Origin of the sequence: uncultured Merdimmobilis sp. (assembly GCF_902471145.1) — a bacterium.
Classification (GTDB): Bacteria; Bacillota; Clostridia; order Oscillospirales; family Ruminococcaceae; genus Merdimmobilis; species Merdimmobilis hominis.
This window is the reverse complement of record NZ_CABRJC010000012.1, coordinates 1-56,172: the sequence shown is the minus strand read 5'-3', so window position 1 is coordinate 56,172 and position 56,172 is coordinate 1. Positions and strand designations below refer to the sequence as shown.

Annotated in this window: 58 protein-coding genes (1 of these 58 only partly in view); 26 read left to right on the top strand and 32 right to left on the bottom strand. The window is 58.5% G+C overall.

Annotated elements, in window-relative coordinates:
• Positions 1-1,150 carry the 3' portion of a magnesium transporter gene (gene mgtE / locus RDQ42_RS07125; RefSeq protein WP_231358772.1) on the top strand. It extends 203 nt beyond the left edge of the window, so 1,150 of the gene's 1,353 nt are visible here — the last part of the coding sequence; the start codon falls outside the window, past its left edge; it ends in the stop codon at positions 1,148-1,150.
• Positions 1,151-1,410: 260 nt separating this feature from the next.
• On the top strand, positions 1,411-1,686 hold the full coding sequence (locus tag RDQ42_RS07120; protein WP_054332228.1) for a zinc ribbon domain-containing protein: 276 nt from the start codon (positions 1,411-1,413) through the stop codon (positions 1,684-1,686).
• Positions 1,687-1,757: 71 nt separating this feature from the next.
• Here RDQ42_RS07120 and RDQ42_RS07115 read toward each other — a convergent pair whose 3' ends face one another.
• The 4 genes from RDQ42_RS07115 to RDQ42_RS07100 all read right to left on the bottom strand — a co-directional run bounded on the left by RDQ42_RS07115 (position 1,758) and on the right by RDQ42_RS07100 (position 5,593).
• Positions 1,758-2,858: a glycosyltransferase gene (locus tag RDQ42_RS07115; RefSeq protein ID WP_308588483.1), complete on the bottom strand. Its 1,101-nt coding sequence runs from the start codon at positions 2,856-2,858 to the stop codon at positions 1,758-1,760.
• Between the two features lie 210 nt (positions 2,859-3,068).
• Positions 3,069-3,989, bottom strand: a complete 921-nt coding sequence (locus RDQ42_RS07110) for a YafY family protein (protein ID WP_054332230.1) — start codon at positions 3,987-3,989, stop codon at positions 3,069-3,071.
• 60 nt (positions 3,990-4,049) lie between these two features.
• Positions 4,050-4,877, bottom strand: a complete 828-nt coding sequence (locus tag RDQ42_RS07105; RefSeq protein ID WP_231358781.1) for a TraX family protein — start codon at positions 4,875-4,877, stop codon at positions 4,050-4,052.
• 122 nt (positions 4,878-4,999) lie between these two features.
• A complete protein-coding gene (locus RDQ42_RS07100; RefSeq protein WP_054332232.1) occupies positions 5,000-5,593 on the bottom strand; it encodes a flavodoxin family protein in 594 nt (197 codons plus the stop codon).
• A gap of 117 nt (positions 5,594-5,710) precedes the next feature.
• Between RDQ42_RS07100 and RDQ42_RS07095 the strand changes: the two genes are divergently transcribed.
• The 6 genes from RDQ42_RS07095 to RDQ42_RS07070 all read left to right on the top strand — a co-directional run bounded on the left by RDQ42_RS07095 (position 5,711) and on the right by RDQ42_RS07070 (position 10,952).
• Positions 5,711-6,058 (top strand): helix-turn-helix domain-containing protein, encoded by a 348-nt coding sequence (locus RDQ42_RS07095; RefSeq protein ID WP_054332233.1) that lies wholly within the window; start codon positions 5,711-5,713, stop codon positions 6,056-6,058.
• Between the two features lie 256 nt (positions 6,059-6,314).
• Positions 6,315-7,127 carry a glycosyltransferase family 8 protein gene (locus RDQ42_RS07090; protein ID WP_054332234.1) on the top strand — a complete coding sequence of 271 codons (813 nt, stop codon included), beginning with the start codon at positions 6,315-6,317 and terminating at the stop codon, positions 7,125-7,127.
• A 168-nt stretch (positions 7,128-7,295) separates the two neighbouring features.
• Positions 7,296-7,766: a MarR family winged helix-turn-helix transcriptional regulator gene (locus tag RDQ42_RS07085; protein ID WP_054332235.1), complete on the top strand. Its 471-nt coding sequence runs from the start codon at positions 7,296-7,298 to the stop codon at positions 7,764-7,766.
• A 4-nt stretch (positions 7,767-7,770) separates the two neighbouring features.
• Entirely contained in the window at positions 7,771-9,585 is a 1,815-nt protein-coding gene (gene ftsH / locus RDQ42_RS07080; protein WP_071427471.1) for an ATP-dependent zinc metalloprotease FtsH, read from the top strand.
• Between the two features lie 22 nt (positions 9,586-9,607).
• Positions 9,608-10,012: a hypothetical protein gene (locus RDQ42_RS07075; protein ID WP_231358783.1), complete on the top strand. Its 405-nt coding sequence runs from the start codon at positions 9,608-9,610 to the stop codon at positions 10,010-10,012.
• Positions 10,013-10,169: 157 nt separating this feature from the next.
• Positions 10,170-10,952, top strand: a complete 783-nt coding sequence (locus RDQ42_RS07070; RefSeq protein WP_231358784.1) for a 4Fe-4S dicluster domain-containing protein — start codon at positions 10,170-10,172, stop codon at positions 10,950-10,952.
• Between the two features lie 86 nt (positions 10,953-11,038).
• Here the strand turns inward: RDQ42_RS07070 and RDQ42_RS07065 are convergent, their stop codons facing one another.
• The 3 genes from RDQ42_RS07065 to RDQ42_RS07055 all read right to left on the bottom strand — a co-directional run bounded on the left by RDQ42_RS07065 (position 11,039) and on the right by RDQ42_RS07055 (position 13,211).
• Positions 11,039-11,695 carry a TrkA family potassium uptake protein gene (locus RDQ42_RS07065; protein ID WP_054332238.1) on the bottom strand — a complete coding sequence of 219 codons (657 nt, stop codon included), beginning with the start codon at positions 11,693-11,695 and terminating at the stop codon, positions 11,039-11,041.
• Between the two features lie 17 nt (positions 11,696-11,712).
• A complete protein-coding gene (locus RDQ42_RS07060; protein ID WP_071427472.1) occupies positions 11,713-12,330 on the bottom strand; it encodes a TrkA family potassium uptake protein in 618 nt (205 codons plus the stop codon).
• Between the two features lie 326 nt (positions 12,331-12,656).
• Positions 12,657-13,211, bottom strand: a complete 555-nt coding sequence (locus tag RDQ42_RS07055) for a pyruvate kinase alpha/beta domain-containing protein (protein ID WP_054332240.1) — start codon at positions 13,209-13,211, stop codon at positions 12,657-12,659.
• Between the two features lie 746 nt (positions 13,212-13,957).
• On the opposite strand from RDQ42_RS07055, the gene RDQ42_RS07050 reads away from it, so the two are divergent.
• Positions 13,958-14,440 carry a GNAT family N-acetyltransferase gene (locus RDQ42_RS07050; RefSeq protein ID WP_054332282.1) on the top strand — a complete coding sequence of 161 codons (483 nt, stop codon included), beginning with the start codon at positions 13,958-13,960 and terminating at the stop codon, positions 14,438-14,440.
• 63 nt (positions 14,441-14,503) lie between these two features.
• Here the strand turns inward: RDQ42_RS07050 and RDQ42_RS07045 are convergent, their stop codons facing one another.
• The 11 genes from RDQ42_RS07045 to RDQ42_RS06995 form a co-directional block, all read right to left on the bottom strand.
• Positions 14,504-15,034, bottom strand: coding sequence for a hypothetical protein (locus RDQ42_RS07045; RefSeq protein ID WP_143117171.1), 531 nt, complete (start codon positions 15,032-15,034; stop codon positions 14,504-14,506).
• An 18-nt stretch (positions 15,035-15,052) separates the two neighbouring features.
• Positions 15,053-15,490, bottom strand: coding sequence for a GNAT family N-acetyltransferase (locus RDQ42_RS07040; protein WP_054332242.1), 438 nt, complete (start codon positions 15,488-15,490; stop codon positions 15,053-15,055).
• A 77-nt stretch (positions 15,491-15,567) separates the two neighbouring features.
• Complete coding sequence (locus RDQ42_RS07035) at positions 15,568-16,560, bottom strand: inorganic phosphate transporter (RefSeq protein WP_231358785.1); 993 nt, start codon at positions 16,558-16,560, stop codon at positions 15,568-15,570.
• Positions 16,561-16,646: 86 nt separating this feature from the next.
• The gene (gene rsmI / locus RDQ42_RS07030; protein WP_231358786.1) at positions 16,647-17,468 is read right to left on the bottom strand and encodes a 16S rRNA (cytidine(1402)-2'-O)-methyltransferase; all 822 of its coding nucleotides are present in this window, start codon (positions 17,466-17,468) and stop codon (positions 16,647-16,649) included.
• 4 nt (positions 17,469-17,472) lie between these two features.
• On the bottom strand, positions 17,473-18,201 hold the full coding sequence (locus tag RDQ42_RS07025; RefSeq protein ID WP_054332244.1) for a tRNA1(Val) (adenine(37)-N6)-methyltransferase: 729 nt from the start codon (positions 18,199-18,201) through the stop codon (positions 17,473-17,475).
• A gap of 222 nt (positions 18,202-18,423) precedes the next feature.
• Positions 18,424-18,594 (bottom strand): DUF362 domain-containing protein, encoded by a 171-nt coding sequence (locus RDQ42_RS07020; RefSeq protein ID WP_054332245.1) that lies wholly within the window; start codon positions 18,592-18,594, stop codon positions 18,424-18,426.
• Positions 18,595-18,796: 202 nt separating this feature from the next.
• Positions 18,797-19,663: a stage 0 sporulation family protein gene (locus RDQ42_RS07015; protein ID WP_231358788.1), complete on the bottom strand. Its 867-nt coding sequence runs from the start codon at positions 19,661-19,663 to the stop codon at positions 18,797-18,799.
• A 127-nt stretch (positions 19,664-19,790) separates the two neighbouring features.
• Complete coding sequence (locus tag RDQ42_RS07010; RefSeq protein WP_269215324.1) at positions 19,791-20,756, bottom strand: DNA polymerase III subunit; 966 nt, start codon at positions 20,754-20,756, stop codon at positions 19,791-19,793.
• A gap of 24 nt (positions 20,757-20,780) precedes the next feature.
• Positions 20,781-21,104: a cyclic-di-AMP receptor gene (locus tag RDQ42_RS07005; RefSeq protein ID WP_054332247.1), complete on the bottom strand. Its 324-nt coding sequence runs from the start codon at positions 21,102-21,104 to the stop codon at positions 20,781-20,783.
• Between the two features lie 156 nt (positions 21,105-21,260).
• Positions 21,261-22,316, bottom strand: coding sequence for a peptidoglycan bridge formation glycyltransferase FemA/FemB family protein (locus RDQ42_RS07000; protein WP_231358790.1), 1,056 nt, complete (start codon positions 22,314-22,316; stop codon positions 21,261-21,263).
• 92 nt (positions 22,317-22,408) lie between these two features.
• On the bottom strand, positions 22,409-23,230 hold the full coding sequence (locus tag RDQ42_RS06995; RefSeq protein ID WP_054332248.1) for an epoxyqueuosine reductase: 822 nt from the start codon (positions 23,228-23,230) through the stop codon (positions 22,409-22,411).
• A gap of 212 nt (positions 23,231-23,442) precedes the next feature.
• Here RDQ42_RS06995 and RDQ42_RS06990 point away from each other — a divergent pair, with 212 nt between their 5' ends.
• The 6 genes from RDQ42_RS06990 to RDQ42_RS06965 all read left to right on the top strand — a co-directional run bounded on the left by RDQ42_RS06990 (position 23,443) and on the right by RDQ42_RS06965 (position 29,445).
• Complete coding sequence (locus tag RDQ42_RS06990; RefSeq protein ID WP_269215325.1) at positions 23,443-23,565, top strand: hypothetical protein; 123 nt, start codon at positions 23,443-23,445, stop codon at positions 23,563-23,565.
• Positions 23,566-23,735: 170 nt separating this feature from the next.
• Positions 23,736-24,113 (top strand): DUF134 domain-containing protein, encoded by a 378-nt coding sequence (locus tag RDQ42_RS06985; RefSeq protein ID WP_204211284.1) that lies wholly within the window; start codon positions 23,736-23,738, stop codon positions 24,111-24,113.
• Entirely contained in the window at positions 24,106-24,942 is an 837-nt protein-coding gene (locus tag RDQ42_RS06980) for an Mrp/NBP35 family ATP-binding protein (RefSeq protein ID WP_231358792.1), read from the top strand. Before RDQ42_RS06985 ends, RDQ42_RS06980 begins: the two co-directional genes overlap by 8 nt.
• 174 nt (positions 24,943-25,116) lie before the next feature.
• Positions 25,117-26,571 carry a GntR family transcriptional regulator gene (locus tag RDQ42_RS06975; RefSeq protein ID WP_231358795.1) on the top strand — a complete coding sequence of 485 codons (1,455 nt, stop codon included), beginning with the start codon at positions 25,117-25,119 and terminating at the stop codon, positions 26,569-26,571.
• Between the two features lie 434 nt (positions 26,572-27,005).
• Entirely contained in the window at positions 27,006-27,362 is a 357-nt protein-coding gene (locus tag RDQ42_RS06970; protein WP_231358796.1) for an Hpt domain-containing protein, read from the top strand.
• 28 nt (positions 27,363-27,390) lie between these two features.
• On the top strand, positions 27,391-29,445 hold the full coding sequence (locus RDQ42_RS06965) for a diguanylate cyclase (protein ID WP_308588479.1): 2,055 nt from the start codon (positions 27,391-27,393) through the stop codon (positions 29,443-29,445).
• A gap of 58 nt (positions 29,446-29,503) precedes the next feature.
• On the opposite strand, the gene RDQ42_RS06960 is transcribed toward RDQ42_RS06965, so the two are convergent.
• From RDQ42_RS06960 to RDQ42_RS06950, 3 genes are all read right to left on the bottom strand, one after another.
• Positions 29,504-30,154 carry a hemolysin III family protein gene (locus RDQ42_RS06960; protein WP_054332256.1) on the bottom strand — a complete coding sequence of 217 codons (651 nt, stop codon included), beginning with the start codon at positions 30,152-30,154 and terminating at the stop codon, positions 29,504-29,506.
• 523 nt (positions 30,155-30,677) lie between these two features.
• The gene (locus RDQ42_RS06955) at positions 30,678-31,535 is read right to left on the bottom strand and encodes a hypothetical protein (protein ID WP_231358797.1); all 858 of its coding nucleotides are present in this window, start codon (positions 31,533-31,535) and stop codon (positions 30,678-30,680) included.
• A gap of 163 nt (positions 31,536-31,698) precedes the next feature.
• Positions 31,699-31,938: a hypothetical protein gene (locus tag RDQ42_RS06950; RefSeq protein ID WP_054332259.1), complete on the bottom strand. Its 240-nt coding sequence runs from the start codon at positions 31,936-31,938 to the stop codon at positions 31,699-31,701.
• A gap of 292 nt (positions 31,939-32,230) precedes the next feature.
• Here RDQ42_RS06950 and kdpA point away from each other — a divergent pair, with 292 nt between their 5' ends.
• The 5 genes from kdpA to RDQ42_RS06925 all read left to right on the top strand — a co-directional run bounded on the left by kdpA (position 32,231) and on the right by RDQ42_RS06925 (position 37,956).
• Positions 32,231-34,054: a potassium-transporting ATPase subunit KdpA gene (kdpA, locus tag RDQ42_RS06945; RefSeq protein WP_231358798.1), complete on the top strand. Its 1,824-nt coding sequence runs from the start codon at positions 32,231-32,233 to the stop codon at positions 34,052-34,054.
• Positions 34,055-34,072: 18 nt separating this feature from the next.
• A complete protein-coding gene (gene kdpB / locus RDQ42_RS06940; protein ID WP_054332260.1) occupies positions 34,073-36,142 on the top strand; it encodes a potassium-transporting ATPase subunit KdpB in 2,070 nt (689 codons plus the stop codon).
• Between the two features lie 101 nt (positions 36,143-36,243).
• On the top strand, positions 36,244-36,384 hold the full coding sequence (locus RDQ42_RS06935) for a hypothetical protein (protein ID WP_154667584.1): 141 nt from the start codon (positions 36,244-36,246) through the stop codon (positions 36,382-36,384).
• A 91-nt stretch (positions 36,385-36,475) separates the two neighbouring features.
• A complete protein-coding gene (gene kdpC / locus RDQ42_RS06930; RefSeq protein ID WP_054332262.1) occupies positions 36,476-37,078 on the top strand; it encodes a potassium-transporting ATPase subunit KdpC in 603 nt (200 codons plus the stop codon).
• 2 nt (positions 37,079-37,080) lie between these two features.
• Positions 37,081-37,956: a hypothetical protein gene (locus RDQ42_RS06925; RefSeq protein WP_071427478.1), complete on the top strand. Its 876-nt coding sequence runs from the start codon at positions 37,081-37,083 to the stop codon at positions 37,954-37,956.
• Between the two features lie 154 nt (positions 37,957-38,110).
• Here the strand turns inward: RDQ42_RS06925 and RDQ42_RS06920 are convergent, their stop codons facing one another.
• Positions 38,111-38,677 (bottom strand): hypothetical protein, encoded by a 567-nt coding sequence (locus RDQ42_RS06920; protein WP_231358799.1) that lies wholly within the window; start codon positions 38,675-38,677, stop codon positions 38,111-38,113.
• A 198-nt stretch (positions 38,678-38,875) separates the two neighbouring features.
• On the opposite strand from RDQ42_RS06920, the gene RDQ42_RS06915 reads away from it, so the two are divergent.
• Together RDQ42_RS06915 and RDQ42_RS06910 are read left to right on the top strand one after the other, a co-directional pair.
• The gene (locus RDQ42_RS06915) at positions 38,876-40,024 is read left to right on the top strand and encodes an aldo/keto reductase (protein WP_054332266.1); all 1,149 of its coding nucleotides are present in this window, start codon (positions 38,876-38,878) and stop codon (positions 40,022-40,024) included.
• Positions 40,025-40,139: 115 nt separating this feature from the next.
• Entirely contained in the window at positions 40,140-40,526 is a 387-nt protein-coding gene (locus RDQ42_RS06910; RefSeq protein ID WP_054332267.1) for a MerR family transcriptional regulator, read from the top strand.
• 43 nt (positions 40,527-40,569) lie between these two features.
• Here RDQ42_RS06910 and RDQ42_RS06905 read toward each other — a convergent pair whose 3' ends face one another.
• The 9 genes from RDQ42_RS06905 to RDQ42_RS06865 form a co-directional block, all read right to left on the bottom strand.
• Entirely contained in the window at positions 40,570-41,550 is a 981-nt protein-coding gene (locus tag RDQ42_RS06905; RefSeq protein WP_231358801.1) for a DUF3658 domain-containing protein, read from the bottom strand.
• Positions 41,551-41,717: 167 nt separating this feature from the next.
• Positions 41,718-42,998, bottom strand: coding sequence for a nickel pincer cofactor biosynthesis protein LarC (gene larC, locus RDQ42_RS06900; RefSeq protein WP_054332268.1), 1,281 nt, complete (start codon positions 42,996-42,998; stop codon positions 41,718-41,720).
• Positions 42,995-43,753, bottom strand: a complete 759-nt coding sequence (larB, locus tag RDQ42_RS06895) for a nickel pincer cofactor biosynthesis protein LarB (protein ID WP_308588476.1) — start codon at positions 43,751-43,753, stop codon at positions 42,995-42,997. Before larB ends, larC begins: the two co-directional genes overlap by 4 nt.
• A gap of 17 nt (positions 43,754-43,770) precedes the next feature.
• A complete protein-coding gene (gene larE / locus RDQ42_RS06890) occupies positions 43,771-44,514 on the bottom strand; it encodes an ATP-dependent sacrificial sulfur transferase LarE (protein ID WP_231358805.1) in 744 nt (247 codons plus the stop codon).
• A 45-nt stretch (positions 44,515-44,559) separates the two neighbouring features.
• Complete coding sequence (locus tag RDQ42_RS06885) at positions 44,560-45,276, bottom strand: class I SAM-dependent methyltransferase (RefSeq protein WP_231358807.1); 717 nt, start codon at positions 45,274-45,276, stop codon at positions 44,560-44,562.
• 22 nt (positions 45,277-45,298) lie between these two features.
• Positions 45,299-46,057 (bottom strand): ABC transporter ATP-binding protein, encoded by a 759-nt coding sequence (locus RDQ42_RS06880; RefSeq protein WP_231358808.1) that lies wholly within the window; start codon positions 46,055-46,057, stop codon positions 45,299-45,301.
• Between the two features lies 1 nt (position 46,058).
• Complete coding sequence (locus tag RDQ42_RS06875; RefSeq protein WP_231358809.1) at positions 46,059-47,087, bottom strand: iron ABC transporter permease; 1,029 nt, start codon at positions 47,085-47,087, stop codon at positions 46,059-46,061.
• Positions 47,088-47,133: 46 nt separating this feature from the next.
• Positions 47,134-48,342, bottom strand: coding sequence for an ABC transporter substrate-binding protein (locus RDQ42_RS06870; protein ID WP_231358811.1), 1,209 nt, complete (start codon positions 48,340-48,342; stop codon positions 47,134-47,136).
• A 230-nt stretch (positions 48,343-48,572) separates the two neighbouring features.
• Positions 48,573-48,977 (bottom strand): DUF3842 family protein, encoded by a 405-nt coding sequence (locus tag RDQ42_RS06865; RefSeq protein WP_054332276.1) that lies wholly within the window; start codon positions 48,975-48,977, stop codon positions 48,573-48,575.
• A 421-nt stretch (positions 48,978-49,398) separates the two neighbouring features.
• Here RDQ42_RS06865 and RDQ42_RS06860 point away from each other — a divergent pair, with 421 nt between their 5' ends.
• Entirely contained in the window at positions 49,399-52,083 is a 2,685-nt protein-coding gene (locus RDQ42_RS06860; RefSeq protein ID WP_308588473.1) for a sensor histidine kinase KdpD, read from the top strand.
• Positions 52,076-52,789, top strand: a complete 714-nt coding sequence (locus RDQ42_RS06855) for a response regulator (RefSeq protein ID WP_071427482.1) — start codon at positions 52,076-52,078, stop codon at positions 52,787-52,789. The genes RDQ42_RS06860 and RDQ42_RS06855 overlap by 8 nt, the downstream gene beginning before the upstream one ends.
• Positions 52,790-52,889: 100 nt before the next feature.
• Here the strand turns inward: RDQ42_RS06855 and RDQ42_RS06850 are convergent, their stop codons facing one another.
• Positions 52,890-53,834: an AEC family transporter gene (locus RDQ42_RS06850; RefSeq protein ID WP_231358814.1), complete on the bottom strand. Its 945-nt coding sequence runs from the start codon at positions 53,832-53,834 to the stop codon at positions 52,890-52,892.
• A 363-nt stretch (positions 53,835-54,197) separates the two neighbouring features.
• On the opposite strand from RDQ42_RS06850, the gene RDQ42_RS06845 reads away from it, so the two are divergent.
• Positions 54,198-55,607 carry a phenylacetate--CoA ligase family protein gene (locus RDQ42_RS06845; protein ID WP_231358812.1) on the top strand — a complete coding sequence of 470 codons (1,410 nt, stop codon included), beginning with the start codon at positions 54,198-54,200 and terminating at the stop codon, positions 55,605-55,607.
• A complete protein-coding gene (locus RDQ42_RS06840; RefSeq protein WP_071427484.1) occupies positions 55,589-56,140 on the top strand; it encodes a GNAT family N-acetyltransferase in 552 nt (183 codons plus the stop codon). The genes RDQ42_RS06845 and RDQ42_RS06840 overlap by 19 nt, the downstream gene beginning before the upstream one ends.
• Positions 56,141-56,172: the final 32 nt, after the last annotated feature.

The window sequence follows — 56,172 nt, the reverse complement described above, 5'->3', positions numbered from 1 at the left end:
GGAGACCCAGGAGTATATCGTCACCTCCATCACCGATCAGGAGATCGCGGTGATCATCGAGGATCTGTTTGTGGACGATGCGGTGGACTTCCTGGAGGAACTGCCCGCCAACGTAGTCAAACGGGTGCTGAAAAATGCCGGGGCGGACACCCGGGCCCAGATCAACCAGTTTTTGAACTACCCGGAGAACTCTGCCGGCAGCATCATGACCGCCGAGTTCACCGACCTGCGCAAGACCATGACAGTGGCCCAGGCCATCGACCATATCCGCCGCACCGGCGAGGACCGGGAGACCATCTACACCTGCTATGTCATCGACGACCGGCGGGTCCTGGACGGGGTGGTTTCGGTGAAAAGCCTGCTTCTAGCCGACGACGAACAGCTGATCCTAGATGTGATGGACACCGACATCATCTCGGTCAACACCGAGGACGACCGGGAGGATGTGGCACAGCTCTTCTCCAAATACGGGCTTCTCTCCCTGCCGGTGGTGGACAAGGAGAACCGCCTGGTGGGCATCGTCACGGTGGATGACGCAGTGGAGGTCATCGAGCAGGAGGCCACCGAGGACTTTGAAAAGATGGCCGCCATGCTCCCCAGTGAGCGGCCCTACCTAAAGACCAGCGTGTTCGACCTGGCCAAAAACCGGATCATGTGGCTGCTGGTACTGATGATTTCCGCCATGATCACCGGCGGGGTGCTGGAGCGGTATGAAACCGCCTTCGCCGCTATGCCTCTGCTGGTCACCTTTATCCCTATGCTCACCGATACCGGCGGCAATGCCGGATCCCAAAGTTCCACTTTGATCATCCGCGGGATGGCGGTGTCGGAAATCCACCCCAAGGACCTTCCCCAGGTTGTCTGGAAAGAACTGCGGGTCAGCGTCTTGGTGGGCCTAGTCCTCAGTGTGGTCAACTTTATCCAGCTGGCCATCCGCTACCCGGGCAATGAGCTGGTGGCCCTCACCGTGGTGCTCAGCCTTTTTGCCACGGTGGTCATCGCCAAAACTGTGGGCTGTGTGCTGCCCATCCTCGCCAAGATGTGTCACGCCGACCCGGCCATCATGGCCGCGCCGCTGATCACCACCGTCGTAGATGCCTTCGCCCTGATCATCTACTTTTCCCTGGCACAGCGGCTGCTGGGGCTGTAAAAACTTTCTGCTCTTGCAGACAAAGGGCCCCTGTAAAACACCCTGGGAAATTTCCCAGGGTGTTTTTTCACCCTTGTGGCAGCAATAGATCCTTTTCGGTGGCTGCGCCGCTCCCCCAGGCAACCGCCGGTTCGCGGCGGGTCTGGCAGCCGTATTGAAATCAATCCTTCTAAATTTTTTCACCGGGCTTTTTATATGACACACAGCTGTCATATTTCCTGCAATATACTAAAGGCATCAAAAGAAAGGAGCGAAATCATATGGAAAACAAAGAGAACAAGATGATTTTTTGTCAAAGCTGCGGCATGCCCCTGGAAAAAGAAGAGGATTTCGGCACCAATGTTGACGGCAGCCCCAACGGCGACTACTGTGCCTACTGCTACAGGGGCGGGGCATTCCTTGCCGACTGCACCATGGAGGAGATGATTGATTTCTGCCTGGAGGCCACCAAGGACACCGGACTTTACACCGACCGGGAGGAGGCCCGCTGCCAGATGATGGATTGGTTCCCCACCCTCAAGCGCTGGAGCAAATAGCTCTTAACCCAGCAGCAGCCCCGGATTTCCTAGGAAATCCGGGGCTGCTTGTCATTTGCTCACAATCTATTTTAGAGGCTCAGGCTGTTTGTTTCGGGTTCCTCCCCCAAAGAGGCAAAATAAGCGCGGTTATGGGCCACCTCTTTGGAATCTGGGCGATAGGTTGCCGCCAATTCATTGTAAGCGGCGGCTTCCCGCCTGCGGCCAAGCTGGTCCAGGCAGACACACAGCTGGATGGCCGGCAGAAAGCCATAGCAGTCGGGGGAAACGAACCCGCCGGATTGGTCCTCCCGCGGGCGGGAAAGGGCGGTTTGGTACCAGAAAACCGCTTCTTCAAACCGCCCCTGCCCCAGGAACCAGGCCCCCAGGTCACAGCAGAGTTCCGCTCGGGGCGGGGCGAGGGCCAGCCCCCGCAGGAGGGCAAACAAGGCATCCTCCTGCCACCCCAACTGCCGGTAGCAGCCGCTGAGAAGGCGGCAGGCATCCAGTTTGTTTTCCACCCAGGCGGTTGGCTCCAGCAAAAAGAGCTCCAGAACTTGGATGGCTTTGGCATATTCCCGGTGATCCACCAGCTCCCGGCCATAATAGAACTGTTGCCGGGGCCCCAGTTTCTCCCCATCCGCCAGCATTTTTTCATAGATGCGCAGGTTGCGGTCCAGGTCGCCAGATCGGGTCTTCCGGTGGGTTACCCCGATGTCCGAATATACAATGACCCCCCTGGGGGTGATGACTTCATGGACCTTGCCTTCCCACAAGAAACCGGCGTGATTTTTTAACAGGCGTTCCCGGTAATAGGAGAAAGTGGGGTTGCCAGCGGAATCAAAGGCTACATGATACCGCATCATCACCAGGTCCACTTGGGGGGAAAGGGTTTCTTTTAAGGAGAGGAACTTCTCCCGGTCGGGCTGGAGCAGCAAATCATCGGCGTCCAGCCACAAGAGATAGTCCCCTGTCGCCTTGGAAAACGCGTAGTTTCGGGCGGCGGCGAAATCGTCCGTCCACTGGTAGGGGTAGACGGCGTCGGTGTACTGCCGGGCCACCTCCTGAGTGCGGTCGGTGGAACCGGTGTCCACCACAATAATTTCATCGGCGATTCCCTGGACACTGTCCAAACAGCGGCCAAGGGTTTCCTCCTCATTCTTGACAATCATACACAAACTGATGGTGATCATAGTCCTGTCCTCTCCCCGTGGATTTGCGGCAGTGCCGCACTCTATCCTATGCTCAGGGACGAAAAATGTGACAGCGGCCGGTGCTTTTTCCCTGGCGGACTGCCAAGGGCAGAGAGCAAAGTCCCTGGAAGGCTTGCCCCAGCTATAAAACCAGCCTCCCCCGGGGAAGATAAACCTAAGACACAAAAAGACAGCAGCTTGGCTGCTGTCTTAGTTGCCAGGGGTCGGGCCGCCGTAGTTTTCCAGGATTTTTTGCGCCTCCTCCCCCAGTCTGCGGCGGAGTTCCGGCGGGGAAAGCACCGTCATCTCCCGCCCAAAGGAGAGTAGATACCCACAGATGCCCCCGTCGTCCGGGTACTGATCCACCACCAGGAACCCGCCTTCCGGCAGATGGGTCACCTTTTCCGGCGGGAATTCATCATACACCCGGAAGGCTGCCTTCTCGGTGAACCGCAGCCGCACTTCGATTGTTTTTCCCCAGCTGGAGGGCAGTTCTTCCACCTCCGGCGGGAGAGGCCGGGGCAAGAATTTTTCCTCCAAAAGGGCGGGCTCCTCCATCCGGCAGATTTTGAAGGTGCGAAACGCCTGCCGTTCCCGGCAGTATCCCTGCAAATACCAGGAGCCATATTTAAACCGCAGTTTCACTGGCTCCACCCGGCGCTGGGTCCGCTGGCCGCTCATACCGCAATAGGAGAATTGGAGCACCCTCCGGCCGACGATGGCCTGCCGCAGCAGGGCAAACCTCTCCCGCTCCACCGGGCCGCTGCCCCAGGAGGAAAAATCCACGTCAATCCAATTGGCGGCACTGTCCCCAAACAAACTCCCCAGCCGGGAGAGGATCTCTTGGCTGTCCGTACCGCCGGTGGCCTGCAAGCTCTGCAAGGCGAAGAGGATGTCGTTTTGCTCCTCCTTGGTCAGGAGGGACTTGTCCAATACAAAACCGGGCAGCAAACCCAAGCCGCCGCCCCTCCCTTTGGTGGAGTAAATGGGGATCCCCGCTTGGGAGAGGGCCTCCACATCCCGGTAGATGGTCCGGGTGGAGACTTCAAACCGCTCCGCCAGCTGGGAGGCGGTCATCTCCCCCCGCTCCAGCAGGAGATAGATTATTTGAAACAGCCGGTTGCCCTGCACAGGTGATCCCTCCCTTTTGCTGGTAAACTTTCAACAAGTTGTTGACTTGTTGTGGAAAACTCAGCTGGCCATCCAAAATCCCAGCAGTGCTAGCACCAAAAAATGAACGGGATACAAAGCGTACACCCCATACTGGGCCGTTTTTGTGGCATGACCCTTCTCCCCGTTGTAGAACAGGGCGACCGCCACCCCCAGGCAAGGGCCCACTGCATATAAAAAGGTCTCCGCCAACGGGGGACCGGTGATGGGCCCCTGGAACAACCAGATCCAATATCCCAGTTGGGCCACAGGGAAGAAGAGCATCCAAATCACTGCCCGTTTTTGCAGTGGAAGCTCCATGGTCAGATAGAAGGCGGGAACCAGCATGGCATACATCCCTCCGCCCTCGGTGCGGAAGAACTCCGCCGCCGCGATGGGCAGAAAAGCGGCAAGAAGGGCCAGAGAGGGGTTCTGTTCCTTCTCCCGCTCATACAGGGCAATGGAGAGGAGACCCAACCCCAAAGTGAACATGAAATTCAAGGGGATGTACAGCTCTTCCCCCAGCCGTGCTTCCCAGGCTTTCAGATAGAGGAAATAGGGGATTTGCGCCAGCGCCCCAAACAAAAAGATTCGCTGGGCATAACGCTTTATGCTGCGGGTGTGGCGGTACCCGTTGGCGATGCAGAAAAGGAAGATGGGAGCGGCGATCCGCCCTAAATATGGCAGTGCTAAAATGAGGAAACCAGCAAACCAGGAGAGGGCATCCCCCACCGGGCCGGGAAAGCTTTCGGCCGCCCAGCGGCCAAACGCCTCCAGCGGCTGGTCAAACAGTTCCAGGTGGAAGAGGTGGTACACATGGTCGAACAGCATGGATAGGACAGCGACGGTTTTTAAGGCGAAAAAGCTCATAGGGCACCTCCTTGCCGCACTGTTTTCATACTACCTGCTCCCGGCGGGGAAGTCAAGGCGGCGCGCCTAGGGGACGACGGAAAACGGGGCCGTCCTACAAAACGGCCCCCGCGATGGCATCTTTATATTGTTTCGTCCCGGTACAGGGATTTTCCAAAGGCATAGGCTTTCTCTAGATGGCTGGTATGGCCGATCTGTGGCTGCCCATTGGTGCTGCCACACCCTCCGGCTAAAACCATCCCCTTGTCGTGAAACCCGATGTAGTTGACCAGGGCAAAGCGGTAGTAGGACACCGTCTGCTCAAAGGTCCAAAAATAATTGTCCGCTGCAGTCATCAGCAGGGCGCAGTCTTTGGCCGGGTACTTCTCGTAACGGCCGAGGGGTGGGTTGGGATCCTTCTGGGCGATGGCGTAGAACCGCTCAATCAGTGCCTTCAACCGGGAGGATATGGTCCAAAAATACAGCGGCGAGGCAAATGCGATCAGATCGGCGGCCAGGATTTTATCGGCAACCCCCTGGAACCCATCCTTCTGGACGCAGGGCTTTCCATAGCGGCAGGCGTTGCAGCCCAGGCAGCCTTTGACCTCAGTTTGGAGCAGGGAGACCTTCTCCACCTGGTGCCCAGCCTCCTGTGCTCCGCGGATAAACGCGTCCACCAATTGGGCAGTGTTCCCCCGGGGCCGTCCACCGCCCACAATAACCAGTATCTTCTTCATATCCCTCTTCCTTTCTCGTTGTGAATTTCAGTGCTTTCTGTTATTCTATATTTGCAATGGATAAGAAGCAAGTACGCACTTTTTTGACAAATACTATCGAAAAGGAAAGTGTCCTATATGAGTATGGAACCCTATGAAAAACGAATCCAGTCTTTGACCGACACCCCTTTTGGCTATACCCTGTCGATGATCGGTGGGAAATGGCGGCTGGTCATTCTCTACTGGCTGGTGGAATACGAAGCAATCCGTTTCAATGAATTGCAGCGGAAAATTGGCACCATCACCTACAAAACCCTGAGCGCGCAACTCAAAGAGATGGAAGCGGACGGCCTCGTTCTGCGCAAAGAGTACCCCCAAATCCCGCCGAAAGTGGAATACAGCCTTTCAGACAAGGGCCGTTCCCTTCTCCCCATTATGGAGGCCATGTGCCAGTGGGGGCTCGACCACAGCGGAAGATCCTATTAGCACACAAAACCACTGGGGTGCCCGGTTTCTTCTGCGGCCTTATTTTTCCCTGTCGCCCGGTTCCCCTAAGGGAACTGCGAATCCCCGCGAATTTTAAGGTTCCCTTTGAAAAAAGTTACAGTTTATCCATATTCCGGCTGGGGAGTTGGCTATAATAAAAGAAAGGAGAAGGCTTTCGCCCCTTAGGGGTCTTTCCCCGGGACACGCTATTCTCCGATCCGATACCTCGCACACACCCAACAAAGGAGCAAATTGAATGAACATCGTTGTTTCCATCAATGCAAACTACCTCCGGCCTCTGTGTGTCATGCTGCGGTCCCTCCTGGATTCCAACCCAGGGGAGAAGGTCTGCCTGTACATTCTCCACTCCTCCCTCACCGGGGAGAATCTCCAGTACATCCGCACCCTGGTGCCGGATGAACGCTGCCAAGTGACCGGCGTGGCCATCCCGGAGGATTTTTTAGCGGATGCCCCAGTGCTGTTCCATTTCCCTAAGGAGATGTACTACCGCATCTTCTCTGCCCGGCTGTTGCCCCAATCCCTGGACAGGGCCCTCTATCTGGACCCGGATATGATTGTCAACCTCCCTTTGGCGCCCCTGTACAACATGGAGATGGGGGATCACTACTTTGCAGCAGCCAGTTCCATCAACCCGCTGACCCAAGTGGAGTTTAAACACCGGCTGGACATGCCGGATGACAGCGAATACTTCAACTCTGGGGTGCTGTTGATGAACCTCAAAGAGCTGCGGGCTACCCAGGATCTGGAAGCCCCCCTGCGGTACATCGAGGAAAACCGGGAAAAGCTGATCCTGCCCGACCAAGATGTGCTCAACGCCCTGTACCACGACCGCACCATCCTTCTGGACCCCATGGTCTACAATTTTGATGCGCGGTATTATGGTGCCACCCGGGTGGGTTCCCTGGGTAAAATCAACCTGGGTTGGATGCGCAAAAATACCGCTATCATCCACTATTGCGGGGCCAATAAACCCTGGAATCCCTTGTATCTGGGGGAAGTGGGGATTTTTTATAAGGAAGTGGCCCAGAAAATGGGCTTGGAGGAATAGGGCCATCCCACAAAGCCGCCGCGGCCGCCGGCGGCTTTGTCCATTTTTTAAAAATTGGGGGCAAACTGTATCCCAAAGGGGAAGTTTCTGTGAATTTTTACCCCTCCACATTGACATTGAGGCAAAATATTATAGAATATAACTATTCTATTTTATAAGGAGTTTGCCATGGATGTTTTGCAGTTTAAAACAGCAATCTGGAACCTGCAGCGATCCATCGCCGAAAATGCCAACGCGCTGTTTTCCTCGGTGGCGGCGCAGAACGGTCTGACCCCCCAGCAAGCGGCCCTTCTTCTGGAGCTTGCACAAAAAGGCCCCTGCCGCATGGGGGACTTAGCCCGCACCTTGTGCCTGACCAAGACCAACGCCACCCCACTATGTAAGCATTTAGAAGAGGCTGGATACCTCACCCGCCGCCGGGGCGAAACCGACGAGCGGGTGGTCTGGGTCACCTTATCCCCCCAGGGGAAGAAGGCAGCCACCCAGCTGGAAACCGCCTTTGAACAGCAGATTCAGCCACTTTTCCAGCCGGAGGACACCCAGGAACTGGAGTTGGTCGTAGACGGCATGCGGCGGCTGGATAGCCTGCTCAAGCGGATGCGCTCCGTCCTGGAGCACATCACCCAAGAAGGAGAATGATCCGATGAAAGAACAAAAATCCCCCAAGAAACCCCTGTTGTTTTATTACGCCATCGTCATGCTGGCGGTCATCCTGTTCAATTCCATGGTGATGCCCTACTTTGTCCGCCGCCAGGTCACCGATGTGGATTACAGCACCTTCCTCTCCCAGGTGGAGGAGGGCAAGGTGGAGTCGGTGACCATCGAGGACGGGGAAATCCTCTTCAAAGGAAAAGATGAAAACGGCGAAGCCCGCTGGTACATCACCGGCGAGATGAACGACCCCAACCTAGTGGAGCGTTTGAAGGATAAAGTCCCCTCCTTCAACGCACCGGCACCCCAAAAAAGCTCCCCCATCATCACCTTACTTCTCTCCTACCTGCTGCCCATCCTCCTATTTATGGGCTTGGGGCAGCTTTTGATGAAGAGCATGGAAAAGCGGATGGGCGGCAATGCCATGACCTTCGGCAAAAGCAACGCAAAAATCTACGTCTCCGCCCAGACTGGCAAGACCTTTGCCGACGTGGCCGGCCAGGATGAGGCCAAAGAATCCCTACAGGAGATTGTGGACTTCCTCCACGACCCTGCCAAATACACCGCCATCGGCGCCACCATGCCGAAAGGGGCCCTGTTGGTAGGCCCTCCCGGCACCGGCAAGACCCTGTTGGCCCAAGCGGTGGCTGGGGAAGCCCAGGTTCCCTTCTTTTCCATCTCCGGCTCGGAATTTGTGGAGATGTTTGTGGGTATGGGCGCAGCCAAAGTCCGGGACTTGTTTAAACAGGCCCAGGAAAAAGCCCCCTGCATCGTGTTCATCGACGAGATCGACACCATCGGCAAAAAGCGGGACAACGGCGGCATCGGCGGCAACGACGAGCGGGAGCAGACCCTCAACCAGCTGCTGACCGAGATGGACGGCTTCGACGGCAAAAAGGGAGTTGTCATCCTGGCGGCCACCAACCGGCCGGACACCTTGGACAAAGCCCTCCTCCGGCCGGGGCGCTTTGACCGCCGCATCCCGGTGGAGCTGCCTGACCTGGCCGGCCGGGAGGCCATCCTCAAGGTCCACTCCAAAAAAATCCTCACCGAACCGGACATCGACTACCGGGCCATCGCCTTGGCAACCAGCGGCGCATCCGGCGCAGAACTGGCCAATATCATCAACGAAGGCGCCCTCCGGGCGGTGCGCAGCGGCCGGACGTTGGTCAGCCAAAGCGATTTGGAGGAATCGGTGGAGGTGGTCATCGCCGGATACCAGCGCAAAAACGCGGTCATCTCCCCCAAGGAGCGGGAGATTGTCGCTTACCACGAAATCGGCCACGCCCTGGTGGCGGCCAAACAGTCGGATAGCGCCCCTGTCCACAAAATCACCATCATCCCCCGCACCTCCGGCGCGCTGGGCTACACCATGCAGGTGGACGAAGGGGAAAAATTCCTCATGTCCCGGGAGGAAGCCTACTCCAAACTGGCCACCCTCACCGGCGGCCGCGCGGCTGAGGAGTTGATCTTCGGCACCATGACCTCCGGCGCCTCCAACGACATTGAACAGGCCACCCGCCTTGCCCGGTCGATGGTAACCCGCCTGGGTATGACCGACGCCTTTGACATGATGGCCCTAGAGACCTTGAACAACCAGTATCTGGGCGGAGACGCCTCTTTGACCTGCTCCCCCCAGACCGCCGCCAAGATTGACGACCAGGTGCTGGCCCTGATCAAAAACGCCCACGCCCGGGCAGTGGAGATCCTCAAGGAGAACCAGGAGAAACTCCATGAGCTGGCCAGCTACCTGCTGGAGAAGGAGACCATCACCGGCGAGGAATTCATGGAGATCCTAAACCGTTAAACCATTTGGAGGAGACGATTGCATGAACCGATTTTTCCCCGGGGGCTGGAACGGGCGCTACGGGCTGGACCAGTTGTCCATCGCTATGGCGGCCCTCTCCTGTTTTCTCTCCCTGTTCCTCCCCCGGTACCACCGCAATGGATTTTTCACCTTGGTCAGCCTTTTCTGTGCTGCCCTGCTCCTCCTGGCGCTGTGGCGGACCCTCTCCCGGGACACCTCCCGCCGCTGGGCGGAAAATGAGAAGTTCCTGCGCTATTGGAACCCCATTCAACAGAAGATCGCCTGTGGGTGGAACCGCCTGCGGGACCGGGACCACCGGTATTTCCGGTGCCCGGGATGCGGCCAAACCCTGCGGGTTCCCAAAGGCCGGGGCACGGTGCGGATCACCTGTCCCCGCTGCCGCCAAGAGATCATCCGGAAAACCTAATCCGTCCTGGGAGGGGCTGTACAGCCCCTCCCAGTTGTTTTTTCTCCGATAACAGGACACTTTACAACACCGCCAATCCGAGGTATACTCATTTTATATAAGCATCTAAACCGAGCATCGCCCACCGGGCTGCCGGCACAGGAAAGAGGGGTTCCCTATGACAGTACAATCCATTCGAATCATCACCTTCAGCCCCACCCACAGCAGTTTAAACGCCGCAAAAGCCGTGGCTTCCGCCTTTGACTGCCCTGTGGAAGTGGAGGACATCACCACCTCCTGGCGGGAGCCTCACAGCTCCCCCTTCTCCCCCGGCGAGCTGCTGATCGCCTCGGTGCCGGTGTACGGGGGCCGGATCCCAGCCTTTGTGGAGCCGTATCTCCGTTCCCTCCAGGGGAATGGTGCAGCCGCCTGCCCTGTGGTGGTTTACGGAAACCGCGCCTATGAGGACGCCCTCTTGGAGCTGGGGGACATCCTGGCGGGAGACGGGTTCCTGCCGGTGGCCGGGGCAGTGTTTGTGGCGGAGCACTCCATGACTGCCAAGGTCGCCACAGGCCGCCCCAGCAAAGAAGAACTGGCCGAGGGAAAAGCCTTCGGGGAACAACTCAAAGCGAAGCTGGCGAAAGACGACCTTTCCCGGCCGGAGATCCCCGGCAACCGCCCCTATAAGGAGCGCAAGCCCAGCGGCGGAGATCCTATGTATCCCGCCACCAAAGAGAACTGCATCGGCTGCGGGATCTGTGCCAAGGGCTGCCCGATGCAGATCATCTCCCGCGAGGATTTTTGTACCATCATAGCCCCGGAGAACTGCATCCGCTGCTGCGCCTGCGTGAAGAATTGCCCAGCGGGCGCTAAGCACTTCGATTCTCCCGCTTTTGCCGCCCTGCAGCAGATGATGGAGGAGAACTTTGTAGGGGAGCACCAGCCGGAATTCTACCTGTAAATCCTCAAGCAAACCGCCTAAAAAAAGAGAGAGGACGACCGTCCTCTCTTTTTCTATCCATCCCCTCTGTTCTGCAAAAGGGGAACCTACAACATAAATAGCTTCCGCAACTGGGTGATGGTGTCGTTGCTGCACAGCACCATCACCTTGTCCCCGCCCAATAGTTGGGTGTTGCCGCGGGGGATGATCAACTCCCCGTCCCGGGTGATGGAGATCATCACCGAGCTGGCAGGCATATTCAGTTCCCCCAGGGTCTTGCCGTGGAGGGGGCTCTCCTTGGGGATTTCCAGCTCACTGATGGAGGCTTTTCCCCGGTTGACCGAGACCAGCTGTTTGATGGCGGAGGCATCCACCTCCCGCTCCAGCAACCGGGCGATGCTGTCGGTGCTGGAGACCGGGATATCCACTCCCAGCCGCTTCATAATCGCTGCATTTTTAGGGTTGTTGACCCGGGCCACCGTCTTTTTAATGCCAAAGTATTGTTTAGCCAGCTGGCAGGCCACCAAATTGTCTTCGTCCCGGCCAGTGACCGCCACCAGCCCTTCTGCGTCGCGGGCGCCAGCGCCTTCCAGCACCTCAATTAAGGTGCCGTCCCCGCAGACCACAGGGTAATCCAGCTCGTTGGCAATTTTGGCGCAGAGGTGTTTGTCTTTCTCCACAATATGGGGCTCATGCCCGTGCTCGGTCAGCGTCTGGGCCAGAAAATAGCCCACTTTTCCACCGCCTACTACAATCACTTTCACCGGGGTCTCCTCCCTTCTCAATCCACAACTTTCGTAAAGACCAACCGGTCTTGGGCGGTCAAGTTCACCGTCTTTTCCCCTGCCAGATCCATGCTGCCATCGGGGTGCAGCACCCCGAACAACACACCTAAGGTATCCTTCACCTCATTGGAGCGCCGGCCCACCCACTCCCGGGGCATGGGCACGGTGGTGAAGGAAAGGGTGGAACTGTCAAAGGTCATCTGCTGAACTTCACCACTGTCGGTGAGGATGGCGTGGATGGCATCCACTGCCAAATTGGTGGGGCAGACGGTGTGCAGGCCGAAGCTGGTGAACACTTGGGTCCTCTGGGGGTCGTAAATGCGGGTCAGCACCCGAGGAACCTTGAAGACCTCCTTGGCGATTTGAGAGACCATGATATTCTGGTTGTCGTCTGAGCTGACCGCTGCCACCGCGTCGCAAACCTCTATGCCTGCACGGCGCAGCACTTCCGTATCAATAGCCAGCCCCGTCACGGTGAGTCCGGAAAAATCGTTGTCCAACAGTTCAAAGTTCTGTTCGTCTTTGTCGATGACCGAGACATCGTGCCCCTCCCGGGAGAGGATGGAAGCCAGATGGGACCCCATGGTCCGGCAGCCAATCACCAGGATATTCATGTTCTAAGTCCTCCTTGTAGGCAGATGGAAAAGCCTCCCCTCTCATTGGGGATGGGGCGGCAGGCGCCAGATTCTTTTCCACAATACAGGGTTATTATATCGAATTTCTTTTGATGTTAAAAGGGATAACGAGAATTCTTTATACAAAAATAATAACCCGGCTGTGCCGGTTGCCGCCAGCTGCCGGCAACCTCCATGGGGATTGCCTCCACAAACCGCAAGGCGGAGGCTGCAAACCTCCGCCTTGCCTATCAAACCTAAAAATGGCCTTCCATGTTATTTTTCTGGAGTTTCCCTTGAAGAGTCAAACGGGCTTGGAGGGGACCCTACAGCAGCACTGGTTTGCAGAGTACCCGGTCGATCTTGGTATCCAAAATGTTAGCGGCGTGGGCAGCCCGCAGCACCAGAGCGGTGTCTGCGCCGCGGCCGGTTCCGCCGATGGCGATGACGGGTTTTTGATAGGGGATCATCCCGCCGTCCAGCGCCATCACCGAACACTCCACCGCCACTTTCGTGCCCTGGCCCAGCATCCGCAGGGAATAGGCCATCACCTCGATGGGGGAAATCCCGCCGAATTTGGCGGACAGCCCCCGCTCCGCCCCGCTGAGGACGTGGGTGGCAGTGTAAACCTGGATGCCCGCGGCCTCCAAGGCGGCTTTGCGCTCGGCGGGCATCTCTTGGACTTCCGGGTCTTTAAATCCAAAACAGTGGCTCACCGCCACAACATGCAGGCCGGAGCGGGCGGCATCCTTGAGCAAGTCGGCGGTGTCACCGGTGTTGGTAGCCACCACAATGGTGTCAATCCCCAGCTCCTTAGCGGCCTGAAGGGCAATATTCACTGTCTCCTCGGTATTCTGTTTGCCGGGCTTTTCAAAATACATGCAAAACTCCTCCTTACATAGGTCTGTTTTTCCCACGGGCTGCTACTGTGGCTCTATCTGGAAAAAGCCGGGCGCCGCTCTGCGGCGGGAAGGGCCTCGCCCTCAAAGAATTGGGAGGAATTCCACCCCCACAGCAATTCTTCACACGCCATAGGCTTTGCCCGTGGCAATGGACAAAGGCTTTTTCAAAAATCATTGCTTCTTGCGATTATTATAGCACAAAGTCTGTACAAATCCTGGAAAAATTTCGGTGGGGCTACTGCCCAGGAGGACACGCCGCCCGGCAGAAGATCCCTCCCCTATGATCCCAGGGCGGCCACAGCCGCGCAAACCCTTCCTTCATTTCTCTCCGGCGCACCCACCCCCGGCGGGAAAAATCCCCTTCTTTCAAAAATTTTTCTGAAATAAGCGGCAAAGAGTTTACCAAAACAACATAAAATGCACACATTTATCCCGTATACTAAGTATAGATCAAAAAGGAAAGGAGGAATGACTATGATGAAAATGTTCTACTGCGGACCGGATAGCGGTGATATCGACGATTTGATTTTCGGGGATGAAGAATACTATCCCAGCGAGAAATAATGAGATAGATTTCACGTCCGCACACGGCGGAAAACGACCGGAGCCCTACCAGGAGGGTTCGCGGTCCTTTTTCATTTTTGGGGAAAACCCTTGCCTCCTTCCTCCATCGTCGGTATACTGGGAATACAATTTTCATCCCCAAGGGGAGAAAGGAGCGTTCCATGGAACTTCGGCCCTACCAGCCCCAGGATTTGGACGCTATCTTGGAGCTGTTTTATGAGACCGTCCACGCGGTCAACCGGCGGGATTATTCCCCCAGCCAGCTGGATGCCTGGGCCCCCAAGCAGCCGGACCGGGACCGCTGGGCCCAATCCCTGGCTGCACACTACACAGTCGTTGCTGTGGCGGGAGGGACGGTCGCCGGATTTGCCGACCTGGCCTCTGACGGGTACTTCGACCGGTTGTTTGTCCACAAGGACTTCCAGCGCCAGGGGATCGCCACCGCTTTGGCCGGTTGGATCGAAGGCAAAGCCCGGGAGCTTTCCCTCCCTTCGGTCTGCACCGAGGCTTCCATCACCGCCCGGCCCTTTTTTGAGAAGCGGGGCTATCGGGTGGTGCAGGAGCAGCGCAAACCCCACAACGGCCAGGTTTTTGTCAACTTTGTCATGGAAAAGCGCCTGGGAGAACCCCCCCATTTGCATTAAAAAACCGGGAACCGGCCAAAAGGCCGGTTCCCGGTTTTTTATCTACGGTCTTTGGGTAGACGCTTACTCCTCAAAGGGCCGCATAAGCTCTTTGGCGTCCTCCCCCCTTTGGGCAGACGCTTGCTCCTCAAAGGGCTGCATAAACTCTTTGGCATCCTCCCCCACCTGGGCTGGCGCGAAAAAGGAGACCGATCCAGAGCCATCGTCCGGCGGATCGATGGGCTCCAATTTGAGGATGGTCTTCTCCTTCTCCGGGTACGGAAAGACATACAGGGTGTATTCCTCGCTTTTGGCGGTCAAAACACAGGAAAGCCCGTATTGGGGCCCCTCCTCCTGGGCAGCTTCCACCCATTGATCGGGCTGGAGCAGGGACTGCAGTTCCTCCTGCTGCTTTGCATCCAGGGAAAAGGGGTAGCGGAAATCCCCCGGCTCAAAATGGCAGCCCACCGTGTCAAAGCCGTCCAGCGAAACGCCGCCCACTTGGGCCGGCGCTTCCGCCTGAGAGGACATGGGCGGGGCCTCTCCCCCCTGCTGGGGAGCGCATCCGGCCAGCAGCACTGCAAGGGCAAACAAGCAGATCCATATTCGTCTCATTTTCCTGCCCCCTTGCCGCTACAGCTCTTTTTTCATCTTGAAATGGGGGATGCCGGAGAGGATCAGCTCTTCGCTGGTCACCTGATACCCCAGGGCGAGGTAGAAGTCCAGCGCCACCTTCCGGGCGTCCAGAACGATGGTGGAGAAGCCCTTCCCCTTCATCAACTCTTCGCCGTAAGCCACCATCTTCCGGCCGACGCCCTGGCGGCGGCAGCTCTCATCCACTGCCACCTGGCGCATCTGGGTGACACCCTCCCCCCGGTCGATGAACAGCAGCGTCCCCACCAGGCGGCCTCCGTCAAAGGCTCCCACATGCCAGTAGGTGTTCTCCTGGGAGAGATCCTGCTTGTACAGGTTGAGGCCCAAGGGCACCCGCAGAATCTCATTGCGCAGGGCCAGCTCGTCTTCATACTCCTTAGTTCCCCATTGGATGTCGCGCACCACAATTTCGCTCATGATTCCATTCCTCCTTGTTTTGTTTGAATTCCGGCTATTTTCTTTCATCCTATCACAATCGGGATAAAAAAGGAACCCTACAGCAGGGATAGGAACCACAGCGTGCAGAAATACCCCAACGCCCCACAAGCGGGGAAGGTGAGCAGCCAGGCAAAGACCATCTGGCCAAACACTCTCCGGTCGGCGGTTTTGCCACCCACTCCCAGCACGGCGGCGGTCTTGGTGTGGGTGGTGGAGACCGGCAGCCCCCACAGGGTGGTCAAAAGCAGGCTGATGGAGCCCGCCAAATCGGAGTAGAGGGCAGATTTGTGATCCAGCCGGACCATTTTCTCCCCCACCTTGCGGATGATGCGTCCCCCGCCGGTGTAGGTTCCCAGGGTCATGACCAATGCAGTGAGGGCCACCACCTGCCAGTTCTCCGCCAACTGCACCTTGCCTCCGGGAAGCCCCCGGGCGATCCGGTCGGCGATGAGGAACACCGCAGCAAATTTCTGCCCGTCCTGGGCTCCGTGGAAAAAGGCTATCAGTGCGGCAGAGCCAACCTCCCCCCGAACATAAAACTGGTCACCCAGCCGCGTCTCCCATGGGCGGAACAGCCGCTGAGCCCCCCAGCCCAGGAGATAGCCCAGCACCAGGGAGAGAACCAGGCCCGCAAGCACCCGCATGAGACCGCCCAGATGGATCCCCGCCCCTTGGTTGAGGGCATAGGCCGCCCCCATGGTTCCGGCGATAAGGGCGTGGCTCTCACTGGTGGGGATGCCGAACCACCAAGCCCCCACCGCAAAGAGCACGATAGCAGTCATCGCCCCCGCCAGTGCGGCCAGGGAGTGGGCCGAATCCACCGCGGCAAAGTTGACTAGGCCGGAAATGGTGTCCGCCACCGCCGGGCAGAGGGCGGTCATGGCCACAACCCCTAGCAGGTTCATGGCGGCCGCCAGGGTCACCGCCCGCTTATAAGGCAGCACACCGGAGGCCACCACACCGGTTATGGCCCCAGGGGCATCGGTCCAACCGTTGACAAAGACCACGGCCAGCACCAGGCACAAGGTCCAAAGCTTTAAAAGAGCCATGTCCGCTCCTCCTCGTTTTCAATCGCGGACAACAAAAAGGCCCGCGTACTGCATCATACGCGGGCCGTCCCATTTTTAGTCTTTGTTTATTCACCCAGCAGTGCCTTGTACAGGTCCCCTTTTTTGAACCCCGTCTCCCGGGAAGCCTCTTTGGCCGCCTGGCTGATGCCGGTTCCCCCGGCGATGAGGCCCCGGGCCAATTCCAAGGCGTCCTCAAAGGAGAGAGGATGTTCCTCCGGCTTAGCCCCCTCGATCACCAGTACAAACTCCCCTTTAGGAGTCACCTGCCGGTAATACTCCGCCGCCTTTGGCAGGGTGGTGCGGATGACCTCCTCGTGGAGCTTGGTCAACTCCCGGCAGATGGAGACCTGTCGGTCCCCGAGCACCTTGCTCATGTCCTCCAAAGTGGAAAGGAGTTTGTGGGGCGCCTCATAAAAAATCAGGGTGTGGAGGTCGTCCTTCACCGACTCCAGATGCTGAAAGCGGCTGGTTTTTTTCACCGACAAAAACCCCTCAAAGGCAAAGCGGCTGGTTTTGAGGCCGGAGACCGCCAAGGCGGTGACGGCGGCGCTGGGGCCGGGCACCGCCTCGATGGGGACCCCATGCTCCCGGCAGATGGCCACCAAATCCTCCCCAGGGTCGGAAATACAGGGCATCCCCGCGTCGGTGACGATGGCGCAGCTCTCCCCGCCCAGCAGCCGGGAGAGGATGATCTCCCCTTTCTCCCGCAGATTGTGTTCATAATAGCTGATCATCGGCTTTTTAATCCCCAGGTGGGAGAGCAGCTTCATGGTCACCCGGGTGTCCTCCGCGGCGATGAAGTCCACCTCGGATAGGACCTGCGCCGCTCTGGGGGAGAGGTCCCCCAGGTTGCCGATGGGGGTGCCCACCACATACAATTTACCCATAGTTTCACCTTTTCCCATAGATTTTCAGTAGTTCTTCTGAGAAGCCGTCCTCCCCCTCGATGAGGAGAGGAGCCTCCACCTGTAAAAAAGGCTTTGCCCCCTTCTTCCCCTCACAGAGGAAGAGCCAGGGGGCCGACCCTGGCCGCTGCTGGACAAACCGCACCCGCTTGGGTTCCAAACCCTGCTGACGAAGCAAGGTGAGGACATCGCAAAGCCGCTCCGGCCGCTGGCAGAGGCAGAACCGCCCCCCAAACTTCAAAAGCCGGGCCGCAGCGGCCACCACATCGGCAAGGCTGCACTGTGTCTCATGCCGGGCGATTTTTTCACTCTCCCACTCGCTTAGGATTCCCCCTCCCTCCACTTTGTAAGGAGGGTTGCAGGTGACCAGGTCAAACCGGCCGGACTCCAGCTGGGGCGGAAGATCCTTCAAATCCGCGCAGATGGGGATAAGCCTTCCCCCAAGGCCGTTTTTCTCCACCGAGGCGGTCAGCTGGGCAATGGCCTTTTGCTGGATGTCCACCCCAAAGGCCAGTTTGGGGGCATCCTCTGGCCGGCGGAACCACAGCATGGGGATGATGCCGCACCCGGTGCCCAAATCGCAGGCCAGGTCTTTTCGCCGGGGCGCGGCAAAATCCGACAACAGAAAGGCGTCGGTGCCGAATTTGTGGTCGGGGGTGACGCAGAGGGTCCGGTCGCCTAAAGCTTCATAATGGTGGGGGAAATCCAGTTCCATGCCATTTCTCCTTTCGGGCCGCAGGCCAGCCCCATAAATTCAGTAAGTATTCGGGCCGCCGGCTTTTCAAAGGCTTCCCATGCCCTCCCCAGCAAGAGGGCCAGGCAGAAATTCCCTGCCATCCGCTTCCCTGTGGCCATTATAGCATCCATTGGGAAATGGGTCAAAAAAAGATGGGTACAGCGTGGGGCTGTACCCATCTTCCTATGTGCGAACCGGAGCCTACTGAGCGCTGGGAGCGCCAACAGGGCAAACACCTGCGCAAGCGCCACACTCGATGCAGGTAGCTGCGTCGATCACATATTTGCCGTCACCAGCAGAGATCGCGTTTACGGGGCACTCAGCCTCGCATGCGCCGCAGCTGATGCACTCATCAGAAATTGCATATGCCATGGGTTACACCTCCTTAAATGTTCAAGTTCATTGTACCATAGATCGGGAAAAAATCAATCAATCTTCCATAAAATATTTGTGAATGAATTAGCTTTCTCTCAATCATCCGCCCGCTGCACCCTGCCACACAAAACTGGAAAAGGCCGCAGCCCATGGGCTGCGGCCTTTAAAAAAATAGATTCTCATAAAACTCTCGGCTAGGTTACCCCTCCAGCTTTTTGAGGGCTTTGGCTTCGTCGTCCTTCACCTTGATCTGCCCATCCCGGATGACGCGGACCTCGTTCTTGTCGAAGATGTGGGGCGCAGCGTCCATGGCTTTGTCCATCCGCACCTTGAGCACACCGGTGAGCAGGTTGACCTCCTGGACCGTGCCCCGCCCGTCGGGGGTATTGACGGTGGCGCCCACTTTTGGGGTGGTGCGCAGCAGGTCGTCGTAGGCGGTCTGCTCAAATTTGAGGCAGCACATCAACCGGCCACAGGTGCCGGAGATTTTGGTGGGGTTGAGGGAAAGGCCCTGCTCTTTGGCCATTTTGATGGAAACCGGCTGGAACTCCCCCAAAAAGGTGGAGCAGCAGAAAGGCCGCCCGCAGACGCCCAATCCCCCCAACATTTTGGCTTCATCCCGCACCCCGATCTGCCGTAGCTCAATCCGGGTGCGGAACACCGAGGCCAGGTCCTTGACCAATTCCCGGAAATCCACCCGGCCATCCGCTGTAAAGTAAAACAGGATTTTGTTGCTGTCAAAGGTGTATTCCACGTCCACCAGCTTCATATCCAGCTTGTGTTCCTGGATCTTTTTCTGGCAGACCTCTGCCGCCTGTTTTTCCTTTTGGCGGTTGCGTTCCACCTGGTCCAGATCGGCCTTGGTTGCCACCCGGATCACCTTTTTCAAGGGTTTTACAATCTCGTGTTCCTCCACTTCCCGGTTGCCCGCAGCCACCTCGCCGCATTCCACACCCCGGGCTGTTTCCACGATTACATGGGCCCCTTTGGCGATCTTGTTGCCATTGGGGTCAAAATAATATACTTTGCCAACGTTCTTAAAGCGAACGCCGATCACTTCTGCCATTTCCTTCCTCCTTTTTGGGCGTTTGCCCCATCTCTATTCCATCCCCCTGTTGGGGAAGCCGGAAACCTCCGGCAGAATCCTCTCAGTTTCTCTGGGGCCCCTGTGGGGGCCCGCTTTCCACGCAAGGTCATCCCCTGGGCAGGGCCGCCTTGAGCCGCCCGCAGAATTGGGTGGTCAGCAAGGTCAAATTGACATTCTGGGCCGCCTTTTGCTGGGCTTCTTCTATTATACCAACGATCCGCATTCCCTGCAACGGTGTAATCTGGCGGGTTTGGCCGGACTTTCCAGGGGCGAGGTACTGCCCCGTCAACTGCCCCGCCACCCGATCCTTGGCCGCCTGCAAAAGCCGCAAAAAACCTTCCCGATCCTTTTCATACCGGCTCAATAAGGCGAGCATAGGGTACTCCTCCCCTTGGAAGAGGAGGTCCAGCAGCTGTTTCGCATCCCGCTCGGCGCCCAAGGCTCCCGGGTCATCCAAAGCGGCCAGAGCCCGGCCGATGCTCCCCTCGGAAAGGGTGGCTGCGAACTGGTATTCCTCCTCCGTGTGGTCCGGGCGGAGCCCCGGCAGCACCGCCAGACACTCCTCCGGCGTGGGGGTTGCCACCGGGATAGTCACCACCCGGGAAAGGATGGTGGGCAGCAGTTTGGAGCGGTTGTCACAGGTGAGGAGGAACACCCCGTAGGACGGGGGCTCCTCGATGATTTTCAAAAGGGCGTTTTGGGCCTGGACGGTCATGTTCTGGGCGTCGCAGAGGATATAGACCTTGGCCTTCCCCTCGTTGGGCTTCACATAGGCGGATAGCCGCACCTGGCGGATGGCGTCGATGTGGAAGGAACGGCTCCCCCCCTCTTCCCCCACCACCATCACGTCGGGGTGGTTGCCGGAGAGGACTTTGTGGCAAGGCCCACAGTCCCCACAGGGTTTCTCCCCTTCCCCTTCGCAGAGGATGGCGGCGGCCAGGCGCAAGGCCAGGGTCTTCTTTCCGCAGCCCTCCTGCCCCTCCAACAGGACAGCATGGGGAAAACGCCCGCCGGCGGTCAGCGCGGCGAGCGTTTTGAGTGCTCTATCGTTGTAATAAAAATCCTGATTCAACTGGGCTTCTCCCATTCTATGCGGTTAGAGTTTTACAAACTGCTCCACATCCAGCACAAAGACGGTAGCGCCGCCCACCTGGACTTCCACCGGGAAGGAGGTGAACATGCCGACGCCGTAGGATGCGGAGGAGGGAACCATCTGGGTTCTCTTCTGACTGTGGGTGCGCAGGATTTCGATGACCTGGGGAACCTTCTCATCCTCTGTACCACAGATAAATGTGGTGTTGCCGGACATCAGGAAGCCACCGGTTGTCGCCAGTTTAGTGACCGAGAATCTCTCTTTGGTCAAAGCCATCTGCACTTTTTGGCTGTCGTCATTGGATACAATTGCAAGAATCAATTTCATAATGGGACCCCCTTTATCAATGGATGAGGACATCTCTGTGTTCCTCTATGGCTTTATTCTACCACATTCTGAAGAGGAAAGCCACAGCTTTTGCACAAATTTAACAAATTATACCCATATTTTATCAAGCCCTAAACACATTGCCCGGAGGCTAAATCAATTTTTGTGTTGGAGTTTCCGCTTCACCGTGCGCATGGCTCCGTTTAAGGCGATGGCCTGGTCCACCATCTTGGCCTTGAGGGGCTGGTAAATGTAGTCGAACTCCCCGGCAAGCTCATCCAGGGTGCCGTTGAACCCCCGTTTGAACCGGTAGAGGCCATACATGTGGTGGCTCTCCTCCAGAATGCCGGAGACCCCCTGGAAATCGTAAACCCAGCAGCCGGTTTCAATGGCCCAGCGGATCATCTCCCACTGGATCAGGTAGTTGGGCATCACATTGCGGTGGGCGTTGTCCGAAGCGCCATAGACATAGCAGGTCTTGCCTCCAAAGTTGGTGGTGATGGCCCCGGAGATGGGCTGCCCCTCATAAAAGGCCATGTAAAGCCGCACCTTCTCCCCCAAAGAGTCCAGCATCCGCTCAAAGTAGGATTTGGGCCGGATGTTGAAGCCATCCCGCTGGCCGGTGGTCTCCATGAGACCCATAAAATCATCCAGCCGCTCCTTGCCCACCACCTGGATTTCCACCCCGTGCTTCCGGGCTACCCGGACATTGTACCGGGTCTTCTGGGTCAGGGCGGCAAAGACCTCATCCTCGGTGCGGCCGTTCAGATACAGCCGGTAGTTGAACCGGGCCTGGATGCCTTCAAACCCATCGGGGCCGTAGGACTGGACAAAACCCAACGCCTTTAGGTTCTCCACTGCCTCGGTGTCGGTGAAGAGGATATCCGGGTCCCACTTGATGGCGTGGGCATTGTACCGGCGGGCCAGTTCATCGGCGCCGTTTTTCAGATCCAGCAGGATGGCCTTGTTGTGCAGATCGCACACCGGGCCCCGAGGGGCGTACAAAAAGCTGGTGCCGATCATGGGGATCTTTTGAATCAGAACCCCCATGGCCCCCACAATCTCCCCGCTGGCGCTGCGGCTGATCACCGCCTCATATCCCCAATTGTTTTTCACCTTCCGCCAGTCGGTGCACTGGGTAAAACTGGATTGGGGATGGCTGGCTACAAAGGCGTCATATTCCCCATACTGGGCGGGTGTGATAATTTCCATGGAACGGTCCCCTCCTTGTAAAAATGCCCGCTGCAAAGCCGCGGCGCTGCTGTATTGTTTTGCCTGGGTTTCCCTTGGCGGTGTCTTTCTTCCTATTCTTTCCCCCCCTGGGGCGGATACTCCCCAGTGAGGATAGCCAAATTCCGTTCCAGCACCCCTTTCCCCCGGAACCCCAGCGCCTTGCATTTTTTTAGAACGGCAAGGTTCTCCCGGGTGAGGATAGGAACCACATTTTGATAAAAGGCCGGGATGTCCGACCAACGGGCCCCTTTGTTGTGGGGACAGACGTCGGTGCACAGGTCGCAGCCCCAAACCATCCCCCCTTGGCGGATGGCCTGTACCTCCCAAAGGGACAGTTCCCCCTTTTTCTGGGTGATATAGGAACGGCAGCGGCTTTCCTCCACAGTGCCATCCCCTTTGAGGGCCCCGCCAGGGCAGGCCCGGACACAGGCCCCGCAGCCTAAACAGCCCCCCGGCAAGGGGGTGGAGGGGGGAAACTCCAGGTCGGTGACGATCTCCCCGATGAACACATAGGAACCGAATTCCGGGTGGATCAGCTGGCCGTTCCGGCCGATGACCCCCAGCCCTGCCAGATAGGCGGCATAGACCTCCCGGATGGGGGAGGAATCCACAAAGCAGGCAAAGGAACCCTGGGGATAGGCCTCTCCCAGACGGGCGGCTATCTCCTCCAACATCCCCCGGCCGATGGTGTGGTAGTCGTCGGCCAAGGTGTACCGGGAGATATTCCGCTCCGGGTAATCCCCCACATAATAGGGGAGCAGGCAGACGATCACCGACCTGGCTCCCGCTGGGATGCGGGCCGCCCCCCGGCAGGGCAGCAGCGGGAGGCAGTCGGCGAAGGCGGCAACGCCAAATTGGCTGATTCCCCCGCCGGTGACAATCTCTTTCAGCATATGCCTTCCCCCCTTGGATCATCCCTTACTGTAGCATATTTGGCCGCCCTTTTCCACCCTTTTTCTGTGAATGGCCGCTTTTTGCCCGCCGGTTTCCAGGGGATTTCCTCCATGGGAAGTTTTGGCGGGTTTTCCGCCCCAATTCGCCCTCTTTTGCCTTGACAAAGATTTCCCCCCCCGGTATGATGAATAAGGAAAGGAGGGCCAAGGCATTGGATCTGTTGTCTATCGTCATCGACCTTGCGACCTTTATCACAAAATTTTTGTGGCTTGCCGTGGTCCTCGCCGCGGTGCAGGCCGCCTACCGCTATCTCAAAAATAAATTTCACTGGTAAATAGTTCGCCGGTCCCCTGGTTTATTCTGGGGGAACCGGCTTCTTTTTACTCTGGCCGCCGCCATGTTTCCTGTGGTTGACACCCTCTGCCGGAGCCGGTATAATTGAGGGGAGTGGAACCGGGCATATGCACAATATGCCCCCCATTCCACAAGTATTGCGGTCAGGAGGTGGACATTCTGCCCAGGACAACCAAATGCAGGCGGGTGTGCATCGCCCCAGACAATCGGGTTTTCACCCCCAAACGCCCCTGCGGCAAACCGGTGACCCTGCGGCTGGAAGAGCTGGAAAGCCTGCGCCTGTGCGACCTGGAAGGGCTGGAACAGGACAGCGCCGCCCAGCGGATGGAGGTCTCCCGCGGGACCTTCCAGCGGATTTTGTACCGCGCCCGCCAAAAGGTGGCCGGCGCCTTGTGCGAGGGTTGCCCCATTGTCATCGAAGGCGGCAATTACCAACTGGCCTCCAGCGGCCAGGGATGCCCCCATTCCTGTTCCAGGTGTTACCCAAATGAATTGCAAATAGGTAAGGAGTTGAAATCCAATGAGTGAAGGATGCAACCACGATTGCGGCAACTGCACCCAGAACTGCCCCTCCCGCCAGATGAAGCCGGAGGATTTCTTGGAGTCCCCCCACGAGATGAGCTCCATCCGCAAGGTGATCGGCGTAGTCAGCGGCAAAGGCGGCGTCGGCAAATCCCTGGTGACCTCCCTGATGGCGGTCCTTCTGAACCGCCGGGGCTACAACACCGCCATTTTAGACGCGGATATCACCGGCCCCTCCATCCCCAAGGCCTTTGGCATCCACGAAAAAGCCATGGCCAGCCAGTTCGGCCTTCTCCCCACCAAAACCAAGACCGGCGTGGACATCATGTCGGTCAATCTGCTGTTGGATCATGAGACTGATCCAGTGGTGTGGCGGGGTCCCATTATCGCCAATACGGTAAAACAGTTCTGGACCGATGTGATCTGGAGCGACGTAGACTTTATGTTTGTGGACATGCCTCCGGGAACCGGTGATGTTCCCTTGACCGTCTTTCAATCCATCCCCCTGGATGGCATCCTCATCATCACCTCCCCTCAGGAGCTGGTCTCGATGATCGTGGGCAAAGCGGTCAACATGGCCAAAAAAATGAATATCCCCATCTTGGGTTTGATTGAGAATATGAGCTATGTCCAGTGCCCAGACTGCGGCAAACACATCCATGTCTTCGGCGAAAGCCATTTAGAGGATGTGGCTGCCGCCTATGGGCTGGATGTGCTGGGCCGCCTTCCCATCGACCCTGCCATCGCCAGCGCCTGTGACCAGGGCCGGATCGAAGAGGTCGAAGGGGATTGGCTGGACGGCGCCGCCGACCTGTTGGAACATTTGGGCGACTAAGCCCTTGCAAAGACAGCTCCCATACAACAAGGGGGCTGTCTTTGCTGCATTTTGGCGGGAGGAGCGCCCCCTCGCCCCATGAAGAGGACAACGCCCCCGGTTTCCCGCAATGACCCGATGATCCCCGGCGCGCCTGCCGGAACGACAGCTATGTGGAAGAGGGTTGGAACAGCCATGAAAGAAGATATCAGTTTGTATCAGTGGATTTATGAGTATCTCCTTATGATGATCCAGTGTGGGGTGGTGTCCCATGGGGAATCCCTTCCCCCCATTTGGGATCTGGCCGACAAGTTCCATGTCTCCATCCGCCCGGTGCAGCAGGCCCTCGCCATGCTGGAAAGCCAGGGCTGGATCGCCATGGACGGCAAACGGTTCCGGGTGGTTGCCCGTCTCACCCCGGAAGAGATCGAGCAAAACTACGCCGTCCACTTCTGGTCCCGCAGGGACGCCATCCGGGACATCTACGCCTTCGAGTCCATGGTGTCCGCAGACATCCTGCTGGCCGCCCTTCAGCTCCTCCCGGAAAAGGATGCAAAGCGGCTTTCCCGGTGGGAGGATGACCCCTCCAACCAGGATTTTATAGGCAGCATCTACCTGCTGGAGGAGATGCTCCACCCCTTGGGCAACCCCATGCTCACCGGCCTGCTCTGTGACCTGGCACTGTTCCAGGCCTATCCTTTTTCCGCCCGGGGAGGAGAAAAGGACGGCGGGTTCCTGTGCAGCTGCGGCAGCCTTCTCTCCCTCCTCGGCCTCTGCCGGCAGAGGAACCATGCCGAGGCGCGCCGGCAGATCTGCCAACACCTGGACGACAACGCCCTTCGCCTGTACGCCTCCTTCCACGACAGCCCCCAGCCCCCGGATGTACAGCCGGTTTCCTTTGAGTGGCAGGTTTACCGGGGCCGCCCCCGTCAGGTGTACAGCGTGGTTTACAAACTGATCCATCAAATCGCCTTGGGGGAACTGCCCATGGGGCAGCGCCTCCCCCCCATCAACACCCTGGCGGACCAGTTTGGGGTGAGCCGCAGCACGATCCGCCGGGCCACCGGGGTGATGAACAGCATTGGGGTGACCCAGCCCTCAGGGGGCAAGGGAACCAAGCCGGTCCCCCTCACCCCGGAAGCGGTGGCCAACGGCTTGGAGACCTACACCATGCGCACCATGATGGCCAAGTACCTGCAGGCCCTACAGATTTTCAGCCTCACCGCCCCCGGCATCATCCGGGACACTTTCCTCCAAATCGGGGAGCAGCAGTTGGCCTCCGCCGCCGCCAACTTTCGGGAAATTGCCGCCTCCGGCCGCTGGAACACCATTACCGAGCTGTTCTGCCAACTGATGATCGACGCTTCCGGCAATGGGGTGGTTCGGGAGCTGTATGCCCGCCTGTTGGAACAGCTGGTGTGGGGCCATCCCCTCTCCTGCCTGGCTGGCAGCCCGGAGAAGAGCCGGATGTACTGCCACTGCGCCGACACTTTGGCCCTGTACCTGGAGAGGCGTGACCTGGATGCCTTCTGCCGGGAGGCCAAATGGCATTTTGATTCCCTTCTCCTGTTTGGCAGGGCGTTGCTGCTTCAGCACGGGGCAGGCGGTGTGAAGCCCATTGTCTTGGTAGAAGGGCTTCCCAAACCGTGATATTATCCCCACTTCCACCTTTCCTCCAACCGCCCAAAAGGGCGGTTTTTTCGCTATTCGGGGAGCTTTTTGAAAATATATTTTTTATACAACCCTATTAAATAGGAGCCTCTTTTGATATAATGGTTGTGGACTTATACAAACAGGTATTGGCGGGGCAAAACCCGCTCCATAAAGACAGCAAGCACAGGCAGGGAAAAGCCCTCGTTTTTCCCTGCTTCTCTTATTGCCACAGGATTGCCCACAGAAGATGCCAGTATCACCACAGCGCCCCCATGCCGGCCAATGCTTTTCCAAGGACGGGCCGTGCCTTCTATCCCGGGGCGCCCCATTGCTTGGGGAAGCCTAGGCATCGGAACTCTGCCCTGGGAGCTGCATACCTTATACAAGGAACCAGCCCAATCCCCGAATCTCTGTCCTATGGAGGGTGAGAAATGACTGTTCAGCAATACTACGCCGCCATCGGCGCCGATTACAACGAAGTGATCCGCCGGCTGGGGAATGAAGACCGCATCCGCCGGTTCCTCTTAAAATTCCCCGCAGACCAAAGCTTTTCTACCCTTTGCCATTCGCTGGCGGAAAAGCAGTACGAAGAAGCTTTCCGGGCCGCCCACTCCCTAAAGGGCATCAGCATGAACCTGGGGCTGACCCCACTGGCAGAGTCCAGCAGCGCGGTCACCGAAGCGCTCCGCTCCGGGCCTCCCTCCGAGGATATCGGCCCGCTGTTCGCCCAACTGGAAGGCGATTACAACACCATTCTCGCCGCAATTCAGGGATTGTCCCAAGCCTAGAGGGCGAACCATAGAGGAAGTGTAGTGGATGGAAAAAAGGAACCGTATCCTCATTGTTGATGACACCGAAATGAACCGATCTTTGTTGGCGGATATTCTGTCTGCCGAATACGACATCTTAGAGGCCCGCGATGGCATAGAGGCCATCGCCCTCTTGGGCAAATACCACACCAATATCTCGCTGGTGCTGCTGGATATCGTCATGCCGCGGATGGACGGCTTTGAAGTGCTCACCATTATGAACAAAAGCGGCTGGATCCACAGCATCCCGGTGATCACCATATCGGCGGAGACCTCCTCTAGCTACATTGACCATGCCTACGACCTGGGCGCAACCGATTACATCAACCGTCCTTTTGACGAAAAGACGGTTCAGCGAAGGGTCCGCAACACCATCATGCTGTACACCAAACAGAAAAACCTGGAGGGCATGGTGACCGAACAGATTTTAGAAAAAGAGCGGTACAACTTTTTGATGGTGGAGATCCTCTCCAACATCGTGGAGTTCCGCAATGGGGAGAGCGGCCTGCACGTCCTTCACATCCGGGTGATCACCGAGCTTCTGCTGAAAAAACTGGTGGCCCGCACCAGCCGGTACAACCTGACCTCCTCCAAAATTGCCCTGATTGTAAACGCCTCGGCCCTCCATGACATCGGCAAAATCTCCATCCCGGAGGATATCCTCAACAAACCGGGCAGGCTGACCGATGAGGAATTTGCCATTATGAAAACCCACTGTGCCATCGGGGCACAGATTTTGCAGAATGCCCCCAACCTCCAAGAGGAGGAGCTGATCCGGGTGGCCCATGACATCTGCCGTTGGCACCATGAACGGTATGACGGCCGTGGGTATCCCGACGGTCTCAAAGGGGAGGACATCCCCATCGCCGCCCAGGTGGTCTCTTTGGCAGACGTCTATGACGCCTTGACCAGCAAACGGGTATACAAACCCGCCTATTCCCACGAGGAATCCATGCGGATGATCCTGCGGGGGGAATGCGGGGCTTTTAACCCCATCCTGCTGGAATGTCTGGTGGATGCCGGGAGCCATATTGAGGAAGAGGTTCGGGTAAACTCCCCCAGCGGCATGTCCTCCATGGAGATTCAAAGCATCGCCACCGAGCTGATCGCAAGCAACGAACTGCGGGCCTCCAACCGCACCCTGGCCCTGTTGGATCAGGAGCGGATCAAATACCGGTTCTTCGCCTCCATGTCTCAGGAGGTCCAGTTCGAATACAACATTCACTCAGACCTGCTGGAGGTTTCGGAATGGGGGGCCAGATACCTGGCCCTTCCGGAGCTGATCGCCCACCCCAAGCAGAGCAAACAACTCCAGAAGGTCTTCCCCGCTGCGGATTTTCAAAGCTTTATCTGTCTTCTGCGCGGCACCACTCCCACCGACCCCATTGTCAGCGGGAGTTACTGCTTGTCGGTCCAAGGGGAACCCCGATGGTTCAAAGTGGTAGCCCGCACCCTGTGGGACAGCGAAGACCGGGCCAACTACTCCACTGTCATCGGCAAGTTCATCGACATCCACGAAGAGCAGCTGGAGCTGGCCAACCTGCGCCAGCTTGCAGCCCAGGATTCCCTGACTTCCCTGTACAACCACCGGGCGGCCCGGGAAGCCATTGAAGCTAAAATTGCCGCCAATGAGGGCAAAAACTTTGCCATGATCCTCTTTGATGTGGATTATTTCAAGTCAGCCAACGACCAGTTTGGCCACATCTTCGGGGATGAGGTGCTCAAATATGTGGCCCAGCGGATGCGCCAGAACATTCGGCAGGGCGACATCGCCGCCCGGGTGGGTGGGGATGAATTCCTGATTTTTGCCGAGTGCCAGAGCGACGCCATGCCTCAAATCCAGCGGGTGTTCCACACCCTGACCGGCCAATACAAGGATTTTCAAATCTCCATCAGCATGGGGATCTCCCTCTGCCCGGAAAACGGGGAGGCGTACGAGCGGCTGTTCCACTGCGCAGACCAAGCCCTCTATTCCGCTAAAAAGAGTGGGCGGAACCAGTACCGGCTGTATGACAAATCCATCCAAGGATTTTTGTCGGTCCTCTCCCCAATGGACAATTAAAAACGCAAACAGCCCCCGCAGGAACACCGTTGTCCTGCGGGGGCTGTTTTGTCTGCCACTATAGGATATAAAAGAACACCACCAGGAAGTGGAGGAAACTGCCCAGCATCACAAAGAGATGAAACAGCTCATGGAACCCAAAATCTGCACTGATGTTGGGCTTTTTGACGGCGTACATCACCCCGCCGATGGTGTAGGAGATTCCCCCGGCAGCTAAAAGGGCAATCCCCCCGGCAGGCAGGGCCCCTAGGGACGGCAGGTCAAAGGCGATCGCCCACCCCATAAGGATGTACAGGGCGGTGGAAAACCACCGGGGCGCGGAGAACCAAAAGAGCTTCACTGCGATGCCCACCACGGCGCACAGCCAAATCACCGCTGTAAACAAGTAGGATTTGGGCGGCTGCAACAGATTGAGCAGCATGGGGGTGTAAGAACCGGCAATGAGCACATAGATCATTGAATGGTCCAGCTTGCGCAGCCGCAGAATCACCCGGTCAGTCCCATGGACAAAATGGTAGGTGGCGCTGGTGGCGTATAAAGCCACCAGGGACAGGCCGAAAACCGCTGCGGAAAGCCCGGTCATCCAGCCCACCTGGCGGGATATGCTGGCGGCAACCAATACGCCAGTCCCCAGAACAGAGAGCAGTGCACCAATAAAATGGGTATAACTGCTAATAGGGTCCCTAGCATGTTGTAAATAGTGAGACATCTTCGGCACCTCCACTCACATAATTTTAAAAACCAGATTATAGGATATATCATAGCACAATCTTGAAAAAAAGCAATGGGAAACGCCCCGTTGTCGAAAAGTTCAGGCTACAGAAGTAGTGTGGGAATCCCATTTGTCCCTTATGCAAGCTGGTGGGGGAAAATCCTCTGCAAACTGTCCCCTCCCTGAAGGGTCTTCATCCCCCTGGGGGCTCTCCTCTGGAACTTTGCATAACTCAAAAGAACCGCCGCCCTCTGAGGGCTTCCTCCAAACCCGAAAGCCCCGTTTCGTCTAAATTGGGCCCCCCAATGGGCTTTTTATAGAGTTATCCGGTGGCGGGCCTCGCTGACCACGGTAAATACCTTATGGAAATACGGGCCCCATTATCCCACCGAAAAACCATGGAATGTAAACTTTTTCACTCCCCGTATTGCCTCAGCCGGCCACTTGCCATGCGGGCCAGCAGCAAAACATCGCAGAAAAGCGCCCTCCCCGCTATGGGGAGGGCGCTTTTTGATTAATCTTATGGCCGAGGCGGATCCTCCCCGTCGGGGGCATCCTCCGAAGGCTGCGCTGCCTCCGGCTCCTCTGGAGCGGGGTCCTCCGCTGCCAGCTGGAGAGGTTCTGGAGCTTCCACCCCTTGGGCCGCCTGTTCTGCAGCGGCCTTGGCCCGGCGGCGAATCAGCTTCACCCAGAAGTAAAGAAGCAGCACACCGGTCGCACCGCAGATGGCCGAAATTCCCGCCAGCCAGTTGAGGTCGATGACCCCCACCCGGTCAAACACCATCCCGGAGGAAAGGCCGGCATCCACCCCCAACACGGCAATGATCTCCCCGGAGCGGCTGTACACCGGCACATAACTGCTCACCACCTTGACCCCATCCACCGTCTCGGCGATGCCCCCGGCAGTGATCCGAGGCTCCTTCTTGGAGAACACCTTGTCAATGGCGGATTTCGCCTTGCCGCTCAGCGGTTTGTACTGGGTGGTAGGGCCGTTGTAGTCCACCCCTTCCCGGGCGTTGTCCCGATAGCCGGAGTCCAAAAGGGTATACAGTTTTCCGCCCACCCCTTTATACAAAAGGTAGACCCGGTTGTATCCATATGCATCTTTTACCGAAGTCAAAAGGCCGCAGAGGGATTTATAGCTGTCATCCATGCCCGGTTCCCGGGCGAGGCGGCTGATCTCCTCATCGCTGTAATAGGTCATAGCCAGCGAGAAAGAGGTCATGGAAGAAAGGCTCCTCTCCCCCACCTGGTTGACTGCCTGGGCTTTGCGGGCCAAGGGATAGGTCAGCGACAGGATAAGGCAGAGGGCCGATAGGGCGGTAAACAGCACCAAAATGCGTTTTAACTGCTTGGAATACAGGATTTTATCGAGCATAAATCCACTTCCTTTTACAAATTCCCCCACACCGGGGCTTTGGTTTCCAAAAGACGGCCTCCACGGCCGGATCTTCTTCGGTTTTATTATACCAAAGCACCTGTGGAAAAACAATCAAAAGCCTTGTTTTCCTGGGAAATGAATGGAAAAAGGCGAAGATTCCCTATTGCCGGCGGGTGTGCAGATTCCCCCAGGGGACATGGTCAGCTTCCGGATCCCAATCCTCTTCCCTCTGCCGGGATTCCTCCGCTTGGTATACAGCGCCGCCGGACATCTCCTCCTCTTCCTCATCCCAATAGGGGCGGATCCCTCCGCGGGCGAGGAACCCGTCCAGCTTCACCATCAGCCAATAGCCGGCCATAACACTGAAAAACAGACACCCCAACAACAGCAATGTCTTCATACAATCACATCCTTTGACTCTATTCTACTGGATTGCATGTAACGATGGTGTGAGCATTCCCCGCCAAGGCGTTAAAGTCGCATTAAGGCGCACGGCATCCTGTGGGCTTCTTAATTTAACATTTATGCGGACAGCTTTTGTTCTAACGGCACTCTTATTTCTTTTGCGGTATGATTTGACCGTTGATAAAGGAGGGATTTTGATGCAACTCATTCTCTGCGGCATTGGGATTTCAACAGTCGCCGTATTGGCCTACCTGGCCTGGACCTTGATGAAGGAGGATCAATAAACCATGAATGCACTCATCCAATATGCACTGTACCTAATCATCCTGGTGGCGCTGGCTATCCCGCTGGGCAGCTATATCGGCAAAGTCATGAACAACGAGCCGGTGTTCCTCTCCAAAATCCTGCGGCCCTGTGAAAAAGGCTTCTACCGTATTTTGGGCATCCACGAGGATGAAGAGATGGGCTGGAAAAAATACGCTGCTTGTTCCCTTGCGTTTTTCTTTATCAGTCTTTTTGTACTTACCCTCATCTTAAAATTCCAAGACCTGCTGCCTTGGAACCCCCAGGGCATGGAGGGGCTGAGCTGGCACCTGGCCTTTAACACCGCCTCCAGCTTCGCCACCAATACCAACTGGCAGTCCTATTCCGGGGAGGTCACCCTCTCCAACTTCTCCCAGGCCATGGGCTTGACCGTCCAGAACTTTGTCTCCGCAGGCGCAGGCATCGCCGTGCTGTTCGCCCTGATCCGCGGTTTCGTGCGCACCAAGGCCAGCGCCATCGGCAACTTTTGGGTGGACTTGACCCGGTCGGTACTGTATGTGATGCTCCCCCTGTCTTTGGTGATGTCCATTGCCCTTGTGGGCTTGGGCGTGCCCCAATCCCTGGGCGGCAACATCACCGTGGATTTGTTGGAGCCTCTCGCTGTAGATGCAGAAGGCAACGTGATCACCGGTGCGGAAATTGACCCAGAGGCCGGCACTGTCACCTTGGACGGCGCTTTGGTAGAGGATGCTCAAATTATCACCAAACAGATAGTTCCCCTCTACCCCCAGGCTAGCCAGGTATCCCCCAAACAGCTGGGCACCAACGGCGGCGGCATTCTGGGCAACAACTCCGCCCATCCCTTGGAAAACCCCAACCCCGCCTCCAATCTGCTGGAGATGATTTCCCTTCTGCTGATTCCCGCGGCCCTCTGCTTCACCTTTGGGCGCAATATTAAGGATAAACGGCAGGGCATCGCCATCTTCCTTGCCATGTTTATCCTGCTGGTCATCGCACTGGGCGTTATCGGCGCAAGCGAACAGGCGGGCACTCCCCAACTGGCACAGAACGGCGCGGTTGACATCGCCGCCGGGGAAGGCAACATCGGCGGCAACATGGAGGGCAAGGAGACCCGCTTCGGCATCACCACCTCCTCCACCTGGGCGGCCTTTACCACCGCTGCATCCAATGGGTCGGTCAACTCGATGCACGACAGCTATACCCCCATCGGCGGCATGATGACCATGCTCCAGATGCAGCTGGGCGAAGTCATCTTCGGCGGCGTAGGCTGCGGCCTGTACGGCATGATCGGCTTTGCGCTGCTCACCGTCTTCATCGCCGGACTGATGGTGGGGCGCACCCCCGAATACCTGGGCAAAAAAATCGGCCCCAAAGAGATGCGGATGGCCGTCCTTGTCTGCCTTGCCACCCCCATCGCCATCCTGGTGGGCAGCGGCATCGCGACCCTGCTCCCCTCCACCATAGAGAGCCTGAACAACGCCGGAGCCCATGGCTTTTCCGAAGTCCTGTACGCCTATTCTTCCGCTGGCGGCAACAACGGCTCCGCCTTCGCCGGCATGAACTGCAACACCCCCTTTCTCAACTGTAGCTTAGGGCTGGTGATGATCTTCGCCCGGCTTGTGCCCATGGTGGCAACCCTTGCAATCGCGGGCAGTATGGCCCAAAAGAAGAAGGTTGCCGCCAGCGCCGGCACCCTGTCCACCTGCAACCCCATGTTTGTATTTCTTCTCATCCTGATCGTGCTGATTGTCGGCGCATTGAGCTTCTTCCCAGCTTTGTCCCTGGGGCCCATCGCCGAGTTCACCCAAATGATCGGGATCGGTTAAGGGAGGTATAATTCCACTATGAAAGAGACAAAATCCGGCCGCCGTTCCATGCTGATGCGGGCTTTGAAGGATTCCTTCACCAAGCTTGACCCGCGGGAACAGGTCAAAAACCCTGTCATGTTCCTTGTATACCTCTCCGCGCTGCTGACCACCGTATTGTTTGCCCTCTCCTTGGGCGGTATCTCCGACGGCATTGTCACCAGCGGGTTTATTCTGGCCATTGCGGTCATCCTGTGGCTGACCTGCCTCTTCTCCAACTTCGCAGAGGCCATTGCAGAGGGCCGGGGCAAAGCCCAGGCGGATTCCCTGCGGGCCTCAAAAAAGGATGTATCCGCCCACAAATTGGAGGATGTCCACAACCACAGCACCTTCTTTGACGTCCCTGGCGCCACCCTTAAACGGGGGGATTTGTTCTTGGTAAACGCCGGGGAGCAGATCGCCGCAGACGGCGAGGTGGTGGACGGGGCCGCCAGTGTGGATGAAAGCGCCATCACCGGCGAATCGGCCCCGGTCATCCGGGAGGCGGGCGGCGACCGTTCCGCTGTCACCGGCGGCACCACCGTACTCTCCGACTGGCTGGTGGTCCGGGTGACCCAGGAGGCCGGACAGAGCTTCCTGGACAAAATGATCGCCATGGTGGAGGGGGCAAACCGGAAAAAGACCCCCAACGAGATCGCCCTGGAAATCCTGCTGGTGGCCCTTTCCATCATCTTTGTTTTGGTCACCGCATCCCTGTACTCCTATTCCCATTTCTCCGCCGCCTTGGCGGATATCGCCAATCCCACCTCGGTGGTGTGGTTGGTGGCGCTGCTGATCTGCCTGGCCCCCACCACCATCGGCGCCCTGCTGTCAGCTATCGGCATCGCCGGCATGAGCCGCCTGAACCAAGCTAACGTACTGGCCATGAGCGGCCGGGCCATTGAAGCCGCCGGCGATGTGGATGTCCTTCTGCTGGACAAAACCGGCACCATCACCCTGGGCAACCGGCAGGCAACCGCCTTTTTACCGGTGGACGGCTGCCCGGAACAGGAACTTGCCGACGCTGCCCAGCTCTCTTCCCTGGCGGACGAGACCCCCGAGGGCCGGTCGGTGGTGGTCCTGGCCAAAGAAAAATTTGGCCTGCGGGGCCGGGAACTCTCCGACCAGCACTTGACCTTTGTCCCCTTCACCGCCCAAACCCGGATGAGCGGCGTGGACTACGACGGCGGCGAGATCCGCAAAGGCGCGGCTGACGCGGTTCGGGCCTATGTGGAAGGAGCTGGAGGGGTCTACAGCGAGGAATGCCGCAATCTGGTAGACCAGGTGGCCCGCCAAGGCGGAACCCCCCTGGTAGTGGCCAAAAATCACAAGATCCTAGGGGTCATCCACTTAAAGGACATCGTCAAGGACGGTGTGAAAGAAAAATTCGCCGACCTGCGGCGGATGGGCATCCGCACCATTATGATCACCGGCGACAACCCGGTGACCGCCGCCGCCATCGCCGCGGAGGCGGGGGTGGACGACTTTCTGGCAGAGGCCACCCCTGAGGCCAAGCTGGACATGATCCGCCAGTACCAGGCCCAAGGCCATTTGGTAGCCATGACTGGTGACGGCACCAACGACGCCCCCGCTTTGGCCCAGGCCGATGTGGCCGTGGCTATGAACTCCGGCACCCAGGCGGCTAAAGAGGCGGGCAACATGGTTGATTTGGACTCCTCCCCCACCAAGCTAATCGACATCGTGCGGATCGGCAAACAGCTGCTGATGACCCGCGGGAGCCTGACCACCTTCTCCATCGCCAACGACATCGCCAAGTACTTCGCCATTATTCCGGCTATTTTCATGAGCCTGTATCCCGGCCTTGCCGCCTTGAACATCATGGGGCTGCAAAGCCCGTCCAGCGCCATCCTCTCCGCGCTGATTTACAACGCGCTGATCATTGTTGCGCTGATTCCCCTGGCCCTGAAAGGGGTGGCCTATCAGGAGGTCCCTGCCGGGAAACTCCTGCGCCACAACCTGCTGGTCTACGGTGTGGGGGGCATCCTAGTCCCCTTTGCCGCCATTAAACTCATCGACTGTATCGTCGCCCCCTTACTGGGGGTGCTGTAAAGAAAGGGGTTGTTCCTATGTACTCCAACGGTTGCGCTTTGCCCCTGGAATGTCCCAGACGGGGATGGTTCCGCACCTGCAGAGAGCGGGGGATCTTCTTGGTGAATCGGGGGCTGGACGTTTGCCCTTATATCACCTTGCCCGCCCTGCTCCTCTTGCTGGGCTCCGGCACCGTAGCCGCCCTCACCGCAGCTGCCATGGTGCTAGTATATCCTCTCACCGTGATTGCCGCCCTGCTGTAACCGACGGGTACAAGCTCCCCTTCCACCCATTCACCCAACCAGTGTGCCGGCCCTCTTTCCCACGGCCGGCCCCAAAGGAGGTTCTTTCCCTATGAAACAAATCCTGATTCGCGCCACCGGTATGCTGGCCGCCATGAGTGTTGTCTGCGGCCTCGCCTACACGCTGCTTGTCACCGGCATTGGCCAGGTATTCTTTCCGTGGCAGGCAAATGGCAGCATCCTTGAAATCGACGGCAAAACCTACGGCTCCCAGCTGCTGGGCCAGCCGTTTGCCGATGAAGGCCACCTGTGGGGCCGGATTATGACAGTGGACACCAGCTCTTTTACCGATGAGGACGGCCAGCCGGTGATGTATGCCTGGGCTTCCAACAAGAGCCCCGCCGGGGAAGAGATGGAGGAACTGGTCGCTCAGCGGGTAGAAGCCCTGCGGGCATCCAACCCAGCCATGGCGGACCAGCCCATCCCGGTGGATCTGGTCACCTGCTCCGGCAGCGGCCTGGACCCGGAGATTTCCCCTGCCGCAGCCGCTTACCAAGTGCCCCGCATCGCGGCGGCACGGGGGATTTCGGAAGAAGAGGTACAGAAGATCATTGACCAGTACACCACCGGCCGCTTCCTGGGGATTTTCGGGGAACCCCGGGTCAATGTCCTTCAGGTCAACCTGGCTCTGGACGGCATCCTGAAGGAGGGGTAACCATGTTGTACCCCTACCGCCTTGCTCTGGAAAAGACCTTCCCACTTTCGCCGTCCCTTGTGGAGGCCTCCCCCACCGACCGGTTGCTCCGGCTGGTCTGCAGTGTCAGTGATTTGTTCTCCACCCAGCCCTTCCCCTTGTACAAGGACGGGCGGCCCACCCTCCTGCTGCTCTACCGGGATGTGGCCTATTCTTGGAAGGACTTGGCGGATTCCTTCGGCGACACCATTGCCGCGGTTTCCGACCACTGGCCGCTGTCCCTCTACGGGACAACCGGCGACCGGGAGACTGGCCAACTGACCATCCGGCGGGAGGGGGGCCGGGGGATCATCCGCCTTCATTCGGTGTCTGGCCGGCCCTTTGATTCCATGGAGGGGCTCTGCCTACAGCTGGAAACAGAATCCGCTGATACCGCAAGTTCCCTTGCCCAGGTGTGCTCCCAACTTTCCCCCCAGGCGCCGCTGGCCGCCCTCTCCCGGAAGCTGGAACCTTTCCTCACAGGATGTTCCCTTCTTCCCACCACAGGGAGCGCCTTCTGCTATCTGGCCTGGTCGGAGGCGGAGAAGCCGGCTCTTCTGGGCCTGCTTTCCGCCGCCCAGAAGGAACAGCTTTGGCAAACGTTTTTAGCCGACGGGGTGCAGCCGTTGGAATTTGACTGGCTGTGGGACGCCTACTGCTCCGGTGAGGCCCCACACCTCCTGGAGTGGGAGATGGCCCTGCGGGTTGTGCTGGAGGAGCTGGGCTTTTCCATCCAGCGGCAAGAGGGTTTTTTCCAGGTGACGGATGCCCAAGGACAGATTCTCCGGTTCGACCTGGTCAAGGGCGGCCCGGCGGAAAAAATTTTCTTAAAACTTCTATTTCCCCTGGACTGGAAATAAGCTGATCTCACACTCACTTCCCATTTTATCCTGTCTTTTTCCCGGGCTCGTACCAAGCCCGGGCTCTTTTTTGCCCCTTCTTCTTTTTTGTATAAAAACAAGCGTGTACGCTGGCATACCAGCGTACACGCTTGTTTTATCATCCCGAACCCCTTTACTCCACCCGCTGTAGGGCCGCCGAACCAGGGTAAGGTTCCTCCAGCGGCAGCTCGATCCCCCATTCCAGCCAAGAGAGCGGCTCATTCCCCCCAACTGCAAAGTAAACATCCAGGTTGGCTGGGTCCCCCAGCTGGGGATTGATGGTGTTCCATTGGACGGTCCGCTGGATGCTGTCCAGGATGTGGAAAGCCAAATCCTGGGGACCATCCACGGCGTATTCTTCCTTCTGCGGGTCTGGAAGCCCAGTGAACAGGGCGCTCTCCTTGGAAAACAGCACGCTCATCCCGCCTTTGCCACTGGTCACCGGCTCCGCCAAGGCCAGATTCCACCCCGTCTCTTCGGCGATGGCGGCGATGAGTGCATCTGGGGTAGGTTCCCCCTCAAAGGTGTGGGGGACTTGCTGGAAATCTTCCCCCCTGCCGATGTACAGCGTCCGGATCACCCCTTCCGCGGAAGGCGCGGCCCCGGATACCTGGGAGGGGGGAGAATTCTCACCCCGGCGCGAACAGCCTCCCAGCACCAAAATCCCCGCCGCCAGCAAAGTGAGCCAAAACCGTTTCATATGGATACCCCTCCTTTTGGGGATAGGGTAGCAACAAAACGATCCCCTGTCAACGGGTAATCTGCCGGATATTCCCGGGGAAGGGAGGCAATTCCGACAGAAATTGGCGGGCAGCCCACCAAAATAGGCTTCACCCCTTGACTTGGAGCCTACTCCAAGATATAGAATAGAGACAATAGGAATAAGGAGGGCATTTTTATGAACTATCGGGAACTTGGCCGCACCGGCTTACAGGTGAGTGAAATCGGCATTGGCTGCGAAGGGTTTATCGAGGAGGGCGGGGCCCTCACCAAAGATTTGATCGACCTCTGTGAAGAGGCCGGCATTAACTACATAGACCTATACACCTCCAACCCAGAGGCCCGCAGCACCCTGGGCCAGGCCCTGGCCGGCCGACGGGAGAAATTTATCTTGCAAGGGCATCTGTGCACCATTTGGCAGAACGGCCAGTACAAGCGGACCCGCCGCATAGAAGAAGTAAAAGCCGGATTTTCCGACATGCTGGAACGGCTGGGCACCGACTATATTGATGTGGGGATGATCCACTATGTGGATACCCTGGAAGATTGGAACGAGGTGGCAAACGGCCCAGTCATGGCCTACGCGAAGGAGCTGAAAGCCGCTGGGGCCATCGGCTGCATCGGCATGAGCAGCCACAACCCCATTGCCGCCTTAGAGGCGGTGAACAGCGGCCTCATCGATGTGCTGATGTTCAGTGTCAACCCCTGCTATGACCTGCAGCCCGGCACAAGGGAACTCACCGAACTGTACAGCAACGACAACTACACCTCCCCTATGGTCAATTTTGACCCCTCCCGGGTGGCCCTCTATGAGACCTGCCAGCGGCTGGGGGTAGGCATTACCGTGATGAAAGCCTTTGGCGGCGGGGATCTGCTCAGCGAGACCCTATCCCCGGCGGGCAAGGCCCTGACCCCCATACAGTGCCTTCACTACGCTTTGACCCGTCCTGGCGTGGCCACCGTGCTGGCCGGCGCCCGCTCGGTAGAGGAGCTGCGGGGAAGCATCGCCTATGAGTCCGCTTCGGAGGAGGAAAAGGATTACGCCGCTACCTTCTCCACCTTCCCCAACATCAGCTGGGAAGGCCACTGCATGTACTGCGGCCACTGTGCGCCCTGCCCCCGCAGCATCGATGTGGCCATGGTGAATAAATTCCTCAACCTGGCTAAAGCCCAAGGGACTGTTCCCGAAACGGTGCGGGAGCATTATGAGGTTCTTGCCCACCACGCCGGGGAATGTATCGCCTGTGGCGCCTGTGAAAAGCGTTGTCCTTTCGGTGTGCCGGTGATTCAATCCATGCAGGAGGCCAAAGTGCTGTTCGGCAAATAACCACCTGACTGTGGCAAAATAAAAAGTTCCGTGGAATCGGAGTGCTCGTTTGGCAAAAAGCAACGGGCCCTAAAAGAGTTGGGCCGGTAACAAAACGGAGAAGGGAGAAGGATTTATGACCATAGCCGAAGTGAGTAGACAATATGACATCTCCGCCGACACCCTGCGGTACTATGAGCGGGTGGGGCTTATCCCCAGTGTGACCCGCAACAAGTCCGGCTTCCGAGATTATTCGGAGGAGGACTGCAACTGGGTGTCCTTCATCAAATGTATGCGCCGTGCCGGGGTCCAGGTGGAAGCGCTGATCGAATATGTCTCCCTATACCAACGGGGGAATGGTACCCAGGAGGCCCGCAAACAGCTTCTCATAGAACAGCGGGATCTTTTGAAGGCCAAAACCGAGGAGATGCTTGCCACCTTGCAGCTTTTGGAAAACAAGATCGAGCGCTACGATCAGTGGAACCCCCACTGGGAGAACACCATGGCCCAGTTTAAAGGGTAAAACTCATCGAAATAAAACCGCGGAGGGTATACCCTCCGCGGTTTTATTTCGATGAGCGGCAGGAGCCAGGGCGCTTTCGCAGCTGCCGCCGGTAGGGGATCCCCTGCTCCGGCTGGGTGACCGGCTCCAGCATCCCGGCGCGGATCATCCCCTCAATGCGGGTGGCGATCCATCCGTCCCCTATGCCCAGCTGGTACTTTCCCAGAACCCGCCCAATAACCTCCGCCTCCCGGAACACCTCCGGTTCCGCTTCGATCTCCCGGAAGATAAAGCTGTCGTACACATCCTCCGGCAAACTGACCAGCTGGCCGTTGAGCATCCCCCGCAAAGGCCCGTTCTCCTTTTGCAGCTCCCGCCACCGGGCGGCACAGCCCTGGATAAAGGCTGAAGGGGCCGTTTGGGCTAGAGATTGATACCCACTCCATTCCTCGGGCCTTACCTGGCCCCATCCGCTTTTCCGGACTACCACCCCATCCTCCCGCTGTACCCAGGGGGGAAGCCGGATCAAGGCCACCGGCCCGCAGCCCCTCCCCCATTGGGCCAGCTGGCTTAAAAACCAGTGCATCCCGCAGACTTCATCGGGCTGGCTGCTGTACCAAATGCGGACAGCTTCCCCCTGGGAAGCCCGCCTCTTTGCCGCTTCCAACCCTTCATTGGCCCGCCGCAGCTGCGCCTCCACCTCCTTGCGGCAATCTTTTGGAGCAGCGGCACTGTACAGTTCTTCCATCGCCTGCTGGCGGCGGGGACCGGGTATCTCTTCTGTAATATCCCCCACGCTCAGGGCAAGATCAAAGCAGAAAATGTCCTGCGGCGTCCCCCCGAGAGGAGCACCCTTTTCCCAAGTCTGGCGCTCCCGTTCCTCTGCCTGCTTTCTCGCCTTCTCCAACTCCTCAGGGGAAGGCGTTTCCCCATCTCGATACAGAACCCCAATCCCCACAGTGGTTCCAGGGCGCTTCCCTCTTCCATAGTTTTGGGCGGCCCGCAGGCTGCCCTGGGCACTGCTGCCAAAAACGATCTCTAACACGATGCTTCCCCCTTCGGTTTCCATTGATTTTCGTATCCCATAAAATCTGCACAAGACTTAAGAATGGCGGTGAGGTTTTGTCTGTAGTTATTGTACCACACCTTCCTGCCGGAAGGATAGGCGATGAAAGAGTGCCGCCCGCCGCATCTGCGGCGGGCGGCATTTTTTTATTTTACCAATTGGCTTGCCTGAGCAAAGGTCATCCCTTTTTCCCGGGCAATTTTAGCCACGTCCTCATACTCCGGTTTGGACTTTTCCACCCCGTCGCCGTGAGCATGCTTCACCCGCACCGGGCCATAGGCAGTCTCTTCCACCGTCTCCTCCCGCTCCAGGGTATAGCGGCGGCAGGTGTGCTCCCGGACGCCCAAAGTGGTGGTGTGGCGAAGCATCAGCTTGGCAAACTTCTCCCCGTCCTCCTGGCGGCACAGGCAGGTGAGCATCACCCCAGGCCGGGATTTCTTCATCCCAATGGGAGTGGTGAACACATCCAGCACCCCGGCCTCCAGCAGGATTTCCTGGGCAAAGCCGATGGCCTCCGGGGTCATGTCGTCCAGGTTGCAGGAGAGCTCCGCAACCTCCCCCACCTGGCCGGAGGTGTGCCCCAGATGGGCGCGGACACAGTTGGCGGCTTCAAACTCCTTGGTCCCCATGCCATAACCGGTGGCTTCGATCTCCATCACCGGCATGGCGCCGAAGGAATCGGCAAAGTATTTGAGCAGCGCCGCGCCGGTGGGGGTGCACAGCTCGCCTTGGATGCTGCCGCCGTAGATGGGCACCTCCCGCAGGATATAGGCAGTGGCAGGGGCGGGCACTGGCAGGACGCCGTGGGCGCACTGAACCTGGCCGCAGCCCACATGGATGGGGGATGCCACCACACGGTCGGGGGCGATCTTCTCCATCAGAAGGCAGACGCCCACCACATCCGCCACGGCATCCAAGGTGCCCACCTCGTGGAAGTGAATTTCCTCCACAGGCATGCCGTGGGCGTGACCTTCCGCTTCGGCGATCAGGGTATACACCCCCACCGCATCCGCCTTTACCTTGTCGCTTACCGGCAGATGACTGATCCAGTGGCGGATATCCCCCAAAGCAGAATGGGAATGGCTATGGGAGTGATCATGGTCATGAGAATGGCCGTGATCGTGGGGGTGCTCGTGGTCGTGGTCGTGGGGATGCTCATGGTCGTGGGGGTGCTCATGGACATGGGGATGCTCATGAGCAAGGGGAACGTCTACGCTCTCCTCCTCCGTCCCGTGAACAGTGACCGAAACATGGGAACCGGTGACCCCGCAGCGGACCGCGGGCTCCAGCGCCACATGCACCCCGGGAAGGCCCAGGGCATTCATCTCCTCCACAAAGGCCTCCCGGTCGGGGATCAGCTCCAGCAGCGCCGCCATCAGCATATCGCCAGCCGCGCCCATGTTGCATTCCAGATACAAAGTTTTCATCGTTTTCCCTCCATATGATTGATCATACTGGCCAGATACCCAGCCCCAAATCCGTTGTCAATGTTGACCACGCTCACCCCGCTGGCGCAGGAGTTGAGCATGGAAAGCAGGGCCGACAGCCCCTGGAAGGAAGCCCCGTACCCCACACTGGTGGGCACGCCGATCACCGGGCAATCCACCAGGCCGCCGATGACGCTGCAAAGGGCGCCTTCCATCCCCGCGATGGCGATGACAACCTGGGCGCTCATCAGGTCCTCCAGGTGGGAGAGAAGCCGGTGCAGCCCCGCTACCCCCACATCGTAAAGGCGGACCACCTGGTTGCCCAAAGCCTCGGCGGTGAGGGCAGCCTCCTCCGCCACCAGCATGTCGCTGGTACCCCCGGTGGCCACCACGATTTTGCCCACGCCGTCTACAGTCGGCAATTCCCCGACGATGCCCACCCGGCTGAGAGGGTCGTACCGCAGGCGAAGGGATTTGCCCACATAGTCTGCGGCCTCCTGGGCCATCCGGGTGATCAAGATGGTGGATTGGCCGCTATCCTGCATGGCCTTGGCGATCTGTTGGATCTGTTCCGGGGTCTTGCCCGCGCCGTAGATCACCTCTGCCGCCCCTTGGCGAAGGGCCCGGTGGTGGTCCAGCTTAGCGAAGTTTCCCACCTCTTCGAAGGGCTCCATCTTCAGATGAAGCATGGCCTCCTCGGCGGAGAGGGTCCCCGCCTCCACCTGCCGCAAAAGCCCCAAAATCTGCTGGTTCATCGTCTTTTTCTCTCCTTTTACCGGGTTTTTAAATCGAGGAGCACCTCTGGGAAGGTCGCCGCAAGAGCCTGCCGGATGGCCTCCCGCTCCCCAAACGCCCGTTCCAACTGGTTTTCCGGGAACTGAAGCCGGGCTGCATCCCCCAGCACCCGCACCCGGAAGTCGGTGTACCTCATCCGGAACAGCTGGTCCTCCGCCTGTTCCACCCGCTGGAGGATTTCCCCGGTGATGGGCACCCCGGTGGGAATCCGGGTGGCCAAGCAGGCATAGGCGGGTTTATCCCAGGTAAAAAGGCCCACCTCCTTGGATTTTTCCCGGATCTCCCCCTTGGTGAGGCCGCACTCCCGCAGGGGGGAGCGGACCGAAAGCTCTTTCAGCGCCCGCATCCCCGGCCGGTCGCCTGCGTCGTCGGAGGCGTTGGTGCCGTCGATGATCAGGGAATAGCCGTCTTGGGCCGCCGCCTGGGCCAAGGCCCCAAACAGGGCGGATTTGCAGTGGTAGCACCGGTCGGCGGGGTTGGCCGCTACCAGGGGCTGGGCGAGGATGTCCCGTTCCAGCACTGTCACCTCCACCCCCAGCTCCCGGCCGAGGCGCAGGGCATCCTCCAGCTCAAATTGGGGCTGGAAGGCGGTTTTCACATAATAGGGCCGGATGTCCGCCCCGTAGTGGAGGCCGGCCCAAAGGAGATAGGCGGAGTCCACCCCGCCGGAAAAGCCCAGGGCCGCCCGGGGATTCTCCCGGAAAAATTCACTGAGTTCCATGTTGTTCCCTCCTTGTTTGGAGTGTCTATTTATATATTTGCAGGCCTATCGGCCCTTGTATGCCGTGATGCAGAAAAGAGGGGTGTCCTCCGGCCCCTGGCCTAGGCGGCGGCCAAAGGACATGTCCACCTCCACCTTTGAAAATCCCGCCTCCCGCAGAAGCTGTTCATCCCATTGGGGGCGGGGGTGGTGCCCCCCGGCCAAGTCCTCTAAAATCTCCCGGTATTCCGCCTGCATCGCCTGGGTGATGGGCTGGCTTGCGTGGAATTTATCCAGCTCCTGGGGGGATTTTTTCCGGTCGGCCTCCACATAATCCCCGTCGAAGTTGAGGAGGACCCCGCCGGGTTTCAGCACCCGGAACCACTCCCGGTAGGCCTGTCCCAGGCGGGGGAGGTTCCAGGTCAGGTTGCGGGTGAGGATAAGGTCAAAACTCTCCCCATCAAAGGCCAGGTGCTCGGCATCCATCTGCAAAAACCGGGCAGAGGCGCCTTGCTCCTTTACGGCATCCCTCGCCTGTTCCAACATCTCCGGCGTCAGGTCAATGCCGGTAATTTGGGCGTCCAAGTCCTTCAAGAGCAGGGGGAAAAAACCGCTGCCGGTGCCCACGTCCAAGATGGCTGCCCCGGGTTTTGACAGGTGAGAGGAAATCACCTCCCGGTAGACGGAGGCCGTGGGGGAATCCCACTCCCCCTGATGGGCCTGGCGGAAGCCTTCGCTCCGCTGGCCCCAGTAGTGAGCGATGCGCTCTTTTTGCCGTTCCATGGGCTTCATTCTCCTTTTGTTGTTATAGGGGCTTTGTGGGGATGACCGACAAAAAGCCCATCTGGGTGGCCTGTAAGCTGACCCCCACCTGGTAAACCTCCTCCAAAGGCTCCGGCCGGAGCACCTCTTGGGGGGAATCAAAAGCCCGCACCTTCCCCCCTTGCAACAGCAGGATGCGGTCCCCATACCGGCTGGTGAGGGTCAGATCGTGGGCCACAAACAAGGTGATAGCCCCAGTCCTGCGGGTGTAATCCTGGGCCAGGTTCATGACAATCAGCTGGTGGCGCAGGTCTAAGGCGCTGGTGGGTTCGTCCAAAAGCAGCACTTTGGGCCGCCCGATCAGGCTTTGGGCCATGGTGACCAGCTGCCTCTGTCCCCCGCTGAGGGTGGAAAAGGGCTGCCGGGCGATGGCCAAAAGCCCCAATTCCCGGAGGACTTCCTCCACCTGGGCGGTCTGCTCCGGGGTGACCCGCCACCCCAGGCTGCCGATCAGGCCCAGGAGCACCATTTCAAAGACGGTGAGGCGGGTGTTCATCGCCCCCAGCTGAGGCACATAGGCGATGTCCCGCCGGGTGCCAACCTCCCCCGAGTCCTCCCGCAGCAGGGCGGAACCGGCATGGGGCAGAAGGCCGGCCACCGCTTTGAGCAGGGTGCTTTTTCCCACCCCGTTGGAGCCGATGACCCCGGCCATCTCCCCGCCGGAAAACTGGGCGCTCACCCCGTCCAGCACGGTTTTTTGGCCGTACCGGACGGCGATGTCTTGCAGGGATAATCTCCACATATCAACCTTCCTCCCGCAGCAGAAGTACAAACAGAAACGGCACCCCCACGATGGAGGTGAGAATCCCCACCGGCATCATCGCCCCGGTGGAAATCCATTTGGCCACGGTGGAGGAAAGGAGAAGCAAAAAGCTCCCCAGCACCGTGGAAAGGGGCATCAGGTACCGCTGATCCTCCCCCGCCAACATCCGGGCGCAGTGGGGGGCCACCAGGCCCACAAAGGCCACCGTGCCGATGAATCCCACCGCCCCGGCGATGAGGCAGGCGCTGATGACAAAGACCTGGAGCCGCAGCCGGTCCACCGGGATGCCTAAACTCCGGGCCCGCTCCTCCCCGGCGGTGAGGGCGGTCAGCTGCCAGCTCTTCCCAAAGAGGAGGAGAAAGCTGGCCGCAAGAATCCCTGCCGCCACCGAGGCGCTAGCCCAGGTGGAGCGGCCCAAACTGCCAAAGGACCAGTTGGCGATGATCTGGGCGATCTCCGCCGAGGCCCGGTACTGCAAAAATTCCTTGAGGGCGGAAAAGAAGAAGTTCATCACAATGCCGGTGAGAACCAGGGTGCTGGTGGAAAGCCCCCGCCGCTTGCCCAGGGCGTAGATGGCCAGGGAGACCCCCAGGGCAAACAGGAAGGCCAAGGCCGCCGTCCCCGCCCACTGGAGGCCGAAGAGGGTGAACCCCACCGTGATGGCAATGGCCGCCCCAAAGCTGGCCCCGGCGGTGATGCCCAAGGTGTAAGGGCTGGCCAAGGGGTTGCCGGTGATGGTCTGCACTTGAAGGCCAGAAAGGCCCAGGCTGCCGCCTACAAAGACGCAGGTCAAAGTCATGGGCAGGCGAATCCGCCAGACGATGGCCCCTTGGCTTCCCCCGGCGCTGGGTCCTTTCCACAACAGGGGGAGAATCTCCCCAAAGGTGAGGCCGGAGGAGCCGGTGCCCAGGTCTAGAAGGCAGGCGAAAACAGTGGCGGCCACTGCCAGCAGGAGAATCCCCCTGCGCCGCCTGTTGATGGATTGGTAGATGGATGGCTTATTTCCCATAGGTCGGCTTTCCCCCGGTTTTACAAATTGCTCCCCATTTTGGGGGTTACTGCCGGTCCCACTGGATCATAAAGGTCCCGGTGTAGCGGAGCTCCGGCAGATAGGTGGCATACAGGTCGTGCATCTCGGCCTCTGGGTCCAGGTCGGCAAACAGATCCGGGTAGATACACTTGGCCATGTACTCGGTGAACACATAGTCGGCGATGTTGCGCAGGCTTCCGTGGTCCACCCCGTAGACGTCGCCGTTTTGAACGGCGGTGAGGCCCCTCCATTCTTCACGGCCCGCAAACCCCCGGAGCCGCTCCTGGGCCAATGCCTCGTCGATGGTAAAGCCCATCCGCATTTGGTCGCCGCCGGTGTCCCCCGACCAGATCGCCCCGCCGATGAAGATGTAATCTGGGTTGGAGGAGATGACGTACTCCCGGTCCAGCACCCCATAAGCGCCTTCCAGCCGGCCGTTTGCCAGGTTGATCACCCCCAGGTTGTCCAGGATACCGCCCCATAAGGTGCCGGCATAGCTGTTGCCGTATTCCCCGGCGCCGTTGTTGCCCAGCTCCACATAGACTTTCGCCGCCTTCTCCTCTGGGGATAGGGTGGAGAGCCGTTCATTGACCAGGTCTATGCCGCCTTGATAGCGGCGGCACAGCTCCTCCGCCACCTCTTGACGGCCCAGCAGCGCACCCAGGATCCGGGTGCTGCGCAGGTGGTTCTCCAGGCTCATTTTGTGGTAATCCACCGTCACCACCTGGATGCCCGCGGCCTCCCAGGTGGGGATGGACGCCTCGTTTTCGGTGTATTGGCTGGTGTTGATCAGCAGCACGTCCGGCGCAAGAGCCAGCACCTTCTCTGCGTCCAGCACATCGTTGTGGTAGCCGCCCACACTGGGCAGTTCCAGAAGCTTGGGGAAGGACTCGGTAAAGACGGTGTATTCCCCATACCGGGTGTCCTGCCATCCGTCAATGGCCAAAGCGCTGACCTTATCCAAGCTCTGGGACCCGCCCACCAGCATGAAGTTGACCAAGTAGTTGGCCACGGCGATGGTCTCGGGCTGTTTTTCCAGGGTGATGGCCCGGCCGGAGAGGTCGGTAAAGGAGATGGAGCCATCCTCCCGGGTGACGATCTCCCCTTCAGCTGCGGGCTCCCCTTGGGGGGAGCTTCCCTGGGAGCCAGAGGGGGTTTCCCCTGTCCCACAGCCGGAGAATACCGCCACGAGAAGGAGGGCGCCAAGGCAGAGTGCAATCCATTTTTTTATCATGTTGTTCCTTCCTTTCTATGGAAGCCATTGCGGCCTGGGAAGTGCCCCATTCCAATAAAAAAGGCCACAAAAGGCTCCCTTCTTGAGAGAATAAGCCCTTCATGGTCTTGTTTTTGCGTTCTTTCGATTTCTTGAGTCCGGCAGGCCGTAACGGTTGGTAAAGACAAAGCCCTTTGCGAAAATCCAGCCCCATTGTGGGACCCGCCGGCCCTTCTTGGGCCGGGTTTGTGTCAGCAGAGGGTGCGCAACAGTTCCACCGCTTCCCCAATCAGCTTGGCCATGGGGAGGGACTGGGTCCCAACGACGATGTTGTTGCATAAATTGACCGGAAGGAGCAGCTTCTTAGCCCCGCTTTGGCCCACGGCCACCGCCATGGATGGGGTGACTTCCCCCATCAAGGAATCCGCCGCCAGGATGCCGATGGGCCCGATGATCACATCCGCCGTCCGGCAGGCGACTATGGCCGGGTTTTCCCCGGTTGCCCCTGCGTCGGCCCCCGCTTTGAGCATGGCGGAGGTGGCGATGCTGTTGGTCCCGATGGCGGTGACCGCACAGGGGATTGCCCCCGCCTTGATCCGCTCGATGAGCATGGAACCCATCTTTCCGCCCTGTCCGTCCATGACGACTACCGTCATCCCCATTCCTCCTCTTCCGCTATGGCCCTATGGTAACACTTGGAGTCCACTCCAAGTCAAGAGGGATTCCTCTCTTTTTTATCCCGCTGCCACCAATGACAGTTATGGGTTTATTATAGCATTTTTGGGAAAACTTTACAAACCCTTTCTCCCCCTTCCTAAAGGGGGAAATCCTCCCCGCAGCCCGGGCTGTATACCTATTTTAAGGTGCCGGCTTAACCGAATCTTAACACGGCAGGGGACAAAACCAACACTGTACTCATGGCGCCTATGCTATAATAGTCGCTGGAAACGACTATTCGTGAAAAAGCCTTCTCAGGGCGAGGCCCTTCCCGGCACAAAGCGCCAACAGGCTTTTTCCAATTTGCGCGAGTTTTTAAAAAGTAATTACAGCCAGAAATCGGGAGGGGAGGTGCCTGCTGTGGAAGAAAAGCGCCCAGACCCACAGCTCTTCCTACGGGAGGAAATTCAGGGGGAAACCCCTGGCAAGGGCAAACTGAAAATCTTTTTTGGCTATGCTGCCGGCGTGGGGAAAACCTACGCCATGCTTCAAGCCGCCCATCGGGCCAAAAACGCAGGGGTAGACGTGGTGGCTGGATATATCGAACCTCACGCCCGACCCGAAACCATGGAACTGCTGGAGGGGCTGGAGCAGCTGCCCCTCCGGGAACTCTCTTACAAGGGGATCACCCTGCGGGAATTCGACTTGGATGGGGCCCTCCAACGACATCCCCGGCTGATTTTGGTGGATGAGCTTGCCCACACCAACGCCGAGGGCAGCCGCCATGTAAAGCGGTACCAGGATGTGGAGGAGCTTTTGCGGGCCGGCATCCACGTGTACACCACCGTCAACGTCCAGCACCTGGAAAGCCTCAACGACGTAGTTTCCTCCATCACCGGGGTCACCGTCTCCGAACGGATCCCTGACTCCCTCTTCGACGCCGCCGACCAGGTGGAACTGGTGGACATCGAGCCCGCTGAACTGTTGGAACGGCTGGAGGAAGGCAAAATCTACCGAGAGAAACAGGCCCGCCAAGCCCTGGATCACTTCTTTTCCCAGAAAAACTTGGCTGCCCTGCGGGAAATCGCCCTGCGACGCACCGCCGACCGGTTGGGCCGCTCCCCCGTTGCCCCTTTGGAGGGCCGTCCCAAAAGCAGTGAGCACATCCTGATCTGCCTGTCCAGCGCCCCCTCCAACGCCAAGGTGATCCGCACCGCAGCTCGGATGGCAGAGGCGTTCCACAGCCAATTCACCGCCTTGTACGTCAAGACCTCCGATACAGACCTGGAGGAGGATTCCAGCCGGCGGCTCCGGGCAAACGTCCGCCTAGCGGAGGAACTGGGGGCGCAGATCACCACCGTCTACGGCGACGACCCCGCTGTCCAGATCGCCGAATATGCCAGGGCGGGCGGCATTTCCAAAATCATTTTAGGCCGCAGCGTCCAGAAGCGGGGGCTGTTCCCCGGCAAAAAATCACTGGTGGATCAGCTCAGCGACCTGGCCCCAGACTTGGATGTCTACATCATCCCAGATCAGCAGCAAAAGCCAGTGCCCCGCAAATCCCCCGCCCATCCAGCACGGGAGCCCTTTTCGCCGCGGGATTTTCTCAAAATGCTGGGCATTCTAGGGATATGCACTGGGATGGGTTTTCTATTTGATTTTGTCGGATTCACCTCCGCCAACGTCATCATGGTGTACATTTTGGGGGTGCTGTGCGTCTCCATCTTCACCTCCGGCCGGATTTACAGCCTGTTGGCTTCCCTCCTTTCGGTGCTGATCTTCAACTTCTTCTTCACCTACCCCTACTTCACCCTGCTCAGCGACCCCGGCTACATCGCCACCTTTGGGGTGATGTTCCTAGTGGCCTTTCTCAGCAGTACCCTGACCATCCGGGTAAAGCGGCAGGCCGTCCAAAGCGCCTGGAAAGCCTACCGGACCCAGATCTTGCTGGAGACCAGCCAAAAGCTGCAAAAGGCCGAACAGCAGGAGGAAATCCTCTCGGTCACCGCCACCCAGCTGATCAAGCTGCTGGAGCGACCAGTACTCCTCTACCCTGCGGGAGAGGATTGGGATTTACATGAACCTATGGTCTTCCCTGTAAACCCCGGGGATTCCCTGGCCTCTTGCCTCACCCCCGCGGAGCAGGCGGTAGCCAAATGGGTCCTCATCAACAACAAGCACGCCGGCGCCACCACTGGGACCCTCCCCAGCGCCCAATGCCTATACATGGCGGTGCGGGGTTCCGGCCAAGTGCTGGCGGTGGCAGGCATCGCCATCGGGGAGAAAGCCCCGCCGGAATCCTTTGAAAAAAACCTGATGATTGCCATTCTGGACGAGTGCGGCCTGGCCTTGGAAAAGGACCGGATGAGCCGGGCCAAGCAGAAAATGGAAGAGGCTGCCAAACAGGAGGCTCTGCGGGCCAACCTGCTGCGGGCCATCTCCCACGACCTGCGCACCCCGCTCACCAGCATCAGCGGCAATGCCGGCATTCTGATGGAAAATGGCGGCGTCCTCACCGAGGGGAAAAAGCAGTCCCTCTACGCCTCCATCTATGACGACGCCATGTGGCTGGTCAACCTGGTGGAAAACCTCCTGTCGGTCACCCGGATTGAAAACGGCGCCATGGCCATTCAAAAGCAGCCGGAGCTTCTGGAGGAGGTCTTCCAAGAAGCCCTTGCCCACCTGGACCGCAAGGCGTCGGAACACACCATCTCGGTCCAGCTTCCCGACGACCTGCTCATGGCGGATATGGATGCCCGGCTCATTGTCCAGGTGGTCATCAACATTGTCAACAACGCCATCAAATACACCCCGCCCGGTTCCCACATCCAGCTGTCCGCCCGCCGCCAAGGAGACAACATTCTGGTGGAGGTCGCTGACGACGGCCCCGGCATCCCCGATGAGGCCAAAGCCAAACTCTTTGAGATGTTCTATACGGCGGGCAACGACCGGGGCGACAGCCGCCGGGGGATGGGCTTGGGCCTTTCCCTATGCAAATCCATTATCCATGCCCACGGCGGGGAAATCCACGTCCGGGACAACCTGCCAAAGGGCTGCCGTTTTACCTTTACCCTGCATTCATCGGAGGTGAATCCACATGAATAAACCGCAAATCCTGGTGGTGGAGGACGACGTGGCCGTCGGCAACCTGATCGCCACCACCTTAGAAACCCAAAACTACCAATTCCACCGGGCCAAAACCGGGGCCGGGGCGGTGCTGGACGCCGTCTCCTACCGCCCAGACGTCATGCTCCTGGATCTGGGCCTACCCGATATAGACGGGGTGGACATCATCCGCAAAGTGCGCTCTTGGAGCAACATGCCCATCATTGTCATCTCCGCCCGCAACGAGGACAGCGACAAAGTCCTCGCCTTGGACGCTGGGGCGGATGACTACCTGACCAAGCCCTTCTCGGTGGATGAATTGCTGGCCCGGCTGCGGGTCGCCCTGCGCCGGGTGCGGTACGACAGCGGGAAGGTAGATGCACAGAGTTCGGTATATGAAAATGGAGAACTGAAAATCGATTACGCCGCCGGCTGCGTCTACCGGGGCGGTCAGGAAATCCACCTGACTCCCATCGAGTACAAGCTCCTTTGCCTGCTGTGCAAAAACACCGGCAAGGTGTTGACCCACAATTATATTTTAAACGAAGTGTGGGGCAGCCCGACATTGTCCGACACCCCATCCCTGCGGGTGTTCATGGCGACCTTGCGCAAAAAGATCGAGCCAGACCCCAGCCATCCCCAATACATTCAAACCCACATCGGGGTCGGCTACCGGATGATCCGCCAGCAAGGGGAGGATTTGTAGTCCCTGCACCACAAAAAAAGAGAAGGGGGAACGTTGTTCCCCCTTCTCTTTTTCTGCAAATACATACCCGCTAGGCTGCGCGGGGAAGACTTCGCTCCCCTTACTGGATAAACCCGATGGCCACAATCCCCAGGAAGAGGGACAAGGTGGAAAAAAAGGTGGTCAGGATGGTGATCTCGCTGGTGAGGGCGGCGTCGCTCTTCATGCTCTTGGCCATGGCGAAGCCGGACACCGCCGAGGGCGCGCCATACAGGATGAGCAACAGGCCCAGTTCTGCGCCCCGGAAACCGACTAGCGCACCCAAGGCCACCATGACGCCGGGCAGCACCACCAGCCGCAGGAAGGTCACCGCGCCGGAGACCTTTAAATTCTTGGCCGCCGCCTTGAAATCCAGCTGGGCGCCCAAGGTCAAAAGGGCCATAGGGGTGGCAGTGGCGCCGATGTTGACGATGGATTTCTCCAGGAAAACCGGCAGCTTGATCCCGGTGATCACAAACGCTGCCGCAATGGCCAAGGCGATAATCAACGGGTTTTTGGCGATGCTTTTGAGGATCTTCTTCAGGCTGACCCCTTCCACCCCGGAATCCTCCGGCGCGAAGATGGTGAAGATGATCACCGCGCCCACATTGAAAAGGGCGACCGCAAAGGGCAGTACCGCCAAGGCGTTGGCAGTGCCCTCTGCACCGAACATGCTCTCCATGATGGGCAGGCCGATAAACACAAAGTTGCTGCGGTAAATGCCGTGGGCAACGGCGCCAATCCGCGCCTTGGAGCTCCCTTTCATCACCATGGGAGTCAGCACAATACACCCAACGAGGATGGCCACCATGCCGCCCAGAGAGAAGAGAACCAGCCTGGTGTTGAAATTGTCCAGCACTTTGGAGGTGTACAGCTCCTTAAACAACAGAATGGGCAGCAGCACCTTAAAGCAGAGGCCCGACCCCACATCCACAAAATGCTGGTCAATGACCTTCACCCGCATCAATACATAACCCAGCGCACCCACCATAAACAGGGGCATGATGGTGTTAAAACTTAAAATCACCTGTTCCAATCGTTGTACCCTCCTTCAAAAATACCCGGCGCACTGGGCGCGCTCTTTCAGGCTCACATTACCCAATTATTGTAGCACTCCCGGCGGCAGAACACAATGAAAAAGGTGCCGTTTTATTTTTTGAGGGAACCCTCTCCACTGCAAATTGACAGATGGATTTTCCAGACCTGGGCATTTTGTGTTATAATAGCAAATAAATAAGCCCGCCTTTGTAAAACAGCTGAAGCTTGTGAAAAACCTTTCTCTAAAAATCCCCGGCGGGCAATGCGGTTCTTCACGCCTTATTGTATTTTTATGCCCCATCCCGCTGTGGGGAAATCCCCACCCGATTCCACCTGAGTGAGGAGGAGTTTTATGAAACCAATTGGCCCTATGCGGTCTATCAAAACGGTGGGGGATATCCGCCGTTTGTCTCCGGAACAGCTGCAGCAGCTGCAATACCAGCGCCTGCACAAACTGGTGGACTACGCCCGCCGCAACTCCCCCTATTGGCAGGAATTGCTCCAGGACCTGCCAGAGGGGTTCACCCTAGCCGACCTGCCTATCACCCGTAAGGGGGACCTAGCCCAGCAATTTGAACGGTGTATAACCGACCCCAAGGTCACCTTGGCTGGCCTCCAGGAATTTATGCAGTCGCCGGAAAACATCGGCAAGATGTTCCTGGGGAAATACCTGCCGGTGACCACCTCGGGAACCACCAGCAGGCCGGCCTTATTGCTCCTGGACGAAAATGCCCTCTCCTTCCTCACCGCTTTGGGGGTCAAACGGCTGGATATCTCCAAGGAGGCCCTGCGCAAGGCGTTGAAAAACGGGGGCCGCACCGCTGGCATCCAATCCACCAGCGGGTTTTATTCCTCCAACTGCCTCATCCGGCTGCGGCAGCTGCGCCATCCCCTCCAATCCGGGCGGTTCCGCATCGTCCCCGCCGCCCTTTCCCCTTGGGAGCAAGCCGCTATGTTGAACCGGTACAAGCCCTCCAACATCAGTGCCCATCCCTCTTTGCTGTGGCGGCTGATCAACGCCTCCCGGGACACCCTGTCCTGCCGGCCCGCCATGGTAGTCACCAGTGGGGAAACCCTGTTCCCCCATCAGCGCCAAGCCATTGAGGCGGCTTTTCCCGGGTGCCAGCTGCTGTCCAATTACGTCTCGGCAGAGGGCGGCTTGATTGCCACTCAATGCGCGACGGGGAATTACCACCTCAACAGCGACTGCGTCATCCTGGAACCGGTCAACCGGGATTTGACCCCCACCCCGCCCGGGGAACTCTCCTGGGGGGTGCTGGTCACCAACCTTTCCAACTTCATCCAGCCGGTGATCCGCTATCTGCTGGAGGACCGAGTGCGGTTCCTCCCTGAGAGTTGCAGCTGCGGCAACATCCTTCCACCCTTCCAGCTGGAGGGCCGGGCGGATGAGACCCTTCTCCTCCCCAGCCACGGCGGGATTGTTGAGATCCTTCCCAGGGAGATTGTGGAGGTCTTTGCCTCCCTTCCCAGCGTGGAGGAATTCCAGCTGGTGCAGACCGGGGGGCGGGAACTAGACCTGCGCCTTGCCCTGCGGGAGGGGGTAGACCCCGCCCAAGGCCTTTTGGAGGCCCAAGCCCGGTTAGCAGACTTCCTGCGGGGGAGAGGTGTCCGCGTTGAAATTCACCTCTCCTCCCACCGTCCGGCACCCCTGCCCCATGGCGGCAAGTTCCAACCGGTCTGCCGGGAGTGGACAAAAACCATTTTTGAAAGGGAGGAACCTTCATGTGTGACACAATATTAGAAACCCCCCGCCTTTTGCTGCGCCGCTGGAGGCCGGAGGACCTGGCCCCCTTTGCCCGGATGAATGCAGACCCGGTAGTGATGGAGTATTTCGTCTCCCCCTACACCGAGGAACGAACCCAGGAGTTTTACCAAAAAATCCAAAAGGAGTTTGCGGAATACGGCTACGGCCTGTACGCTGCCCAGGAGAAAGCCTCCAATCTGTTTATGGGCTTCATCGGCTTCCACTGGGCCCGTTTGGATGCGGATTTTTGCCCTTGCGTGGAGATCGGCTGGCGGCTGGACCACCCCTTCTGGGGAAAGGGCTACGCCACAGAGGGGGCCAAAGCCTGTTTGGACTACGGCTTCCGGGAGCTGGCCCTGCCAAAGGTGTGCAGCTACACCACCCACCGCAACCTGCGTTCCCAGCGGGTGATGGAGAAAATCGGGCTGAAACGGGGAACGGAGTTTTTGGACACCTCCATTCCCGCAGGCCATCCCCACAACCCCCTCATCTACTACCATCTGAGCCGGGAGGAGTACCTCTCCCGCTGATATTTCTATATAAGGAAGCGCCGGGCCCCATA

Coding starts and splice junctions, on each gene's coding strand:
- RDQ42_RS07120 (WP_054332228.1), top strand. CDS start 1,411: ATGGAAAACAAAGAGAACAAGATGATTTTTTGTCAAAGCTGCGGCATG.
- RDQ42_RS07115 (WP_308588483.1), bottom strand. CDS start 2,858: ATGATCACCATCAGTTTGTGTATGATTGTCAAGAATGAGGAGGAAACC.
- RDQ42_RS07105 (WP_231358781.1), bottom strand. CDS start 4,877: ATGAGCTTTTTCGCCTTAAAAACCGTCGCTGTCCTATCCATGCTGTTC.
- RDQ42_RS07100 (WP_054332232.1), bottom strand. CDS start 5,593: ATGAAGAAGATACTGGTTATTGTGGGCGGTGGACGGCCCCGGGGGAAC.
- RDQ42_RS07095 (WP_054332233.1), top strand. CDS start 5,711: ATGAGTATGGAACCCTATGAAAAACGAATCCAGTCTTTGACCGACACC.
- RDQ42_RS07090 (WP_054332234.1), top strand. CDS start 6,315: ATGAACATCGTTGTTTCCATCAATGCAAACTACCTCCGGCCTCTGTGT.
- RDQ42_RS07085 (WP_054332235.1), top strand. CDS start 7,296: ATGGATGTTTTGCAGTTTAAAACAGCAATCTGGAACCTGCAGCGATCC.
- ftsH (WP_071427471.1), top strand. CDS start 7,771: ATGAAAGAACAAAAATCCCCCAAGAAACCCCTGTTGTTTTATTACGCC.
- RDQ42_RS07075 (WP_231358783.1), top strand. CDS start 9,608: ATGAACCGATTTTTCCCCGGGGGCTGGAACGGGCGCTACGGGCTGGAC.
- RDQ42_RS07070 (WP_231358784.1), top strand. CDS start 10,170: ATGACAGTACAATCCATTCGAATCATCACCTTCAGCCCCACCCACAGC.
- RDQ42_RS07060 (WP_071427472.1), bottom strand. CDS start 12,330: ATGAATATCCTGGTGATTGGCTGCCGGACCATGGGGTCCCATCTGGCT.
- RDQ42_RS07055 (WP_054332240.1), bottom strand. CDS start 13,211: ATGTATTTTGAAAAGCCCGGCAAACAGAATACCGAGGAGACAGTGAAT.
- RDQ42_RS07050 (WP_054332282.1), top strand. CDS start 13,958: ATGGAACTTCGGCCCTACCAGCCCCAGGATTTGGACGCTATCTTGGAG.
- RDQ42_RS07045 (WP_143117171.1), bottom strand. CDS start 15,034: ATGAGACGAATATGGATCTGCTTGTTTGCCCTTGCAGTGCTGCTGGCC.
- RDQ42_RS07040 (WP_054332242.1), bottom strand. CDS start 15,490: ATGAGCGAAATTGTGGTGCGCGACATCCAATGGGGAACTAAGGAGTAT.
- RDQ42_RS07035 (WP_231358785.1), bottom strand. CDS start 16,560: ATGGCTCTTTTAAAGCTTTGGACCTTGTGCCTGGTGCTGGCCGTGGTC.
- rsmI (WP_231358786.1), bottom strand. CDS start 17,468: ATGGGTAAATTGTATGTGGTGGGCACCCCCATCGGCAACCTGGGGGAC.
- RDQ42_RS07025 (WP_054332244.1), bottom strand. CDS start 18,201: ATGGAACTGGATTTCCCCCACCATTATGAAGCTTTAGGCGACCGGACC.
- RDQ42_RS07020 (WP_054332245.1), bottom strand. CDS start 18,594: ATGGCATATGCAATTTCTGATGAGTGCATCAGCTGCGGCGCATGCGAG.
- RDQ42_RS07015 (WP_231358788.1), bottom strand. CDS start 19,663: ATGGCAGAAGTGATCGGCGTTCGCTTTAAGAACGTTGGCAAAGTATAT.
- RDQ42_RS07005 (WP_054332247.1), bottom strand. CDS start 21,104: ATGAAATTGATTCTTGCAATTGTATCCAATGACGACAGCCAAAAAGTG.
- RDQ42_RS07000 (WP_231358790.1), bottom strand. CDS start 22,316: ATGGAAATTATCACACCCGCCCAGTATGGGGAATATGACGCCTTTGTA.
- RDQ42_RS06995 (WP_054332248.1), bottom strand. CDS start 23,230: ATGCTGAAAGAGATTGTCACCGGCGGGGGAATCAGCCAATTTGGCGTT.
- RDQ42_RS06980 (WP_231358792.1), top strand. CDS start 24,106: ATGAGTGAAGGATGCAACCACGATTGCGGCAACTGCACCCAGAACTGC.
- RDQ42_RS06975 (WP_231358795.1), top strand. CDS start 25,117: ATGAAAGAAGATATCAGTTTGTATCAGTGGATTTATGAGTATCTCCTT.
- RDQ42_RS06970 (WP_231358796.1), top strand. CDS start 27,006: ATGACTGTTCAGCAATACTACGCCGCCATCGGCGCCGATTACAACGAA.
- RDQ42_RS06965 (WP_308588479.1), top strand. CDS start 27,391: ATGGAAAAAAGGAACCGTATCCTCATTGTTGATGACACCGAAATGAAC.
- RDQ42_RS06960 (WP_054332256.1), bottom strand. CDS start 30,154: ATGTCTCACTATTTACAACATGCTAGGGACCCTATTAGCAGTTATACC.
- RDQ42_RS06955 (WP_231358797.1), bottom strand. CDS start 31,535: ATGCTCGATAAAATCCTGTATTCCAAGCAGTTAAAACGCATTTTGGTG.
- RDQ42_RS06950 (WP_054332259.1), bottom strand. CDS start 31,938: ATGAAGACATTGCTGTTGTTGGGGTGTCTGTTTTTCAGTGTTATGGCC.
- kdpA (WP_231358798.1), top strand. CDS start 32,231: ATGAATGCACTCATCCAATATGCACTGTACCTAATCATCCTGGTGGCG.
- kdpB (WP_054332260.1), top strand. CDS start 34,073: ATGAAAGAGACAAAATCCGGCCGCCGTTCCATGCTGATGCGGGCTTTG.
- kdpC (WP_054332262.1), top strand. CDS start 36,476: ATGAAACAAATCCTGATTCGCGCCACCGGTATGCTGGCCGCCATGAGT.
- RDQ42_RS06925 (WP_071427478.1), top strand. CDS start 37,081: ATGTTGTACCCCTACCGCCTTGCTCTGGAAAAGACCTTCCCACTTTCG.
- RDQ42_RS06920 (WP_231358799.1), bottom strand. CDS start 38,677: ATGAAACGGTTTTGGCTCACTTTGCTGGCGGCGGGGATTTTGGTGCTG.
- RDQ42_RS06915 (WP_054332266.1), top strand. CDS start 38,876: ATGAACTATCGGGAACTTGGCCGCACCGGCTTACAGGTGAGTGAAATC.
- RDQ42_RS06910 (WP_054332267.1), top strand. CDS start 40,140: ATGACCATAGCCGAAGTGAGTAGACAATATGACATCTCCGCCGACACC.
- larC (WP_054332268.1), bottom strand. CDS start 42,998: ATGAAAACTTTGTATCTGGAATGCAACATGGGCGCGGCTGGCGATATG.
- larB (WP_308588476.1), bottom strand. CDS start 43,753: ATGAACCAGCAGATTTTGGGGCTTTTGCGGCAGGTGGAGGCGGGGACC.
- larE (WP_231358805.1), bottom strand. CDS start 44,514: ATGGAACTCAGTGAATTTTTCCGGGAGAATCCCCGGGCGGCCCTGGGC.
- RDQ42_RS06885 (WP_231358807.1), bottom strand. CDS start 45,276: ATGGAACGGCAAAAAGAGCGCATCGCTCACTACTGGGGCCAGCGGAGC.
- RDQ42_RS06880 (WP_231358808.1), bottom strand. CDS start 46,057: ATGTGGAGATTATCCCTGCAAGACATCGCCGTCCGGTACGGCCAAAAA.
- RDQ42_RS06875 (WP_231358809.1), bottom strand. CDS start 47,087: ATGGGAAATAAGCCATCCATCTACCAATCCATCAACAGGCGGCGCAGG.
- RDQ42_RS06870 (WP_231358811.1), bottom strand. CDS start 48,342: ATGATAAAAAAATGGATTGCACTCTGCCTTGGCGCCCTCCTTCTCGTG.
- RDQ42_RS06865 (WP_054332276.1), bottom strand. CDS start 48,977: ATGACGGTAGTCGTCATGGACGGACAGGGCGGAAAGATGGGTTCCATG.
- RDQ42_RS06855 (WP_071427482.1), top strand. CDS start 52,076: ATGAATAAACCGCAAATCCTGGTGGTGGAGGACGACGTGGCCGTCGGC.
- RDQ42_RS06845 (WP_231358812.1), top strand. CDS start 54,198: ATGAAACCAATTGGCCCTATGCGGTCTATCAAAACGGTGGGGGATATC.
- RDQ42_RS06840 (WP_071427484.1), top strand. CDS start 55,589: ATGTGTGACACAATATTAGAAACCCCCCGCCTTTTGCTGCGCCGCTGG.